Origin of the sequence: Roseivivax lentus (assembly GCF_900156805.1) — a bacterium.
GTDB classification, from domain to species: domain Bacteria; phylum Pseudomonadota; class Alphaproteobacteria; order Rhodobacterales; family Rhodobacteraceae; genus Roseivivax; species Roseivivax lentus.
On the sequence record NZ_FTOQ01000002.1, the window covers coordinates 504,135 to 559,431 of the forward strand.

The 55,297-nt window shown below is 67.2% G+C and carries 56 protein-coding genes (1 of these 56 running past the window's edge); 30 read left to right on the top strand and 26 right to left on the bottom strand.

Annotated features, from left to right (window positions below; translation table 11 throughout):
• From nuoG to BW990_RS06140, 14 genes are all read left to right on the top strand, one after another.
• Positions 1 to 1,714, top strand: partial view of an NADH-quinone oxidoreductase subunit NuoG gene (gene nuoG / locus BW990_RS06075; RefSeq protein ID WP_076446006.1) — the 3' portion only. Its footprint begins 311 nt before the window's first position; 1,714 of the gene's 2,025 nt are visible here — the last part of the coding sequence; its start codon lies beyond the left edge, outside the window; its stop codon occupies positions 1,712 to 1,714.
• Positions 1,715 to 1,719: 5 nt separating this feature from the next.
• Complete coding sequence (locus BW990_RS06080; protein ID WP_076446382.1) at positions 1,720 to 2,118, top strand: hypothetical protein; 399 nt, start codon at positions 1,720 to 1,722, stop codon at positions 2,116 to 2,118.
• Between the two features lie 7 nt (positions 2,119 to 2,125).
• Positions 2,126 to 3,163 carry an NADH-quinone oxidoreductase subunit NuoH gene (gene nuoH / locus BW990_RS06085; RefSeq protein WP_076446008.1) on the top strand — a complete coding sequence of 346 codons (1,038 nt, stop codon included), beginning with the start codon at positions 2,126 to 2,128 and terminating at the stop codon, positions 3,161 to 3,163.
• Positions 3,164 to 3,202: 39 nt separating this feature from the next.
• Positions 3,203 to 3,697: an NADH-quinone oxidoreductase subunit NuoI gene (gene nuoI / locus BW990_RS06090; protein WP_076446010.1), complete on the top strand. Its 495-nt coding sequence runs from the start codon at positions 3,203 to 3,205 to the stop codon at positions 3,695 to 3,697.
• Complete coding sequence (locus BW990_RS06095; protein WP_076446011.1) at positions 3,694 to 4,101, top strand: carboxymuconolactone decarboxylase family protein; 408 nt, start codon at positions 3,694 to 3,696, stop codon at positions 4,099 to 4,101. Before nuoI ends, BW990_RS06095 begins: the two co-directional genes overlap by 4 nt.
• A complete protein-coding gene (locus BW990_RS06100) occupies positions 4,098 to 4,700 on the top strand; it encodes an NADH-quinone oxidoreductase subunit J (protein WP_076446013.1) in 603 nt (200 codons plus the stop codon). Before BW990_RS06095 ends, BW990_RS06100 begins: the two co-directional genes overlap by 4 nt.
• Positions 4,701 to 4,872: 172 nt before the next feature.
• Complete coding sequence (gene nuoK / locus BW990_RS06105) at positions 4,873 to 5,178, top strand: NADH-quinone oxidoreductase subunit NuoK (RefSeq protein WP_076446015.1); 306 nt, start codon at positions 4,873 to 4,875, stop codon at positions 5,176 to 5,178.
• Positions 5,179 to 5,182: 4 nt separating this feature from the next.
• Positions 5,183 to 7,255, top strand: coding sequence for an NADH-quinone oxidoreductase subunit L (gene nuoL / locus BW990_RS06110; protein WP_076446018.1), 2,073 nt, complete (start codon positions 5,183 to 5,185; stop codon positions 7,253 to 7,255).
• Complete coding sequence (locus BW990_RS06115) at positions 7,255 to 7,488, top strand: hypothetical protein (protein WP_076446020.1); 234 nt, start codon at positions 7,255 to 7,257, stop codon at positions 7,486 to 7,488. Before nuoL ends, BW990_RS06115 begins: the two co-directional genes overlap by 1 nt.
• Positions 7,488 to 9,044: an NADH-quinone oxidoreductase subunit M gene (locus BW990_RS06120; RefSeq protein ID WP_076446022.1), complete on the top strand. Its 1,557-nt coding sequence runs from the start codon at positions 7,488 to 7,490 to the stop codon at positions 9,042 to 9,044. Before BW990_RS06115 ends, BW990_RS06120 begins: the two co-directional genes overlap by 1 nt.
• A gap of 3 nt (positions 9,045 to 9,047) precedes the next feature.
• The gene (gene nuoN / locus BW990_RS06125) at positions 9,048 to 10,490 is read left to right on the top strand and encodes an NADH-quinone oxidoreductase subunit NuoN (protein ID WP_076446024.1); all 1,443 of its coding nucleotides are present in this window, start codon (positions 9,048 to 9,050) and stop codon (positions 10,488 to 10,490) included.
• A 208-nt stretch (positions 10,491 to 10,698) separates the two neighbouring features.
• A complete protein-coding gene (locus tag BW990_RS06130) occupies positions 10,699 to 11,445 on the top strand; it encodes a biotin--[acetyl-CoA-carboxylase] ligase (protein WP_076446026.1) in 747 nt (248 codons plus the stop codon).
• 16 nt (positions 11,446 to 11,461) lie between these two features.
• Entirely contained in the window at positions 11,462 to 12,244 is a 783-nt protein-coding gene (locus BW990_RS06135; protein WP_076446028.1) for a type III pantothenate kinase, read from the top strand.
• Entirely contained in the window at positions 12,241 to 13,902 is a 1,662-nt protein-coding gene (locus tag BW990_RS06140; RefSeq protein WP_076446030.1) for a ribonuclease J, read from the top strand. Before BW990_RS06135 ends, BW990_RS06140 begins: the two co-directional genes overlap by 4 nt.
• A gap of 132 nt (positions 13,903 to 14,034) precedes the next feature.
• Here BW990_RS06140 and BW990_RS06145 read toward each other — a convergent pair whose 3' ends face one another.
• The 4 genes from BW990_RS06145 to BW990_RS06160 all read right to left on the bottom strand — a co-directional run bounded on the left by BW990_RS06145 (position 14,035) and on the right by BW990_RS06160 (position 20,210).
• Positions 14,035 to 15,639 (bottom strand): DEAD/DEAH box helicase, encoded by a 1,605-nt coding sequence (locus BW990_RS06145; RefSeq protein ID WP_076446032.1) that lies wholly within the window; start codon positions 15,637 to 15,639, stop codon positions 14,035 to 14,037.
• Positions 15,640 to 15,782: 143 nt separating this feature from the next.
• Entirely contained in the window at positions 15,783 to 16,748 is a 966-nt protein-coding gene (locus BW990_RS06150; RefSeq protein ID WP_076446034.1) for a glycosyltransferase family 2 protein, read from the bottom strand.
• Complete coding sequence (locus BW990_RS20965) at positions 16,745 to 18,517, bottom strand: glycosyltransferase family 2 protein (RefSeq protein ID WP_083950490.1); 1,773 nt, start codon at positions 18,515 to 18,517, stop codon at positions 16,745 to 16,747. Before BW990_RS20965 ends, BW990_RS06150 begins: the two co-directional genes overlap by 4 nt.
• An 85-nt stretch (positions 18,518 to 18,602) precedes the next feature.
• Entirely contained in the window at positions 18,603 to 20,210 is a 1,608-nt protein-coding gene (locus tag BW990_RS06160; protein WP_076446036.1) for a peptide chain release factor 3, read from the bottom strand.
• Between the two features lie 87 nt (positions 20,211 to 20,297).
• Between BW990_RS06160 and BW990_RS06165 the strand changes: the two genes are divergently transcribed.
• The gene (locus BW990_RS06165; RefSeq protein WP_076446038.1) at positions 20,298 to 20,552 is read left to right on the top strand and encodes a DUF7218 family protein; all 255 of its coding nucleotides are present in this window, start codon (positions 20,298 to 20,300) and stop codon (positions 20,550 to 20,552) included.
• Positions 20,553 to 20,628: 76 nt separating this feature from the next.
• Complete coding sequence (locus BW990_RS06170; protein WP_076446040.1) at positions 20,629 to 21,003, top strand: nuclear transport factor 2 family protein; 375 nt, start codon at positions 20,629 to 20,631, stop codon at positions 21,001 to 21,003.
• 100 nt (positions 21,004 to 21,103) lie between these two features.
• On the opposite strand, the gene BW990_RS06175 is transcribed toward BW990_RS06170, so the two are convergent.
• Complete coding sequence (locus BW990_RS06175; protein ID WP_076446042.1) at positions 21,104 to 22,120, bottom strand: Hint domain-containing protein; 1,017 nt, start codon at positions 22,118 to 22,120, stop codon at positions 21,104 to 21,106.
• A 125-nt stretch (positions 22,121 to 22,245) separates the two neighbouring features.
• Between BW990_RS06175 and BW990_RS06180 the strand changes: the two genes are divergently transcribed.
• Positions 22,246 to 23,025, top strand: coding sequence for an SDR family oxidoreductase (locus tag BW990_RS06180; protein WP_076446044.1), 780 nt, complete (start codon positions 22,246 to 22,248; stop codon positions 23,023 to 23,025).
• The gene (locus tag BW990_RS06185) at positions 23,025 to 24,173 is read left to right on the top strand and encodes a hypothetical protein (protein ID WP_076446046.1); all 1,149 of its coding nucleotides are present in this window, start codon (positions 23,025 to 23,027) and stop codon (positions 24,171 to 24,173) included. The genes BW990_RS06180 and BW990_RS06185 overlap by 1 nt, the downstream gene beginning before the upstream one ends.
• A gap of 145 nt (positions 24,174 to 24,318) precedes the next feature.
• Here the strand turns inward: BW990_RS06185 and BW990_RS06190 are convergent, their stop codons facing one another.
• From BW990_RS06190 to BW990_RS06215, 7 genes are all read right to left on the bottom strand, one after another.
• Entirely contained in the window at positions 24,319 to 25,014 is a 696-nt protein-coding gene (locus tag BW990_RS06190) for a M48 family metalloprotease (protein WP_076446048.1), read from the bottom strand.
• Positions 25,015 to 25,114: 100 nt separating this feature from the next.
• Entirely contained in the window at positions 25,115 to 25,546 is a 432-nt protein-coding gene (locus BW990_RS06195; protein ID WP_327213922.1) for an OsmC family protein, read from the bottom strand.
• A 375-nt stretch (positions 25,547 to 25,921) separates the two neighbouring features.
• Complete coding sequence (locus tag BW990_RS06200) at positions 25,922 to 27,106, bottom strand: vWA domain-containing protein (RefSeq protein WP_076446052.1); 1,185 nt, start codon at positions 27,104 to 27,106, stop codon at positions 25,922 to 25,924.
• An 8-nt stretch (positions 27,107 to 27,114) separates the two neighbouring features.
• Positions 27,115 to 27,282, bottom strand: coding sequence for a hypothetical protein (locus BW990_RS22055; protein ID WP_200798021.1), 168 nt, complete (start codon positions 27,280 to 27,282; stop codon positions 27,115 to 27,117).
• Positions 27,279 to 28,646 (bottom strand): DUF2927 domain-containing protein, encoded by a 1,368-nt coding sequence (locus BW990_RS06205; protein ID WP_076446054.1) that lies wholly within the window; start codon positions 28,644 to 28,646, stop codon positions 27,279 to 27,281. The genes BW990_RS22055 and BW990_RS06205 overlap by 4 nt, the downstream gene beginning before the upstream one ends.
• On the bottom strand, positions 28,646 to 29,101 hold the full coding sequence (locus tag BW990_RS06210; RefSeq protein WP_076446056.1) for a GNAT family N-acetyltransferase: 456 nt from the start codon (positions 29,099 to 29,101) through the stop codon (positions 28,646 to 28,648). The genes BW990_RS06205 and BW990_RS06210 overlap by 1 nt, the downstream gene beginning before the upstream one ends.
• Positions 29,102 to 29,455: 354 nt before the next feature.
• Positions 29,456 to 30,301 (bottom strand): AAA family ATPase, encoded by an 846-nt coding sequence (locus BW990_RS06215; RefSeq protein ID WP_076446058.1) that lies wholly within the window; start codon positions 30,299 to 30,301, stop codon positions 29,456 to 29,458.
• A gap of 174 nt (positions 30,302 to 30,475) precedes the next feature.
• On the opposite strand from BW990_RS06215, the gene dksA reads away from it, so the two are divergent.
• From dksA to BW990_RS06235, 4 genes are all read left to right on the top strand, one after another.
• The gene (dksA, locus tag BW990_RS06220; RefSeq protein WP_076446060.1) at positions 30,476 to 30,898 is read left to right on the top strand and encodes an RNA polymerase-binding protein DksA; all 423 of its coding nucleotides are present in this window, start codon (positions 30,476 to 30,478) and stop codon (positions 30,896 to 30,898) included.
• Between the two features lie 87 nt (positions 30,899 to 30,985).
• Positions 30,986 to 32,179, top strand: coding sequence for an FAD-dependent monooxygenase (locus tag BW990_RS06225; protein ID WP_076446062.1), 1,194 nt, complete (start codon positions 30,986 to 30,988; stop codon positions 32,177 to 32,179).
• 69 nt (positions 32,180 to 32,248) lie between these two features.
• Positions 32,249 to 33,217, top strand: a complete 969-nt coding sequence (locus BW990_RS06230) for an XdhC family protein (protein WP_076446064.1) — start codon at positions 32,249 to 32,251, stop codon at positions 33,215 to 33,217.
• Complete coding sequence (locus BW990_RS06235) at positions 33,214 to 34,203, top strand: molybdopterin-binding protein (protein ID WP_076446066.1); 990 nt, start codon at positions 33,214 to 33,216, stop codon at positions 34,201 to 34,203. Before BW990_RS06230 ends, BW990_RS06235 begins: the two co-directional genes overlap by 4 nt.
• Positions 34,204 to 34,254: 51 nt before the next feature.
• Here the strand turns inward: BW990_RS06235 and BW990_RS06240 are convergent, their stop codons facing one another.
• Both BW990_RS06240 and infC read right to left on the bottom strand, forming a co-directional pair.
• Positions 34,255 to 34,677 carry a hypothetical protein gene (locus BW990_RS06240; protein ID WP_076446068.1) on the bottom strand — a complete coding sequence of 141 codons (423 nt, stop codon included), beginning with the start codon at positions 34,675 to 34,677 and terminating at the stop codon, positions 34,255 to 34,257.
• A 168-nt stretch (positions 34,678 to 34,845) separates the two neighbouring features.
• A complete protein-coding gene (infC, locus tag BW990_RS06245; protein WP_076446385.1) occupies positions 34,846 to 35,430 on the bottom strand; it encodes a translation initiation factor IF-3 in 585 nt (194 codons plus the stop codon).
• 292 nt (positions 35,431 to 35,722) lie between these two features.
• On the opposite strand from infC, the gene BW990_RS06250 reads away from it, so the two are divergent.
• Positions 35,723 to 36,334 carry a hypothetical protein gene (locus tag BW990_RS06250; protein WP_076446070.1) on the top strand — a complete coding sequence of 204 codons (612 nt, stop codon included), beginning with the start codon at positions 35,723 to 35,725 and terminating at the stop codon, positions 36,332 to 36,334.
• Between the two features lie 60 nt (positions 36,335 to 36,394).
• On the opposite strand, the gene BW990_RS06255 is transcribed toward BW990_RS06250, so the two are convergent.
• The 6 genes from BW990_RS06255 to cysG all read right to left on the bottom strand — a co-directional run bounded on the left by BW990_RS06255 (position 36,395) and on the right by cysG (position 41,971).
• Positions 36,395 to 37,249, bottom strand: a complete 855-nt coding sequence (locus tag BW990_RS06255; protein ID WP_076446072.1) for a ferredoxin--NADP reductase — start codon at positions 37,247 to 37,249, stop codon at positions 36,395 to 36,397.
• A gap of 99 nt (positions 37,250 to 37,348) precedes the next feature.
• Complete coding sequence (locus BW990_RS06260) at positions 37,349 to 37,732, bottom strand: DUF934 domain-containing protein (RefSeq protein ID WP_076446074.1); 384 nt, start codon at positions 37,730 to 37,732, stop codon at positions 37,349 to 37,351.
• A complete protein-coding gene (locus BW990_RS06265) occupies positions 37,729 to 38,529 on the bottom strand; it encodes a phosphoadenylyl-sulfate reductase (RefSeq protein ID WP_083950491.1) in 801 nt (266 codons plus the stop codon). Before BW990_RS06265 ends, BW990_RS06260 begins: the two co-directional genes overlap by 4 nt.
• Positions 38,519 to 40,198, bottom strand: coding sequence for a nitrite/sulfite reductase (locus tag BW990_RS06270; protein WP_076446076.1), 1,680 nt, complete (start codon positions 40,196 to 40,198; stop codon positions 38,519 to 38,521). The genes BW990_RS06265 and BW990_RS06270 overlap by 11 nt, the downstream gene beginning before the upstream one ends.
• 64 nt (positions 40,199 to 40,262) lie before the next feature.
• On the bottom strand, positions 40,263 to 40,577 hold the full coding sequence (locus BW990_RS06275) for a DUF2849 domain-containing protein (RefSeq protein ID WP_076446078.1): 315 nt from the start codon (positions 40,575 to 40,577) through the stop codon (positions 40,263 to 40,265).
• On the bottom strand, positions 40,577 to 41,971 hold the full coding sequence (cysG, locus tag BW990_RS06280) for a siroheme synthase CysG (RefSeq protein ID WP_076446080.1): 1,395 nt from the start codon (positions 41,969 to 41,971) through the stop codon (positions 40,577 to 40,579). Before cysG ends, BW990_RS06275 begins: the two co-directional genes overlap by 1 nt.
• A gap of 129 nt (positions 41,972 to 42,100) precedes the next feature.
• Between cysG and BW990_RS06285 the strand changes: the two genes are divergently transcribed.
• Positions 42,101 to 42,580 carry an Lrp/AsnC family transcriptional regulator gene (locus BW990_RS06285; RefSeq protein WP_076446082.1) on the top strand — a complete coding sequence of 160 codons (480 nt, stop codon included), beginning with the start codon at positions 42,101 to 42,103 and terminating at the stop codon, positions 42,578 to 42,580.
• A 227-nt stretch (positions 42,581 to 42,807) separates the two neighbouring features.
• On the opposite strand, the gene BW990_RS06290 is transcribed toward BW990_RS06285, so the two are convergent.
• Positions 42,808 to 43,983 carry a cytochrome P450 gene (locus tag BW990_RS06290; RefSeq protein ID WP_076446084.1) on the bottom strand — a complete coding sequence of 392 codons (1,176 nt, stop codon included), beginning with the start codon at positions 43,981 to 43,983 and terminating at the stop codon, positions 42,808 to 42,810.
• Positions 43,984 to 44,045: 62 nt separating this feature from the next.
• On the opposite strand from BW990_RS06290, the gene BW990_RS06295 reads away from it, so the two are divergent.
• From BW990_RS06295 to BW990_RS06320, 6 genes are all read left to right on the top strand, one after another.
• Positions 44,046 to 45,788 (top strand): sensor histidine kinase, encoded by a 1,743-nt coding sequence (locus BW990_RS06295; protein WP_076446086.1) that lies wholly within the window; start codon positions 44,046 to 44,048, stop codon positions 45,786 to 45,788.
• Positions 45,789 to 45,948: 160 nt separating this feature from the next.
• The gene (locus BW990_RS06300) at positions 45,949 to 47,175 is read left to right on the top strand and encodes a sigma-54-dependent transcriptional regulator (protein WP_076446088.1); all 1,227 of its coding nucleotides are present in this window, start codon (positions 45,949 to 45,951) and stop codon (positions 47,173 to 47,175) included.
• A gap of 110 nt (positions 47,176 to 47,285) precedes the next feature.
• Positions 47,286 to 47,957 (top strand): hypothetical protein, encoded by a 672-nt coding sequence (locus BW990_RS06305; protein ID WP_076446090.1) that lies wholly within the window; start codon positions 47,286 to 47,288, stop codon positions 47,955 to 47,957.
• A 300-nt stretch (positions 47,958 to 48,257) separates the two neighbouring features.
• Complete coding sequence (locus BW990_RS06310; protein ID WP_076446092.1) at positions 48,258 to 49,277, top strand: TRAP transporter substrate-binding protein; 1,020 nt, start codon at positions 48,258 to 48,260, stop codon at positions 49,275 to 49,277.
• A gap of 99 nt (positions 49,278 to 49,376) precedes the next feature.
• A complete protein-coding gene (locus tag BW990_RS06315) occupies positions 49,377 to 50,066 on the top strand; it encodes a TRAP transporter small permease (protein WP_076446094.1) in 690 nt (229 codons plus the stop codon).
• A 4-nt stretch (positions 50,067 to 50,070) separates the two neighbouring features.
• Entirely contained in the window at positions 50,071 to 51,447 is a 1,377-nt protein-coding gene (locus tag BW990_RS06320) for a TRAP transporter large permease (protein WP_076446096.1), read from the top strand.
• Positions 51,448 to 51,684: 237 nt separating this feature from the next.
• Here BW990_RS06320 and tpiA read toward each other — a convergent pair whose 3' ends face one another.
• The 5 genes from tpiA to BW990_RS06345 form a co-directional block, all read right to left on the bottom strand.
• Entirely contained in the window at positions 51,685 to 52,422 is a 738-nt protein-coding gene (gene tpiA / locus BW990_RS06325; RefSeq protein ID WP_076446389.1) for a triose-phosphate isomerase, read from the bottom strand.
• A gap of 81 nt (positions 52,423 to 52,503) precedes the next feature.
• Positions 52,504 to 52,887: a HesB/IscA family protein gene (locus BW990_RS06330; RefSeq protein ID WP_076446098.1), complete on the bottom strand. Its 384-nt coding sequence runs from the start codon at positions 52,885 to 52,887 to the stop codon at positions 52,504 to 52,506.
• 66 nt (positions 52,888 to 52,953) lie between these two features.
• Positions 52,954 to 53,502: a sugar O-acetyltransferase gene (locus BW990_RS06335; RefSeq protein WP_076446100.1), complete on the bottom strand. Its 549-nt coding sequence runs from the start codon at positions 53,500 to 53,502 to the stop codon at positions 52,954 to 52,956.
• Between the two features lie 44 nt (positions 53,503 to 53,546).
• Complete coding sequence (locus BW990_RS06340; RefSeq protein ID WP_076446102.1) at positions 53,547 to 54,791, bottom strand: glycerophosphodiester phosphodiesterase family protein; 1,245 nt, start codon at positions 54,789 to 54,791, stop codon at positions 53,547 to 53,549.
• 136 nt (positions 54,792 to 54,927) lie between these two features.
• Positions 54,928 to 55,290, bottom strand: a complete 363-nt coding sequence (locus BW990_RS06345) for an SUF system Fe-S cluster assembly protein (protein ID WP_076446104.1) — start codon at positions 55,288 to 55,290, stop codon at positions 54,928 to 54,930.
• Positions 55,291 to 55,297 lie beyond the last annotated feature (7 nt).

Genomic DNA, 55,297 nt, shown 5'->3' on the forward strand with positions numbered 1-55,297 from the left:
CAACCACCCGCTCGACTGCCCGATCTGCGACCAGGGCGGCGAATGCGACCTGCAGGACCAGGCGATGGCCTACGGCGTCGATTTCTCGCGCTACCGCGAACCCAAGCGCGCCGTGGAAGACCTCGATCTCGGCCCGCTCGTTGAGACGCACATGACGCGCTGCATCTCCTGCACCCGCTGCGTGCGCTTCACCACCGAGGTCGCGGGCATTTCGCAGATGGGTCAGACCGGCCGCGGCGAGGATGCGGAGATCACCTCCTATCTGGGCGAGACGCTCGATTCGAACCTGCAGGGCAACATCATCGACCTGTGCCCCGTCGGCGCGCTCGTCTCCAAGCCCTACGCCTTCACCGCGCGCCCCTGGGAGCTGACCAAGACCGAATCGATCGACGTGATGGACGCGCTCGGCTCCTCCATCCGGGTGGATACCAAGGGCCGCGAAGTCATGCGCTTCCTGCCGCGCAACCATGACGGCACGAACGAGGAATGGATTTCCGACAAGACCCGCTTCGTCTGGGACGGCCTGCGCCGCCAGCGGCTCGACAAGCCCTATGTGCGCGAAAACGGCAAACTGCGCCCGGCCTCCTGGCCCGAAGCGCTCGAAAAGGCGGCAGAGGCGCTGAAGGCGGCGAAGAAGCCCGTGGGTCTCGTGGGCGATCTGGCCTCGACCGAGGCCGCCTATGCGCTGAAGCAGCTCATGGACCGCCTGGGCGGGACCACCGAATGCCGCACCGACGGCGCCGCACTGCCCGCGGGCAACCGCGCGGGCTATGTGGGCACGGCGACGGTCGAGGAACTCGACACCGCCGAGGCGATCATGCTCATCGGCACCAACCCGGCCATCGAGATGCCCGTCCTGAACGCGCGCATCCGCAAGGCCTGGGCCGCGGGCGCGTCGGTCGGCCTGATCGGCGAAGCCGTTGATCTGACGTATGATTACGATCATCTGGGCACCGACCCGGCGACCATCACCGATCTTCTGGACCGTGATCATTCGGACGTGGCCGAGAAGCCGTCGGTCGTGATCGTGGGCCAGGCGGCGCTGACCCGCGAAGACGGCGCGGCGGTCCTCGCCAATGCGATGGCGCTGGCCGAGGCGACCGGATCGACCTTCATGGTCCTGCACAGCGCGGCGGGCCGTGTGGGCGCGATGGATGTGGGCGCTGTCACCGAAGGCGGGATCGCCGCCGCGCTCGACGGCGCGGACGTGATCTTCAACCTCGGCTCCGACGAGATCGAGATCGCCAAGGGCGCGACGGTCATCTACCAGGGCAGCCACGGCGACCGCGGCGCGCATCGCGCCGACGTGATCCTGCCCGCCGCCGCCTATACCGAGGAGCAGGGCCTCTTCGTGAACACCGAAGGCCGCCCGCAGCTGGCGCTTCGCGCAAGCTTCGCGCCGGGCGAGGCCAAGGAGAACTGGGCGATCCTGCGGGCGCTCTCTGCCGAGGCGGGCCAGCAGCTGCCCTACGACAGCCTCGCGGAGCTGCGCGCGGAGATGGTGAAGACCGCACCGCATCTCGCGGAGCTCGACATGGTGCCGGAAAACGACTGGCAACCGGTCGAGGCCTCGGGCGGGATGTCGGACGCGCCCTTCGGGCAGGCGATCGCGGATTTCTACCTGACCAATCCCATCGCCCGCGCAAGCCAGCTCATGGCCGAGCTCAGCGCCAATGCCAAGGCGCGCAGAGAGACCAAGATCGCGGCGGAGTGACCGCGATGCGCGGCGCGCGGCTCTGGTCCCTGGCGCTGGCCGCTGGCCTTGTCTCGGCCTGCGGCCCGGCCGGGCAGGGGCCCGACGCGCCGTTCCAGCCGCGCTACGCGGGAATCGAGACGCGGCTCCTCGATGGCGACCTCGTGCAGTTCCTCGTCGAGATGCGCGGCGCCCGCGATGCAATCGACGTCGAAAACTATGCGGAATGCGCCGCAGCGCAGTATGCTCTGATCCGCGGCTACGGATTCGCGCGGCATTTGCGCACAAATGTCGACGAAGAGGGTGGTCTCTGGCGCGCAGATGCGATTTACACCATCTCGCCAGCGCTGCCCCGCGGGCTAAAGACGATCGACGCCGAAGTCATCGCTCAGGCCTGCGCGGAAAACGGAATACCGATGGTGTGAGGACCCGATGTCTGACTTCCTGATGTCCCCCGGCGGTACCGCCCTGATCATCGTGGCCCAGTGCCTCGCGGTTCTGGGCTTCGTCATGGTGAGCCTGCTGTTCCTGGTCTACGGAGACCGGAAAATCTGGGCCGCCGTACAGATGCGGCGCGGCCCCAACGTGGTCGGCGTCTTCGGCCTCTTGCAGACCGTGGCCGACGCGCTGAAATACGTGGTCAAGGAGGTGGTGATCCCTGCGGGCTCGGACCGCGCTGTCTTCATCCTCGCGCCGCTCACCTCCTTCGTGCTCGCCATGGTGGCTTGGGCGGTTATCCCGTTCAACGACACCTGGGTACTCTCGGACATCAACGTCGCGATCCTTTACGTCTTCGCGATCTCGTCGCTCGAGGTCTATGGCGTGATCATGGGCGGCTGGGCGTCGAACTCGAAATATCCCTTCCTCGGATCGCTCCGCTCCGCCGCGCAGATGATCTCCTACGAGGTCTCCATCGGTCTCATCATCATCGGCGTGATCCTCTCCACCGGGTCGATGAATTTCGGCGACATCGTGCGCGCGCAGGATACCGGCTACGGCTTCTTCGGCTGGTACTGGCTGCCGCATTTCCCGATGGTCTTCCTGTTCTTCATCTCGGCGCTGGCCGAGACCAACCGCCCGCCCTTCGACCTGCCCGAGGCCGAATCCGAACTCGTCGCGGGCTACCAGGTGGAATATTCCTCGACGCCGTTCCTGCTGTTCATGGCCGGCGAATACATCGCCATCTTCCTGATGTGCGCGCTGACCACGCTCTTGTTCTTCGGCGGCTGGCTGTCGCCCATCCCGTTCCTGCCCGATGGGCCGATCTGGATGGTCGCCAAGATGGCGTTCTTCTTCTTCCTCTTCGCGATGGTGAAGGCGATCACCCCGCGCTACCGCTACGACCAGCTGATGCGGCTGGGCTGGAAGGTTTTCCTGCCCTTCAGCCTCGTCTGGGTGGTCTTCGTGGCCTTCGCCGCCAAGTTCGACTGGTTCTGGGGTATCTTCGCACGCTGGAGCACCGGGGCCTGAGCCTTTGAAACCGCGATCCAAACAGTCTAGGGACGTAACATGACCCAAACAGACTTCTCCCGCCGCGCCGGCTACTTCCTGCTCGCCGATTTCTGGGTCGGCATGAAGCTCGGGCTGAAATACTTCTTCGGTCCCAAGGCCACGGTGAATTACCCGCACGAGAAGGGCCCGCTTTCGCCGCGCTTTCGCGGCGAGCATGCGCTGCGCCGCTATCCCAACGGCGAGGAACGCTGCATCGCCTGCAAATTGTGCGAGGCGATCTGCCCCGCCCAGGCCATCACCATCGATGCCGAACCCCGCGAGGACGGCTCGCGCCGCACCACGCGCTACGACATCGACATGACGAAATGCATCTATTGCGGCTTCTGCCAGGAGGCCTGCCCGGTCGATGCCATCGTCGAGGGCCCGAATTTCGAGTTCACCACCGAGACCCGCGAGGAGCTGTACTACGACAAGCAGAAGCTTCTCGAGAACGGCGACCGCTGGGAAGCCGAGATCGCCCGCAACCTCGAGCTGGACGCGCCCTACCGATGACCGACAGTCAGAACCCGTTCGAGTTTTTCATGCGGCAGGCGCAGGAGATGGCCAAGGCCTGGAACCCCGCGCTCGAGACCCTGAACACCCGCGAGATCGAGAAGTTCTGGCCGACCATGCCCAAGGACTTCATGGAGATGTCCTTCGGCAAGGGCCTCTCCAAGGACGGGCTCGATGCGAAGACGCGGCTGCTGTTGACACTGGCCGGGCTGACGATGCAAGGCGCGCAGGCGGAGACGCCGTTCCGCATGAACGTGCGCCACGCCATGGAGGCGGGCGCCACCAAGGACGAGATCGCCGAGACCATCGCGCAGATGTCGATGTTCGCCGGCATTCCCGCCATGACCCGCGCGATGGAGCTGGCGCGGTCGGTCATGGAAGACACGGAGGACGATGCGACATGAGCGTCTTTGCCTTTTACCTCTTTGCCATTTCGACCCTCGCGGGCGGGCTCTTCACCGTGGTCAGTCGCAACCCGGTGCATTCGGTGCTGTGGCTGATCCTGGCCTTCCTGTCCTCGGCGGGCCTCTTCGTGCTGCTGGGCGCGGAATTCGTCGCGATGCTCTTGATCATCGTCTATGTGGGCGCGGTCGCGGTGCTCTTCCTCTTCGTGGTGATGATGCTCGATATCGACTTCTCGGCGCTCAAGGCGGAGATGGCGCGTTACATGCCGCTCGCGCTCCTGATCGGGATCGTGATCCTGATGCAGTTCGTGCTGGCCTTCGGCGCGTGGGAGACGGCCCCCGGCGCGGCCGAGAACCTCGCCCAGGCGATCCCCGTCGACCGGCACAATACCGAAGCGCTGGGGATGATCCTCTATGACCAGTATTTCCTGCTGTTCCAGCTCGCGGGCTTGATCCTGCTGGTGGCGATGATCGGCGCGATCGTGCTGACGCTGCGGCACCGGTCGGACATCAAACGGCAGGACGTTCTGGCCCAGATCTACCGCGATCCGAAAACCGCGATGGAGCTTCGGGACGTGAAGCCGGGCCAGGGCCTCTGAGAGCGATATCCGGCGCGGATATCGCTCCGGAAAATTGACGAATTTTCCGGTCCCGGGCGGGAAGGCCCGGATCGGAACACGACGCGGAGGACGGCGCGGCCGTTTTCTTCGCCAAGAAAACGGGGCGGAAAATCCGTGATTTTCCGCGCCCAAGACGGACGAGGGACCGAGAATGATCGGACTGGAACATTACCTGACGGTGGCGGCGGCGTTGTTCGTCATCGGCATCTTCGGGCTCTTTCTCAACCGCAAGAACGTCATCATCTTGCTGATGTCGATCGAGCTCATGCTGCTCGCGGTCAACATCAACCTCGTGGCCTTCTCGTCGTTTCTCGGCGATTTGGTGGGGCAGGTCTTCACCCTCTTCGTGCTGACCGTCGCCGCCGCGGAGGCCGCCATCGGCCTCGCCATCCTCGTCTGCTTCTTCCGCAACCGCGGCACCATCGCGGTCGAAGACGTCAATGTGATGAAAGGCTGAGGGCATGGAAACGATCATCCTCTTCGCCCCGCTCGTGGGCGCGCTGATCGCGGGATTCGGCTGGCGGATCACCGGCGAACGGGCCGCCATGTGGATCACCACCGGCCTGCTGTTCCTGGCCTGCGCCTTTTCCTGGATCGTCTTCCTCACCCATGACGGCGTGACCGAGCAGATCCAGATCATGCGCTGGATCGAAAGCGGCACGCTCTCGACCGACTGGTCGATCCGCCTCGACCGGCTGACCGCGATCATGCTGATCGTGGTGACCACGGTTTCGGCGCTCGTGCACCTCTATTCCATGGGCTACATGGACCACGACGCGAACTTCAAGGAAGGCGAGGTCTACAAGCCCCGCTTCTTCGCGTACCTGTCGTTCTTCACCTTCGCGATGCTGATGCTGGTGACTTCGGACAACCTCGTCCAGATGTTCTTCGGCTGGGAGGGCGTGGGCGTCGCCTCGTATCTCTTGATCGGCTTCTACTACAAGAAACCCTCGGCCAATGCCGCCGCGATGAAGGCCTTCATCGTCAACCGCGTGGGCGATTTCGGCTTCGCGCTCGGCATCTTCGGGCTCTTTTTCCTCGTGGATTCGGTGCGCCTCGACGACATCTTCGCCGCCGCCCCCGAGATCGCCGAGACCCAGCTCACCTTCCTCTGGACGGAATGGAACGCCGCGAACCTGATCGCCTTCCTGCTCTTCGTCGGTGCGATGGGCAAATCCGCCCAGCTCATCCTGCACACCTGGCTGCCCGACGCGATGGAAGGCCCGACGCCCGTCTCGGCGCTCATTCACGCCGCCACCATGGTCACCGCGGGCGTCTTCCTCGTCTGCCGCATGTCGCCCTTGATGGAATTCGCGCCCGAGGCGATGGCCTTCGTCACCTTCCTCGGCGCCACTACCGCCTTCTTCGCGGCCACGGTCGGCCTGGTGCAGAACGACATCAAGCGCGTCATCGCCTATTCGACCTGTTCGCAACTCGGCTACATGTTCGTGGCCGCGGGCGTCGGCGTCTATTCGGTGGCGATGTTCCACCTCTTCACCCACGCCTTCTTCAAGGCGATGCTGTTCCTCGGTGCGGGCTCCGTCATCCACGGCATGCATCACGAGCAGGACATGCGGAACTACGGCGGGTTGCGCAAGAAGCTGCCCTATACCTTCTGGGCGATGATGATCGGCACGCTCGCCATCACCGGCGTCGGCATTCCGCTCACGGGCTGGATCGGCTTTGCGGGCTTCGCGTCGAAGGATGCGGTGATCGAGTCGGCCTATGTCGGCAGCCAGGGCGGCTATGCCTTCTGGATGCTGGTGATCGCGGCGCTCTTCACGAGCTTCTATTCCTGGCGGCTCATCTTCCTCACCTTCTTCGGCGAGGCGCGCGGCGACAAACACACCCACGAGCACGCCCATGAAAGCCCGACGGTCATGCTGGTCCCCCTGGGGGTCCTGGCCGTGGGGTCGGTCCTGGCCGGTGCGATCTGGTATTCGAGCTTCTTCGGCAAGACCAACGAGGTGGTGAAGTTCTTCGGCGGCGAATACACCGAACCCGCGCCGGAACTGGTCGAGGCCGTGGCCGAACGCAGCCCCAAGGCTTCCGAGCTGCACTACGTCATGGCCAGCGCGCCGGGCGAGGCCGCGATCTACATCGCACCCGAGAACACCGTCCTGCACGAGGCGCATTACGTGCCCACATGGGTAAAGCTGTCGCCCTTCGTGGCGATGCTGATCGGCCTCGGGGTGGCGTATCTCTTCTACATCGTGAACCCGGCCCTGCCGCGCCAGCTCGCGGAAAGCCAGCGCCCGCTCTACCTGTTCCTGCTGAACAAGTGGTATTTCGACGAGATCTACGACTTCCTCTTCGTCCGGTCCGCCAAGGCCCTCGGCCGCTTCCTGTGGAAGCGCGGTGACGGCGCGACCATCGACGGGGCGATCGACGGGCTGTCGATGGGCGTGGTGCCCTTCTTCACCCGCCTCGCGGGGCGCGCGCAGTCCGGCTACATCTTCACCTATGCCTTCGCCATGGTGGTGGGCATCGCGGTCCTCATCACCTGGATGACCCTGTTCGGGGGGGCGCGCTGATGCCGCCGGAATTCTACGTCATCGCCTTTGTCCTCGTCGTCGTGATGGGTCTGTCGGCGTTCTATCTCGGCGACGACCGGCGCAATGTGCGGGATCTGTCCCGCGTCGACCTCGTGGTCGGTGGTGCCGGCCTGTTCGTGGCGACCATGTATTACGTGTCGATCCTGATTGCGGTCCTGATCGTGTGTCTTCCAATCGCTCTGTTCCTGGCCTGGTGGGGAGAACTTTTCTAATGGATAACCTTCTGTCCATCGTCACCTTCCTGCCCGCGCTCGCCGCGGCGATCCTCGGCATCTTCCTGCGGGGCGACAGCGCGGCGGCGGCCCTCAATGCCAAGCGCGTGGCGCTTTACGCGACCGTTGCGACCTTCCTCATCTCGCTGGTGATCCTCGCGCAGTTCGATCCGAACGATACCGGCTTCCAGATGGTGGAAGAGGGCGCGTGGCTTCTCGGGCTCAACTACAAGATGGGGGTCGACGGCATCTCGGTGCTGTTCGTGCTGCTGACCACGTTCATGATGCCGCTCGTCATCGCGGCAAGCTGGGACGTGACGCACCGCGTCAAGGAATACATGATCGCCTTCCTCGTCCTCGAGACGCTGATGCTCGGCGTGTTCATGGCGCTCGACCTGGTGCTCTTCTACCTGTTCTTCGAAGGCGGGCTGATCCCGATGTTCCTCATTATCGGCATCTGGGGCGGCAAGAACCGCATCTATGCGAGCTTCAAGTTCTTCCTCTACACCTTCCTCGGCTCGGTGCTGATGCTGGTGGCGATGGTGGCGATGTTCGCCGATGCGGGCACCACCGACATCCCGACGCTGCTCAACCACCAGTTCTCGGCGGCGGGCATGAGCGTGCTCGGCATCCACATCGTGGGCGGCATGCAGACGCTGCTGTTCCTCGCCTTCTTCGCCTCCTTCGCGGTGAAGATGCCGATGTGGCCCGTGCATACCTGGCTTCCGGACGCGCATGTGCAGGCCCCGACCGCGGGCTCCGTGGTGCTGGCGGCGATCCTTCTGAAGCTCGGCGGATACGGCTTCCTGCGCTTCAACCTGCCGATGTTCCCCATCGGCTCCGAGGTGATCGGCCCCTTCATCCTGTGGCTCTCGGTCATTGCCATCATCTACACCTCGCTCGTCGCGATGGTGCAGGAGGACATGAAGAAGCTCATCGCCTATTCGTCCGTTGCCCATATGGGCTATGTGACCATGGGCATCTTCGCGGCGAACCAGCAGGGCATCGACGGGGCGATCTTCCAGATGATCAGCCACGGCTTCATCTCGGGCGCGCTCTTTCTCTGCGTGGGCGTGATCTACGACCGGATGCACACCCGCGAGATCGACGCCTATGGCGGGCTCGTGAACCGGATGCCGGCCTATGCGCTGATCTTCATGCTGTTCACCATGGCCAATGTCGGCCTGCCCGGCACGTCGGGCTTCATCGGGGAATTCCTGACCCTGATGGGCGTCTTCCAGGTCAATACCTGGGTCGCGATGTTCGCCACCACCGGGGTGATCCTGTCGGCGGCCTATGCGCTCTGGCTCTATCGCCGGGTGGTGATGGGCGACCTCATCAAGGAGAGCCTGAAGACCATCAAGGACATGACCCGCCGCGAGAAGGCGATCTTCGCCCCGCTCGTGGTCATGACCATCTGGATGGGCGTCTACCCCGCGCCGATCCTCGACCGCATCGGCCCCTCGGTCGAGGCGCTCGTCTCCGATTACGACACTGCCGTGGCCGAGATGCGCGCCACGTCGCAGGTCGCAGAAACAACACTCGAGGATAACTGAGCCATGATCCAGTCAGACCTCGCCGTCATCCTGCCCGAGATCGTCATCGCGGTTTACGCGATGCTCGCCCTGATCGGGGCGGTCTATACCGCGAAGGACGGCCTTGCCTCGCTCCTCGTCTGGACCACGGCCGGCCTCTTCACGCTGGTCGCCCTGTGGATCGCCACGTCGGGCAGCACCACGACCGAGGCCTTCGGCGGCATGTTCATCAATGACGGCTTCGCGCGCTTCTCCAAGGTGATGATCCTGATCTCCGCCGCCGCCGTGCTGGTGATGAGCCAGGAATACATGGCGCGCCGCGGCATCCTGCGCTTCGAATACCCGATCCTGATCGCGCTCTCGGCCGTGGGCATGATGATGATGGTCTCCGCGGGCGACCTCATGTCGCTCTATATGGGCCTCGAGCTGCAATCCCTGGCGCTTTACGTCGTGGCCTCGCTGCGCCGCGACAGCGCCATCTCGACCGAGGCCGGGCTCAAGTATTTCGTCCTCGGCGCGCTGTCCTCGGGCCTGCTGCTCTATGGCGCGTCGCTGACCTACGGCTTTGCGGGCACGACGCTCTTCTCGGGCATCATCGAGGCCGCGGGCGAGGGGCAGGCGTCGCTCGGGCTTCTCTTCGGCCTCGTGTTCATGGCCGCGGGCCTCGCCTTCAAGGTCTCCGCCGTGCCGTTCCATATGTGGACGCCCGATGTCTACGAAGGCTCGCCCACGCCGGTCACTGCCTTCTTCGCCACGGCCCCCAAGGTCGCGGCCATGGCGATGTTCGCGCGGCTGATGTTCGAGGCCTTCGGCGGCGTTGTCGGCGACTGGCAGCAGGTCGTCGCCATGCTCTCGGTGCTGTCGATGTTCCTCGGGGCCGTCGCCGCGATCGGCCAGACCAACATCAAGCGGCTGATGGCCTATTCGTCCATTGCCCATATGGGCTACGCGCTGATGGGCCTTGCCGCGGGCACGCAGTTCGGCGTGCAGGCGCTGCTCATCTACATGGCGATCTACGTCACCATGAATGTCGGCACCTTCGCCTTCATCCTGTCGATGGAGCGGGACGGCCAGCCGGTGACCGATATCGCGTCGCTCAACATGTTCTCCAAGGTCGAGCCGGGCCGGGCGCTGGCGATGCTGGTGCTCTTGTTCTCGCTGGCGGGCGTGCCGCCGCTGGTGGGCTTCTTCGGCAAGCTCTACGTGCTGCGCGCGGCCTATGAGGGCGGGCTCGCCTGGCTCGCCATCGCGGGTGTGATCGCCTCGGTGATCGGTGCGTTCTACTACCTGCGCATCGTCTTCTTCATGTATTTCGGCGAGGAGCGCGACGACACGCTCGATGCCGGGACCTCGCCGGTGCTCTACGGTTTTCTGTCGCTCTCGGCCATCGCGATGGTGGTCGGTGTCATCAACCTCTTCGGGATCGAAGGGGCAGCGGCGGCGGCGGCGGCGACGCTGGTGCCGTGATCCCGGCTTTTCCGCTTGATCCAATTGTGACGCGGCCCCCTGGGCCGCGTCGCTGGTTTGGTGGGGTCGCATCGGCCAAGGCCGCCGCGACCAGCGCCAGCCCGGCGCGCCAAAGGCGCGCCGATGGGGTTTGGCGCAGCATCGGTGCGACGGGGCCGGCTGGCGGCGGCTGCCAGGTCGCCCTGGGTCCGCGGTTTGGGGTCGCCCTATGACCTTCCCTGCGGGCTACGACCGCGTCATCCTGCCCGAGACCGACAGCACCAATGCCGAAGCGCTGCGCCGGGCGGGCACGCTGGCGGGTCCGGCCTGGATCATGGCCCACCGCCAGACCGCCGCGCGGGGCCGACGGGGCCGTGCCTGGGCAGGCCCGGACGGGAATTTCGCGGCCACGCTCCTTCTTCACCCGTCCGAGCCCGCAGACATCGTCGCCCTGCGCTCCTTCGTCGCCGCCCTCGCGCTGCACGATACCTGCGTGACGCTGACCGGACGGACCGAGGCCTTCGCGCTGAAATGGCCCAATGACGTGCTGCTGAACGGTGGCAAGCTCGCGGGGATCCTGCTGGAAAGCACCGGATCCGGGGGCAGGGTCGCCGCCCTCGCCATCGGGATCGGGGTCAACCTGCGCGCCGCCCCCGATCCGGCCGCGCTCGAGGAGGGCGCGCTGGCCCCCGTGGCGCTCCTGCCCGAGACCGGCGCGGATATCCCGCCGGAGGAGTTCCTCGACCATCTCGCCGCCGCCTATGCCGCCCGCGAAGCCGATTTCACCACCCATGGATTCGGCCCCATCCGGCAGGCCTGGCTCGCCCGCGCGGCCCGGATCGGCCAGCCCATCACCGCCCGCACGCCCCGGGCCGAGACGCGCGGGATCTTCGAGACGGTGGACGCCACCGGCAATCTTGTCCTAAAGACGCCCGAAGGGCGCGTGTCCATCGCCGCCGCCGATGTGTTTTTCTGAAAGGGGGGGACGCGCCATGCTGCTCGCCGTGGATTGCGGGAATACCAATACCGTTTTCTCGATCTGGAACGGGACGGAGTTCATCGCCACCTGGCGCACCTCGACCGAGACGCAACGCACGGCGGACCAGTATTACGTCTGGCTGTCCACGCTGATGTCGCTGCAGAAGGTCGATGCGCAGATCACCGACATGATCATTTCGTCGACCGTGCCGCGCGTCGTGTTCAACCTGCGGGTCCTGGCGGATCGCTATTTCAACACCCGGCCCCTGGTCGTGGGCAGGCCTGATTGCGCGCTGCCCATCGACGTGCGCGTCGATGCGGGCACCGCTGTCGGCCCCGACCGCCTTGTAAATTCGGTCGCGGGCTACGATCTCTATGGGGGTGACCTGATCGTCGTGGATTTCGGCACCGCCACCACCTTCGACGTGGTGGACACCGACGGGGCTTATGTGGGGGGCGTGATCGCCCCCGGTGTGAACCTGTCGCTGCAGGCCTTGCACGAAGCCGCCGCCGCCCTTCCGCACGTGGATATCTCGCGCCCGCAGACGGTTGTCGGCACCAATACCGTCGCATGCATGCAATCGGGCATCTTCTACGGCTATGTCGGGGTCATCCGCGAGGTCTGCGCGCGCATCAAGGCCGAACGCGCGCGGCCCATGAAGATCATCGCCACCGGCGGGCTCGCGCCGTTGTTCCAACAGGCCGAAGAGCTATTTGACGACTGGAAAGACGAACTCACGATGCACGGACTGACCGTGATCCATCTGTACAACAAAACCGAAAGACACCCTGAATGAGTGGTAAACGATTGATCTACCTCGCGCTGGGAGGCGCGGGTGAAATTGGCATGAATTGCTATGTCTACGGCTACGGGGAGCCCGACAAGGAGCGCCTCATCGTCGTCGATCTGGGCGTGACCTTCCCCGATATGGACGGCTCGCCGGGGGTCGATCTGATCTTCCCCGACATCACCTGGCTGAAGGAGCGCCGCGACCGGATCGAGGCGATCTTCATCACCCATGCCCACGAGGACCATGTGGGCGCGCTGGCGCATTTCTGGGAAGATCTCGGCGCGCCGGTCTATGCGCGCGCCTTCACCGCAAATATAGCGCGGCGCAAGATGGACGAGAAGGGCTTCAGCGCCGATACCGTGAAGGTCCGCGAACCCTGGCCCGAAACCCAGAAGGCCGGGCCTTTCGACGTGGGCTTCGCGCCCATTTCGCACTCGATCCCGGAAAGCTCCGGCCTCGTGATCGACACGCCCCTGGGCCGCGTCGTGCATACCGGCGACTTCAAGATCGACGCGACGCCCGTGGTGGGCGAGGCCTTCGACCGCGCGATGTGGGACGAGATCGCCGAGGGCGGCGTGAAGGCACTGATCTGCGATTCGACCAATGTCTTCTCCGAGCATGAAGGCCGCTCCGAAGCGACGGTGGGCCCCGAGATCGAGAAACTCCTGCTCGATGCCAAGGGTATGGTCGTCGCGACCACCTTCGCCTCCAACGTCGCGCGTCTGAAGACGCTGGCCGAGGCGGGCGAACGCGCGGGCCGCTCCATCGTGCTGATGGGCCGGGCGATGCAGCGCATGGTCGAGGCCGCGGTCGAAACCGGCGTGCTGACCGGCTTCCCCTCGGTCGTGCCGATCGAGAACGCCGCGGATGTGCCGCGCGAGAACCTGATGCTGATCGTCACCGGCAGCCAGGGCGAACGCCGCGCGGCCTCCGCGCAGCTCGCCCGCGGCAAGCATTTCGGGATCGAGGTGAAGGACGGCGATCTGTTCCTGTTCTCCTCCAAGACCATCCCCGGCAACGAACGCGGCGTGATCCGCATCATGAACCAGTTCTCCGAGAAGGGCGTCGACGTGATCGACGACAGCTCGGGCCGCTACCACGTCTCGGGCCACGCCAACCGTCCCGACCTTCTCGCGATGCACGACATCATCAAGCCGAACGTCGTCGTGCCGATGCATGGCGAACACCGCCACCTGCGCACCCATGCCGCGCTGGCCTCCTCGAAGGGCCGCAAGGGCGTGCTGTCGCCGAACGGCACGATGGTGGACCTGATCGAGGGCAAGCCCTGCGACTTCGTCGAAACCGGCCGCACCTATCTCGACGGCTCGGTGCAGATCGGTGCGCTGGACGGGGTGGTGCGCGACCGCATCCGCATGGCGCTCAACGGGCATGTCACCGTGACGCTGGTGATCGACGAGGACGACACGCCCCTGGGCGAGCCCTGGTGCGACACGATGGGCCTGCCCGAGACGGGCCGCAGCCGTCAGCCGCTGGCTGCAACGCTGGAAGAGGAGCTTGGCCAGTTCGTCGAACGCGCCAAGGCCAAGGTCCTGGCCGATGACGACGCCCTCGAAGAGGGTCTGCGCCGCGCGGTCCGCAACGCGGCACAGAACGAGATCGGCAAGAAGCCCGAGGTCACGGTGGTCATCAGCCGCCTGAGCTGAGCGACCGCTGCCCGGCCCCGGGGCGAAGCCGGGGTCCGGGGCGGGGCCTTTCCGCCCCAGCACAGCAAAAAGGCCGCCCGAGGGCGGCCTTTCGCATGTCCGGTATCCGGGTCGGCCCGGGCGCGGCGGGGATCAGCCCGCCTTGCGCTCCTCGAAGCTCATCGCGATGAAGGTGGGCATGTGGTCGCCCATGCCGACGACCTTGTTGTCGTCGCGCCCGCCGCGTCCGCCACCGCCGCGCTTGCCGCGATTGTCGTCACCGCCGCGATTGCCGCGGCTGCTGTCGGCGTCGCGATTGCCGCGATTGTCGTCACCACCCCGGTTGCCACGATTGCTGTCCGCATCGCGCTTGCCGCGGTTGCTGTCGGCATCGCGGCGCGTCCGCGCGGGCTGCTCGTCCTGCGGTGCGGCCGCGTCCTTCTGGGGGGCGGGCTCCGCCGCGGCCTCGGGGGCGGGCGCCGTCTCGGGCGCGGCCTGCGACGGCGCGTCGTCGTCCTTCTTCCGGCGCGACCGCGAACGGCTGCGCTTGGGCTTCGCCTCGGTCTCGGGCGCCGCGTCGGGCGCGGACTCCTCGTCCGGGGTCGTGTCGCCCAGCGGGTTGACGAGTTTCGGGATCGGCTTGTCGATCAGCCGCTCCACATCCTCGAGGTTCTTTTCGTCCCGCGGGATGCACAGGGTGATCGCCTTGCCGTCACGCCCCGCGCGGCCCGTGCGTCCAATGCGGTGCACGTAATCCTCCGCATGGCTCGGCACGTCGTAGTTGAAGACATGGCTCACCGAAGGCACGTCGAGGCCGCGCGCGGCCACGTCCGAGGCCACGAGGATCTTCAACTCGCCGTTGCGGAACCCATCGAGCGTCCGCGTGCGCACCGACTGCTCCAGATCGCCATGGATCGGAGCCGCGTCGTAGCCGTATTTCTTGAGCGATTTCGCGACGATATCCACGTCCACCTTGCGGTTGCAGAAGATGATCGCATTGGTCAGCGACTCGCCCTCGGCATCCACCAGCGCGCGCAGCGCCTTGCGCTTTTCGCTGTCGGTGCGGTCGCGGCGCGTGGGTTTCAGCATCAGCACGCCCTGCGCGATCGTCTCCGACGCGGTGGCCTGGCGCGCCACCTCGATCCGGGCCGGGTTCGACAGGAAGGTGTTGGTGATCCGCTCGATCTCGGCGGCCATGGTGGCCGAGAAGAACAGCGTCTGGCGCGTGAACGGCGTGAGCGAGAAGATCCGCTCGATATCCGGGATGAAACCCATGTCGAGCATGCGGTCGGCTTCGTCCACCACCATGATCTCGATGCCGGTCAGCAAAAGCTTGCCGCGCTCGAAATGGTCCAGAAGCCGGCCCGGCGTGGCGATCAGCACGTCGACGCCCTTGTCGATGAGCTGGTCCTGCTCCTTGAAGGACACGCCGCCGATCAGCAGCGCCTTCGTGAGCTTCACATGCTTGGAATAGGTCTCGAAGTTCTCCGCCACCTGCGCGGCCAGTTCGCGCGTGGGGCAAAGCACGAGGCTGCGCGGCATGCGCGCCCGGGCACGGCCGCGGGCGAGCTTGGTGATCATCGGCAGCGTGAAGGACGCGGTTTTGCCGGTGCCCGTCTGGGCGATGCCGAGGACGTCGCGGCCCTCGAGCGCGGGCGGAATGGCGCCCGCCTGGATCGGCGTCGGGGTTTCGTACCCGGCTTCGATAACGGCTTTCAGCACCTTGGGGCCGAGATTCAGGTCGGTAAATTTGGTCATGTGTATCCGATGTTCACGGACACGTTCCGGCCCGTGCGTCTGCATCTGTCCGGCCGAACGCTGGGCCGGGGCGCGAAGACCTCTCCGCGCGGCGTGAGGCCTCATAGCCGAAAGGGGGTCAGCCGTCAATCTAACCCTTGTCTTCAAAGGATTTGTCGCGCCATTTGGCCGACGCAGTGAGGAAAGTGGCGCGCCACGCGGGAGGGCAGGTCCATATCGCGGCGATAAAGCAGCCCCTCCCGCTCGAGAGCCCCGAGAAGCGCGGGCGTGCCGGTCGCGACGTCCTCGTAGAATTGCCGGAGCGCCGCCCGGCCACCCTCCGCCTCGATCTGCCGGAAGAGGTCGTGCAGCTTCAGCGCCCCGGGCGCGCGGCCCTGCGGATTGAGCCCGTCGCGATACGACCCGTGGGCCAGCCGGAACCGGTAGGCGGCCTCGAACGCCTCCCACGAGGCGGCGTGGAAATGCCCCAGGCGCACCGTGTCGAGCGTGGCCTGACCCGGGTTCTGTTCACCGTCGAGGATCACGTTATGGATGCGAATCTGCAAACCCTTGGTCCCTGCGCGAAAAAAGAGCTTGCCCGCGACATGGCTGAGAAATCCACCCGACAGATGCTGCGCCCAGGCCCCGAAGATACGCGATGCGGCTGCCTGCCGGGTGGGCTGATCAAGATGAAACGCCTTGAAATACGTGATTTTATCCGAGCCCTCCGGGGTGGCCAGCGCCTCCACCGGCCGCATCCGCGCGCAAAGCGCCGCATCGGGCAAAGCGGCGAGGGCGGCCCCGATATCGCCCTCGGGCAGTAGGAATTCGTCGACGTCGATGTGGGCCAGCCAATCGAGGTCCGTCTTGCGATTATTGGCGTGCCGGGCATTGCGGCACTGGCGGTTCTGATGCGCGTCGGGGCGCCCGCCCTTCTTCGCCCAATAGGCGGCGTCGGTTTCGGTGACGGTGATCCGGGGATGCCCGGACAGCGCCTCGCGCGCGGCGGGATCGCCGTCATCGAGATAGAGAAAAAGTTGCGACGCGCCGAGGTCGAGATGCCAGGCCGCGAAGTCCAGCAGGCGCGGCAGCGGCGCCTTGACCGTCGCCACGATGCCCCATCGCGTCACGCCGCGCGCCCCCGGAAGACCCGCGCCACTGCCCCGTCGAGGTCGAGCGGCCACTCCACCAGCATCCCGTGGGCTGCGAGCTTCTGCCGCAGTTCGGGCGTGTCGCGACAGACCTCGTCGAAGAAGGTCCGCAGGCCGGCCTCGCCCTCCTCGGCCTCGAGATAGGTCAGGATGTCGGCCACGCCGAGCTTGCCGGGCCGCTCGCTCTGCTTGGCGTAGGAGCCGACGCTGCGGCGGAACGGCAGGTGATGCAGGAACGCCTCCCAGCTCGGCGCGTGCAGATGCGCCAGAAGGCAGCCAGCGAGCGGCGCCCGGTTCGAGACATCCGCGCCGCGATATTTCAGCGTGTGTATGCCGAGCCGCGCATCGGGAATGCCGGTACGGGCGAAGACCTTGCCGGTCGCGTGGCTCAGGAACCCGCCGGTCAGGTGCATGCCGAAGGTCGGATAGACGTCCTGGATGCTCGCCTTGCGGATCCCTGCCGCGGTGTGGGTCATCTTGAAGGCCGCGGGCGTCGTGCCCGGTTCGGTCGCCAGCGCCTCGACCGGCGTGAGATGCGCCAGCGCCTTGTCCGGGGGCACCTCCGCAAGGAGCGCGGCCAAGGGTCTGTCGGGCAACAGGAATTCGTCCACATCGATATGCGCGATCCAGTCGAGACTCTCGGCCTGCCGGCGCATCGTCCGGGTCGCGTTGAACACCTGGCGCAACTGGTGCGCGCTCATCCGCTCCTTGCCCGCGGCGCGCCAATAGCTGTCGTCGCAGGTGGTGATCCGCAGGCGCGGATCGTCGCCGAGCGCGCGGATCGCCTCGGGATTGGGCGCGTCGAGATAGAGATGCAGCTCATGCGCGCCGAGCTCGAGATGATGCGCGGCAAAGCGCAGGATATCGGCGCTGTCGGCCCGGACGGTCGCGACGATGCCCCAGCGCGGCGCCGTGGCGGAAGGCCGCGCGGCGCGGGCCGGGACGGGGGCGACATTCTTCTTGCGGCTCTTCTTGGGCGCGTCCGCATCCTTGCGCCGGGCTTTGCGGGCCTTCATCACCTGCAACCGCCGGAAGATCGTCGCCGGGTCCTCGATCAGTGCCTCGATGAGGTTCCGGGCAAGGGGGCGGATCACCGGGGCGGCGTCGGCTTCCTGCCAGAGCCGGCCCAGCATGTTGACGTCGAGCCCGCCGGAGCCCAGCGCATAGGCGTCCATCTGCATCGGCAGCGGGGCCTTGACCTTGTCGTCGAGGGCGAAAGCCGCCTCGGGCGGACGGCCGGAAAAGAGCCGCTCGGTTTCGTAGAGTTTCATCGCGCCGAAAAGGGTCGACAAGGCAAGCCCGACCGCGCGTTCCTCGGCCCCCGCGCCGTGATCGCCGAAGGTCGTCACCGCCGAGACCTGCCAGCGCGCATCGAGTGCCGCGAGCAGGAAGTCGGCCTCCTCGGCCCAGAGCCTGCGGAACAGCGCCGGCGCGTGATCCGGCCAGGCGCGCTTGCGCAGATGCGCGACCAGAAGCCCGTGCAGGCAGGCCAGTTCGCTCTTGCCGGTGAATTCCTGCCGCAGCGCAAAGCGCTTGCGATGATAGGAGGAGCGGAAGGGCGGTTGCTCGGCGGGATCGTCCGCGGGGTTCGGAACAATGGCTTTCTTCAGGGCCTTCAGGTCGATGTCGAGCGGCGGCAGACCCTCGCCCTCGGCATGGGACAACGGCTCGCGCCGACCCTCCATCTGGGTCAGGACGGCGTCGATCCCGCCGGGGTAACTGGGCGATTTGGAAGTGCGCGCGGCCATGGCCGAAGCGTGGCGCAGCTTCGCGGCCAGAACAAGGCTGCAACGGGCAAATCCGGCGGCGATTGCCGCGATTTCGAGCGAAGGCTCAGACCATCATTTCCTTGGTCGCCGACAGGGTGATGTCGGGATAGTCGCGCACCACGCGATCGATGTCCCATTGCAGCCGCGTGAGGTAGACGATGTCGCCGTCATTGTCCTCCGCGATGTGCTGCTTGTTGGCGTTCACGAAGGCCTCGACCGCCTTCTGCGACCCGTGCACCCAGCGCGCGGAGGTGAATTGCGACGCCTCGAAGCGCACCGGCAGGCCGTATTCCATCTCGATCCGGCTGCCCAGAACCTCGAATTGCAGCTGGCCGACCACGCCCACGATGAAGCCCGAGCCGTAAGTCGGCTTGAACACCTTCGCCGCGCCTTCCTCGGCGAATTGCATCAGCGCCTTTTCGAGGTGCTTGGCCTTCATCGGATCGCCGGCCCGGGCCGATTGCAGCAATTCGGGTGCAAAGGACGGGATGCCGGTGACCTTCAGGATCTCGCCCTCGGTCAGGGTGTCGCCGATCCGCAGCTGGCCGTGATTGGGAATGCCGATGATGTCGCCCGCCCAGGCTTCCTCCGCCAGTTCGCGGTCCGAGGCCAGGAACAGCACCGGGTTCGAAATCGCCATCGGTTTTTTGGAGCGCACATGGGTCAGCTTCATTCCGCGTTCGAAATGGCCCGAGGACAGGCGCAGGAAGGCCACGCGGTCGCGATGCTTGGGGTCCATGTTGGCCTGCACCTTGAAGACGAAGCCCGCGACCTTTTCCTCCTCGGGCGCGATCTGGCGCGGCTCGGCGGAGGTGGGCTGCGGTTCGGGAGCGAGGCGGCCGATGCCATCCATCAACTCCTTCACGCCGAAGGAATTGATCGCGGATCCGAACCAGATCGGCGTCATGTGCCCCTCGAGCACCGCCCGCGGGTCGAGCGTGGGCAGCAATTCGCGGGCCATCTCGATCTCTTCGCGCAGCTGGCCCAGCAGGTTCTCGGGCACGTGCTTGGCAAGCTCAGGATCGTCGAGCCCCGAGATCTGCACGCTTTCGGCGACCTTGTTGCGGTCGGCGCGGTCCATGATCTCCAGCCGGTCGTTCAGCATATCATAGGCGCCGATGAAATCGCGCCCCATCCCGATCGGCCAGGAAGCGGGCGTCACGTCGATCGCGAGGTTTTCCTGGATTTCGTCGATGATCTCGAAGACATCCCGGCTTTCGCGGTCCATCTTGTTGCAGAAGGTCAGGATCGGCAGGTCGCGCAGGCGACAGACCTCGAAGAGCTTCCGGGTCTGCGATTCCACGCCCTTGGCGCCGTCGATGACCATGATCGCGGCATCGACCGCGGTCAGTGTGCGGTACGTGTCCTCGGAGAAATCCGAGTGGCCGGGGGTGTCCACGAGGTTGAAGCGGAAATTGCCGTAATCGAAGGACATCGCCGAGGCCGAGACGGAAATGCCCCGATCCTTTTCCATCTGCATGAAATCCGACCGCGTGCGCCGCGCCTCGCCCTTGGCGCGCACCTGTCCCGCCATCTGGATCGCCCCGCCGAAGAGCAGGAATTTCTCCGTCAGCGTGGTCTTGCCCGCATCGGGATGCGAGATGATGGCAAAGGTCCGCCGCCGCGCGATTTCGGCGGGCAGGGCGGGGCGGTTCTGAGGGATGTCCAACATGGATCGCGTCATAGAAGCGGGGGGCGGTCTTGGCAAGGAACCGAAGCCCGCGACCTGCCGTTGAGCTTCTTTGAGAGAAAACGCGCCATGGCCCGCCCAAGCATCAAGAACGAAAAGCTGTACGACGATCTGCGCGATGACGGCATGTCGAAGGAAAAGGCGGCCCGGATCGCCAATGCCAATGCCAACGACGCGATGAATCCGTCCGAAAAAGGGGGCAAGCAGCCGCCATATGAGGACTGGACCAAGGATGAGCTGTACTCCCGTGCGCAGGAGATCGGCATCGACGGCCGATCGGACATGACCAAGGATGAGCTGATCGCCGCCCTGCGCGACCACTGATTCCGATTTTCGTTCCCGAATCCTCCTACTTGGGGTAGTGTGAACATTACGTGAACATTGAACCCGAGGATTTGTCATGACCCTGATTGAAGTTGCCAATGCGCTTGTCGCCGGCTGCCGGGAAGGCCGCGAGCGCGAAAACCTCGAAACGCTCTATGCCGAGGACGCGGTCTCCGTGGAAGCGATGGCCATGCCCGGACAGGACAGCGCCGAAATTCATGGCCGCGACGGCATTCGCGGCAAGCACGATTGGTGGGACAGCGCCATGGAGATGCATTCCGCCGAGATCGAAGGCCCGTACCTGCACGGCGACGACCGGTTTGCGGTCTGTTTCAAGGTGGATGCAACCGACAAGGCCAGCGGCGAGCGCAGCCTGATGGAGGAGGTGGCGATCTACCACGTGAAGGACGGCCGCATCGTGCGCGAGGAATTCTTCTATAACATGCCGTGATGCGCCGTGGTCTTGCGTGAATGGACGCACGCATGGACTTCAAAACGAAAAGCTTTGCGGCTACGCCATGCAATTGCCGCAAAGCTTGCGCGATTTTGCCTTATCCGCCCGACGATTTCCGCAGGACCGAGGCCGCGTCGAGATGCGCGAGGATCTCCTCGCCGACCTCCAGTTCGCTATGTCCGCTGCGGCGGTGATCGCGTTGCAACTGGCCCAGAACGGTCGCCATCTCCGACGGCAATATGGCCCGCGTCCGCGAATCCACGAGCATCGATTCCGCTGCGATTCCCTCGGCATAGATGATTTCGTGCTGATCGAAGAGCATCTGGTAATAATCGACGAAGCCGCCCGACAAGCGCCGGATCGTATCGCCGTTCACGAGGTGCCGCGCGCGCACCAGCACCTCCGCCCGACCGGTCCCGAGCGCATCTTCGCGCTGGTAGATGAACAGCCGGTGATCGGGGCTGACCACCAGATCGTTCGTGTTGTTGAGCGCGCCGGCGCGGATCTGCACCGGTGCAAAGCCGCCCGTGGCGCGGGTGGTGCGCTGCCCGATCCAGCGCACGGCCTGCGGCCCGTCGTCCCGGGTCAGCACCCGGTCGCCGACCTGCAGCTCTTCCACCGGGCATTGCGCGCCGGAAGCCAGGGTGATGAGCGTGCCGCGGGTGAACGAGACGCAGGCCAGCTGCGCGAATCGCGCCAGCACGCCCTCGGTGTCGATGCCCACGAGCGCGTAATCGAGCCGCGGTGTCAGCGGCGCGAGCGGCAGCAGGTAAAGCTCCTGCGCCAGCCCCTCCGCGTCGGTCTCCACAAGGATGATCGCCTCATGGGTCTGCCCGTCGCCCGACATCAGCGTGATCGCGCAATCGAGATGCAGATCCGCCCCGGCCCGGCCCAGCTCGGACCCGGCGACGATGGAGAACGGCGCATCGGCGCGCGCCAGCACGCGCAGCTGCACCTCCGCCGCGACCGGCGACAGACGGTAGAGGTCGTCCAGCATCAACTCGTCCGCGAAACTGACCGGATCGCCGAGATTGGCCCCGTTCACCACGCGGAAATGCTCGGCGCGGTAAACGCCGAGGGTCTGGGTCGAACGAGGGGGCACGCTGGTATTCATCGCTTCGGTCTCGTATCGAAGTCGGGAACGGATGGCATCATTTTTCGCAGAATGTCGCGCGAATATGGCATGACAAGGCCGCAGGACAGGTCTTTTGTCGACCGGCGCGACGGGGGAGACGCAGGATGGATTTGGGAATTCGCGGCAAACGGGCGCTGGTGACGGCGGCCTCGAAAGGGCTCGGACGCGGCTGTGCCGAGGCGCTGGCCGAGGCCGGGGTGGACCTCGTGATCAATGCCCGCGGCGCGGAAGCGCTGGAGCAGACCGCGGCCGAGATCCGCGCCGCGCACGGCGTCGAGGTGACCGCGATCGCCGCCGACATCGTAAGCGATGCGGGCCGCGCCGCGGTGCTGGAAGCGGCGGGCGCAGTCGATATCCTCGTGACCAATGCCGGCGGGCCGCCGCCGGGGATCTGGTCTGACTGGGACCGCGCGGATTTCATTGCGGCGCTCGATGCCAACATGCTCACCCCCATCGCGCTGATGCAGGCCTGCCTGCCGGGCATGATGGAGCGGGGCTGGGGCCGGGTGGTCAACATCACCTCGCAATCGGTCAAGGCGCCCATCGCCGTGCTCGGCCTGTCCAACGCGGCGCGCACCGGGCTCACGGGCTTCGTGGCGGGCACCGCCCGGCAGGTCGCGCCGCAGGGCGTCACGATCAACAACCTGCTGCCCGGCGCCCATGACACCGACCGGATCGACGCGATGGACCGCGCCGCCTCCGAAAGCCAGGGCAAGAGCATCGCGGAGGTCCGCGCGGCCAAGTTCCAGACCATTCCCGCGCGCCGCTACGGCACCGCGGCGGAGTTCGGCGCGGCCTGCGCGTTCCTCTGCTCGCAGCATGCAGGCTATATCGTCGGGCAGAACATCCTGCTCGATGGCGGCGGCATCAACGCCACGCTCTGATGGCGCGGGGGCCGGACGGCAAGGGCGGCGGGGCGGGGTTCTCGCTGTCCGACCAACTCTTCAACGCGCGCACGATCGGGCAGCTGGCGCGCGAATATGCCGCGCTGCCGGGTTTCGACGCCCCCCGATTTGAGGCCGAGGCCTTGGGCGGCCTGCCCGGGCGCGGCCTTCTGGAGCGGCTCGACTGGATTGCGACCTGCATCGAGGCGCAGCTGCCGCGCGACTTTCCCACCATGGCCGCGGCGCTGGAGGCGGCGATGCCGCCGCCGCTCGATCCCGCCCGAACCGACAACGATTTCGGCCAGTTCATCCACGCGGTGCCCGGCATTCTCGCGGTGCGCCACGGGCTCGAGACGCATCGCGACCGCGCGCTCGACCTCATCCACGCCGCAACCCGGCGCTTCTCCATGGAATTCTACATCCGGCCCTTCCTGAACCGCTGGCCGGAGGAGACGCTGGCCCGCCTCGCGCTCTGGGCCGAGGACGAGAATTACCATGTCCGCCGCCTCGTCTCCGAAGGCACCCGCCCGCGGCTGCCCTGGGCCGCGAACGTGACCCTGCCGCCGGGGCGCGCGCTGCCGCTGCTCGACAAGCTGCACGCCGATCCGACGCGCTACGTGACGCGCTCGGTGGCCAATCACCTCAACGATCTGACCCGCCACGACCTGGAGGCGGTCCTGCGCCACCTCTCGGCCTGGCGCGCATTGGGGCAGCAATCCCCGCGCGAGCTCGACTGGATGACCCGCCACGCGCTGCGCACGGCGCTCAAGACGGGCGCGCCTGGTGCGCTGCGCCACTTGGGCTTCGATCCCGACCTGCCGCTGTCGGCAAGGCTCGACCTCGCGCCCTGTCCGGTGGCGATCGGCACGGCCCTGCAGATCACGGCCGAGATCGCGCCCGCGGAGGACGGCAAGCTCCTGGTCGATTACCGCATCCTCTTCCACCGTCCGGGCGGACGACGCGGCGAGAAGGTGTTCAAGCTTGGCCAAGCGCAGGCCCAGGCCGGGACCGAGCTGCGCTTTCAGCGCAACCACAACCTGAAGCGGGCGGCGACCACCTTTACCTGGCATCCCAGTCCGCACCGGCTGATCCTGCAGGTCAATGGCCGCGACGTGGCCGAACAGCGCTTCGAGGTGGTGGCGCCCTGACCCGCCACCGGCGACAGCCGCCCCGAACGGGCCTGGGGCCCGGCGCGCCGCCCCCCTGCGCTTGCCTCTTTCCAAATACCGCCGGGGGTGAATGCGCGCCCCGGCGCGCAGAGGGGGCTGGCCCCCTTGGGCTCCGCCGCCCCCCTCACTCCGCCGGGGCGGTGCCCCAGCGCGTCTCCAGCGCCTCGAGCGCGGCGATGCGTTCCTCGGTCTTCGGGTGGCTCATGAGCCAGGCCGGCACTGCGCCCGCGCGCGCGCCGGTCAGCTCCTCAAGCTTGCGGAACAGCGATTTCTGCGGCCCGATCCCGATTCCGGCCTTGGCCAGAAGTGCCGCCGCATAGGCATCCGCCTCGAACTCGTCCGAACGCGAAAGCCGCGCGGCCAGGAGCGAGGCCAGGAGGTTTGCGATCCAGACGCCGACACCCGGAATGATCCGCCCGAGGATCAGCGCCAGCGCCGTGCGCAGCGCGTTCTGCCCGGAGAAATCGATCATCCGGCGCCGGGAATGACCCAGCGCCACGTGGCCCAGCTCATGGGCGATGACCGAGGCCATTTCCTCGCCCGACACCTCGCCCTGCTGGTATTTCCGATAGAAACCGCGGGTGATGAAGATGCGCCCGTCCGGCGCGGCAAGGCCGTTCACCGGGTCTATCTCGTAGATATGCACCTTGATCCGCGGCACGTCGAGCGCCTTGGCGAGCCGCGCAAGGATGTCGCGCAGCCTCGGATCGGCAAGCTCGGTGGAGCGCTGGTCGAGCTCCTTCGCCGTCCGCCACGCCGAGAAGCGGTACATGACGAGGCCGTAGAGCAGGGCGAGCAGGATCGGTGTGAATTTCAGCATGGGTCTAATATGGGGCCACGGGGCGCAAAGAAAAAGCGCCCGGGGACCATGCCCCGGGCGCCCATGATGTCGCAGCCCGGAAAGGACCTGCGCGTGGGCGTCAGACCAGTGCTGCGTCCATCGTGATCTCGGCGGTGCCGCCCTTGTAGAGCTTGGAGATCGGGCAGCCTTCCTTGGCGGCGTTGGCGGCCTCCATGAACTTGGCCTCGTCGAGGCCCGGCACGCTCGCCTTCACCTCGAGATGGACCTTGGTGACGGAAAAGCCGTCGCCGTCCTTTTCGAGGCTGACCGTCGCCTTGGTGTCGATCGCGTCGGCGGTGGCGTCGTGCTGGCCGAGGATCATCGACAGTGCCATCGAGTAGCAGGCCGCGTGGGCCGCGCCGACGAGCTCTTCGGGGTTCGAGCCGGGCTCGTCCTCGAAGCGGGTGTTGAAGCCGTAGGGCGTGTTGTCGAGCACGGTCGATTCGGTCGAGACCTGACCTTTGCCGGTCTGCAGATCGCCTGCCCAATGCGCGGTTCCGAATTTCTTGATCGCCATGATGTCCTCCGTTCGTTTCTTGGTCGGGTGCAGGATCAACGCGGCAGGCCGAGGGGCGGTTCCGTGGTCCGGCGAAGATCGGATCGACGGCCTTCGGCCGCCGATCCGCTGGGGGCGCTGCCCCCAGACCCCCGGAGGTATTTCCGGTCCGATCGTGAGGGGGCGTCCGGGCTGGCGGGACATGGGGTTCGCGGACCCTTGGGGATCTTCTTGCGGCGATCTGCGGCGGCACCGTCATCCGGAGCCAAGGCGCGTTCGGCGCGCTTTCCGGATGAATCCCGGCTGCGATGCCGGGCGTCTCGCGAAGCGCCCCCGGGGCCGGTCGGGCCATCCCCGGAGCGGCGCTTCGCGTGGCGGGCTCTGGCCCGGTCAGCGCGCCAGCGCGCGCATGCCGCGGTCGATTCCGTCGAGCGTCATCGGCACCATGCGGTCCTCGAAGATCTCGCGGATCATCCCGATCGACTGGGTATAGGCCCAGTATTTCTCGGGCACCGGGTTGATCCAGAGGTGATCGGGCCATTGATCCCGCGCCCGCTGCAGCCAGGTCTGGCCAGCTTCGGCGTTCCAGTGCTCGTTGGCCCCGCCCGGGATCGCCACCTCGTAGGGGCTCATCGAGGCATCGCCCACGAAGATGCACTTGTAGTCCGAGCCGTAGGTGCGCAGCACCTCGTGGGTCGGCGTCTGCTGGTCCCAGCGCCTGCGATTGTCGCGCCAGACGCCTTCGTAGAGGCAGTTGTGGAAATAGTAATGTTCGAGATGCTTGAACTCCGCGCGGGCCGCCGAGAAGAGCTCCTCGACGACCTTGACGTGATCGTCCATCGACCCGCCCACGTCGAGAAACAGCAGCACCTTCACCGCGTTGCGCCGCTCGGGCCGGGTCTTGACGTCGAGCCAGCCATGCTCGGCGGTGGCGCGGATCGTGCCGGGCAGGTCCAGCTCCTCGGCCGCGCCGTCGCGCGCCCATTTCCGGAGCCGCTTCAGCGCCACCTTGATGTTGCGGGTGCCGATCTCGATGCTGTCGTCGTATTCGCGGAACTCGCGTTTGTCCCAGACCTTCACCGCGCGGCGATGGCGGCTTTCGTTCTGGCCGATGCGCACGCCTTCGGGGTTGTAGCCATAGGCGCCGAAGGGCGAGGTGCCGCCTGTGCCGATCCACTTGCTGCCGCCCTCGTGCCGGCCCTGCTGATCCTTCAGTCGCTCGCGCAGCGTCTCCATCAGCTTGCCGAAGCCACCCAGCGCCTCGATCTCGGCCATTTCCTCGGGCGAGAGATGCTTTTCGGACATCTTCCTGAGCCAGTCTTCGGGCAGGTCCACCGCTTCCAGCATCTCCTCGAAGGAGATCGCCTCGAGCCCCGAGAAGGCCGCCGCGAAGGCGCGGTCGAAGCGGTCGATATGCCGCTCGTCCTTCACCATGGCGCTGCGGGCGAGGTAGTAGAAGCCCTCCGGATCATAGGTGGCAAGGCCCGCGCGCATGGCCTCGAGGAAGGTCAGGTATTCCCGGAGCGAGACCGGCACGCCTGCATCGCGGAGCTTTTCGAAGAACGGGACGAACATGCCCCCTCTTACACCAAGGCCTTCTCGAGGACGATGGTCGCGATCAGGCCCAGAAGCGCGCCGATGATGGCGAAGATCGTGGCATATTGCGCGATGTCGAGCCGGTTGCCCTTTCTGCGCCGGGCCGAGAGGCCGCCCCAGAGTGCCCCGATTAACGCGCTGGCCAATACGATCATAAACGCCCGATCCTTCCCTTCAGCGGGTTCAACGCTTCGATCTCGCGCAGCTTGGCGCGGACCGCGTAATCCGAGCCGAAGCCGTATCGCGCCCAACCGAGGCTGTCCAGACGCACCTCGCGGGCTTCCGCGGCGCGGCCGGACAGGTCCAGCGCCTCGGCGCGCAGCATGAGAAGCGTGGCGAGCAGGGCCGCGTTCTCATGCCGCGCGGCCACGTCGATCTGCGGTGCCAGCACGGCGAGCGCCTGCTCGGGCCGGTTGCGCGCGATCGCGTGGGCGGCCAGCTGCGAGGCGACATAGGCGCGGTGCAGGCTGGTGCGGGGGGAGGCGGCGAAATAGCGGTCCGCCGCCTGGAAGTGTTGCAGGGCCGCGTCGATATCCTCGGACTGGGTGATGCGGCCCATGGCGTAATGCGCAAAGCCGCGCCGGTGATCCTGCCAGCCCATCGCGGTGGCGATCTGCAGCGCCTGCCGGGCCGCGGATTTGCGGTCCTTGGTGCCCGGCCCGAGGGCCGCCTGCACCGATTGCACGAAGGCGCGCGGGGTGGCGGCGAGCTGCGCTGTGGGCCGCGACGCGCCCGCCGGGTTGAGCCGGGCGAGGATCGCGGGCAGGCGGCTCGCCACCGCGCCCTGGGTCATGCCCGAGCGCAGTTCGGGGTCGTAATAGGCCCGCAGGATCAGCATGTCGAAGCCGGTCAGCACGGTGTGCACGTTGTCGTCGTTGAAGACCGAATCGGGCAGCCGGTAAAGATCGTTGAGCGGCCCCAGCGCCTGCGCCAGTTCCTCGTGCAGGCAATCGCGCACTTCCTGCGGGCTGGCATCGCCGGGCAGGAAGACCGCGACGCGGTCGCGCCGTGTCATGTTGGACCAGTTGATCTGCGCGGTGCGCCGCACCCGGCCGTATTCGGCCAGCGACGACACGTTCGGAACCACGAAACAGGCCGCCTGCGGCAGGTAGCGGCGGATCTCGGCGCGCGGCACCGCCTCGATCGTCACATGGGCCGGGCCCGACTGGTCGCGCGCCACGTCGATCCGCGCCTCGCTGCGCAGCCGGTAGAGCACCTGGTCGAGATCGGAATAGAGCGAGGCGGGCGGCTGCCCGGTGACCCGCACGTTGATCGGCCCCTCGAAACGGGTGAAGCGTTCAAGCTCGCGGCCCGATTCGAGGCTGAACGAGAGCGCCAGGAAATCCCGCGCGATCTCGCGGTTGGAGGCCTGCGCGGGCAGCGGGCGCGGCACCTGGAAACGTTTCATCGGCGGCAGGCTGCTTTCGCTGATGATCGCGGCCCGGGTCGTGGTATCGGGCTCCGCAGCCGGCACGCAGGCGCTCAGGAGAAGACAGAACGGTACGATGAAACGGTGCATCAGGCCCTCTGGTATTTGATGAATGGGGTCTGGATGCCGATCCGGTCGTAGAGCGTTCGGGCGGTCGTGTTGAAATCCTGCGTCAACCAATAGACCGATCCCGCGCCATGCGCGTCGGCGGCGGCATAGACCGCCTCGATCAGCGCCCGTCCGACGCCCTGTCCCCGGATCTCCGGCGCGGCATAGAGGTCCTGCAGGTAGCAGACCTCCTCGATGCGCCAGGCATGGCGGTGAAACAGGTAATGCGTCAGCCCGACGGGCCGCCCGTCCGCGCAGGCCAGGAGCGCGTTGAAATCGCGCGGGTCGTCGCCCAACAGGCGCGCGAAGGTCGTGTCGTAGACCGGCGCGGGCACCGCGGTCTCGTAAAATCCGAGATATGCGGTCCAGAGCGCCTGCCAGGCGTCACGGTCTTCAGGCGCCAGCGGACGCACGGAGATGGCCTTGCGGGAAAGCATCGGTCGAGGTCTGCCTGATCGTTCCAGATGCGGTCAACATCCGGGGTGTTTTTGTCCGTAGTTGGAACACTATAGGGCGAAACCGCGATTTCTGGAGACGATATGGCAACAACCCTGCAGATTGCGCGGAAATGCTGCGTGTGCCTGTCGAAATTCAATAATATCAATGTCCTGCGAGGTGCAGTTCAGCAACAGCATTAACTTCGGGGCGGGTGGTTTGCCCGCGCTTTCGCGCCGCGCGGCGGCCTTCCCCGGACGAGCCGCGCCCGGGGGAGCGGAAAAGCGCCTCAGATTCGTCTCAAAGTTTAGGTGATTCTGCGCAGCGCCTTTACCGGGCCCCGGTCGGCGCGAACGTCACCGCCCCTGCTGCCGCCGCGCCATGAAGGCCAGCCGCTCGAAGAGGTGCACGTCCTGTTCGTTCTTCAGAAGCGCCCCGTGCAGCTTCGGCAGCGCATCGGCCCCGTCGCGCTTGAGGTCCGCCGGGTCCAGATCCTCGGCCAGCAGCAGCTTCAGCCAATCCAGCACCTCCGAGGTCGAGGGCTTCTTCTTCAGCCCCGGCTGTTCGCGGATCTCGTAGAACTGCGTCAGCGCCTCGGTCAGAAGCTGCGGCTTGATGCCCGGGTGATGCACCTCGACGATGCGGCGCAGCACCTCGGGTTCGGGGAACCGGATGTAATGAAAAAAGCAGCGGCGCAGGAAGGCGTCGGGCAGCTCTTTCTCGTTGTTCGAGGTGATGATGACGATGGGCCGGTGCGTGGCACGGATGGTCTCGCCGGTCTCGTAGACGTAGAATTCCATCCGGTCGAGTTCCTGCAGAAGATCGTTCGGAAACTCGATATCGGCCTTGTCCACCTCGTCGATCAACAGCACCACGCGGCGGTCGGCGGTGAAGGCCTCCCAGAGCTTGCCGCGGCGGATGTAGTTGCGCACGTCGTTGACCCGCTCGTCGCCGAGCTGGCTGTCGCGCAGGCGGCTGACCGCGTCGTATTCGTAAAGACCCTGCTGCGCCTTGGTGGTGGACTTGATCGACCATTCGATCATGTCGGTGCCCAAGGCCTGCGCCACCTGGCGCGCCAGCTCGGTCTTGCCGGTGCCGGGCTCGCCCTTGACCAGAAGCGGGCGCTCCAGCGTCACGGCGGCGTTCACCGCCATGGTCAGATCGTCGGTGGCGACGTAGGCTTCGGTTCCTTCGAACTTCATCGGACGCTCTTCTCCCCTTGGCCCGTGCGACGCTCCGACAGCGGAATTTTCCGTTCCGCCGGGCCACTTGTGTAGTGACACCGCGTCAGCCTTGGGCTATTCGGCTCCGCGCAGGGGTGCCAGATTATCAGGGGAATTGCCATGGCTGATGTCGGTACGATTGAGGGAGCGACCATGAAACCAGAATCCTTTCTTCCAGACGATTACCGTCCGTCCGACGACGAAGAATTCATGTCCGAGCGACAGCTCGAATATTTCCGCCGCAAGCTGATCACCTGGAAGCAGGACCTGCTGGCCGATACGCGCGACACGCTCGAGGGGCTGCAGGACGGCACCCGCAACATCCCCGACGTGACCGACCGCGCCAGCGAAGAGACCGATCGCGCGATCGAGCTGCGCACCCGCGACCGCCAGCGCAAGCTCGTCGCCAAGATCGAGGCCGCGCTGCGCCGGATCGAGGATGGCGAATACGGCTATTGCGAAAAGACCGGCGAGCCGATCTCGCTCAAGCGGCTCGACGCGCGCCCCATCGCCACCATGACGCTCGAGGCGCAGGAGCGGCACGAGCGGCGCGAGAAGGTGCATCGCGACGACTGAGCGCGGCATCTCGCGACATCGAGGGGCGCCGGACCGCGAGGTCGGGCGCCTTTTTCATGCCCGAACCGACCTGCGATTGAGAGGACCATGGCGCTTCACGACCTGAGCATAGCGGTGATCGGCGGCGGCATCGGCGGGCTCGCGGCGGCCACGGCGCTGGCCCGGCACGGCGCGCGGGTCACGCTTTTCGAACAGGCCGACGCCATCCGCGAGGTGGGCGCGGGCCTGCAGCTCTCGCCCAACGGGCTGAAGGTGATGGCGGCACTCGGCCTCGAGGCGGGGCTCGGCTCCGCGCCGCGCGCCTCGGCGGTCTCCTTGCGGGATTACCGCGCGGGCCGCGAGGTGCTGCGCCTCGATCTCGCCCGGCTCGGGCCGGGGATGAATTACCGCTTCGTGCACCGCGCCGATCTCATCGACCTGCTGGCCGGTGCCGCGCGCGCGGCGGGCGTCACGCTGCGGCTGTCGCACAAGGTGCGCCGCGTCACGCCCGGCGCGCCCGCGCGCATCGAGATGGCGAATGAGACCGGGGATCAGACCGGGGATGAGACGGTCTCGGCCAATCTCGTGATCGGCGCTGACGGCCTGCACTCGGTTGTGCGCACGGTGCTCAACGGCGATGTGCCCGCGCGCTTCACCGGCCAGGTCGCGTGGCGCGCCGTGGTGCCCAATGTCGTGGATCATCCGCCCGAGGCGCGGGTGCATATGGGCCCGCACCGCCACGTCGTCAGCTACCCCCTGCGCGACAGCGCCTTCGTCAACCTCGTCGCCGTGCAGGAGCGCGCCGACTGGGCCGAAGAGGGCTGGTCACAGACCGATGAGGGGGACAACCTCCGCGCCGCCTTGGCCGATTTCGGCGGCGACACCGCCCGGCTTCTGGCCGCCGCCGAGCGTCCGGGCCTCTGGGGCCTCTTCCGCCATCCGGTGGCGGCGCGCTGGTGGGGCGAGGGGCTGGCGCTCTTGGGGGATGCCGCCCATCCGACCCTGCCGTTCCTCGCGCAGGGCGCCAACCTCGCGCTCGAGGATGCCTGGGAGCTCGCCGATGCGCTGGCCCGGGCGGATCGCCTCGAGGCAGGGCTCGCGGCCTACCAGGCGCGCCGCGCCGACCGCGCCGCGAAGGTCATCGCGGCGGCCAACGGCAATGCGTGGAAATACCACCTCGCGCGTCCGGGTCTGCGCGATGCGGCGCATTTCGCGCTGGCGCTCGGCGGACGGGTCGCGCCGGGGCTGATGCTGCGCCAATTCGACTGGCTCTACCGCTACGATCCGACCTTGCCGCGCTAGCCCCCACCTTTTGCGCAGGCGACAGCGCGCATATCTCGGGATAGACAGGCCGCAAGGAGGAGACCCGCCATGGACCGTTTCGACCCGATCCCCGAAACCGCGCTCGACTGGCACCGCGCGGGCGAGGGCGCCTGCCTCGCCACCGTGATCGAGACCTGGGGCTCGGCGCCCCGCCGCACCGGATCGCAGCTGGCGATTTCGGGGCAGGGCCGCATCGAGGGCTCGGTCTCGGGCGGCTGCGTCGAGGGCGCGGTCATCGTCGAGGCCATCGAGGCGCTCGAGGCCGGCGAGGCGCGGGAGCTCGAATTCGGCGTCTCGGACCAGGACGCCTTTGCCGTGGGGCTCGCTTGCGGCGGCACCATCCGCGTGCTGATCGAGCCCGTGGGCACGGTCCTGCCCGAGGCGCTGCTGGCCGATCTGGTCGCGGCCCGCGCCGCGCGGCGGCCCGCGGCCTACGTGGTCGACCTCGAGACCGGGACGCGCAGGCTCGACACCGATGGCCATGCGGAGCGCTTCCGCATGGACCGCTCGGGCTTCGAGGAGGGCACGCGCACCTTCGTCACCATCCACAACCCGCCCCTGCGCCTTGTCGTCGTGGGCGCGGTGCATATCGCCCAGGCGCTCCTGCCCATGGCGCGGATCGCGGGCTACGACCCGGTGCTGATCGACCCGCGCGAGACCTTCGGCTCCGAAACGCGCTTTCCCGGCGAGACGATCCTGCACGACTGGCCCGACGAGGCGGTGGAGAAGGCCGGGCTCGACAGCCGCACGGCGCTGGTGCTGCTGACCCACGATCCCAAGCTCGACGATCCGGCGCTGCTGCGCGCGCTCCGCTCCGATTGCTTCTATATCGGCGCGCTGGGCTCCTCGCGGACGCACGCCAAGCGCGTGGACCGGCTGCAGGAGGCGGGCTTTTCCGAGGCCGAGATCGCCCGGATACACGGCCCCATCGGCCTCGATATCGGCGCCGCCGGTCCCGCCGAGATCGCCGTGTCGGTCATCGCCGAGATGACGCAGGTGCTGAGACAGCGGTCGTGAAATTCGGACCTCTCCCCCTGTCCGAGGCCCGGGGCGCGATCCTCGCGCATTCGGTGGCCCTGCCCGAGGGGCGGCTTCGCAAGGGCTCGGTGATCGGGACGGCGGAGCTCGCCGCGCTCGAGGCCGCTGGCATCCCCGAAGTGGTCGCGGCCCGGCTCGAGCCCGGCGATCTGGGGGAGGACGAGGCCGCCGCGCGTCTCGCGCGCGCCCTGGTGCCCGAGGGCGAGACGGGCCTGCGCATCGGACGCGCCGCGACGGGCCGGGCCAATATCTTCGCCGAAGGGCCGGGACTCGCGCGGATCGACGCGGCCCGCATCGGCGCGCTGAACGCCGTGCATCCGATGATCACCGTCGCCACCGTGCCGCCCTATCAGCGCATGGCCGAAAGGGGCATGGTCGCCACCGTCAAGATCATCGCCTACGGCGTGCCCGAAGAGGCGCTGGCCCGTGCGGCAGCGGCGGGCGCGGGCGCGCTCGGCTTTCACGCCCCGGTTCTGAGCCGCGCGGAGCTGATCCAGACCCGCACCGACATCCCCGTCAACACCGCCAAGGGTCAGGCCGCCATCGCCGAGCGGCTGTCGCGGCTCGGCGTCGATCTGGCCCCCGAACATGTCGTGCCGCACGAGATCGACGCGCTCTCCGCGGCGCTGGCCGCGTCCGAGGCCGAAGCGCTCTTCATCCTGACGGGTTCGGCCACGTCGGACCTGCACGACACCGCGCCCGAGGCCCTGCGCCGCGCGGGCGGGCAGGTGGCGCATTACGGCATGCCGGTCGATCCGGGGAACCTGCTGTTTCTCGGCACGCTCGGCGCGAAACCGGTGGTCGGCCTGCCGGGCTGCGCCCGCTCGCCCGCGCTCAACGGGGCCGATTGGGTGATGGAGCGGCTGTTATGCGGCGTGCCCGTCACCCCCGCCGACATCGCCGGGATGGGCGTCGGGGGCCTCCTGAAGGAGATCCCCCAGCGCGGCCGCCCGCGCGAGGCTTGAGCCCTCGCCGGCCGGTTCGCGCCAATGCGCGCGACCAGCCGCTCGCTCCTACTAACGGGCGGCCTCGGACACGATGGATAGCCAAATGATCAGGACTGCGATCGGAACCGCCAGCGTCAGGACCCGGCCAAGCTGAGCGATGAAGTCGGCCCGCTGGGACACAAGGTCGCGAAGTTCGGCGTTCTTTTCCGTCAAGGTGACGATCTTGTCTCTGAACTCGCCCGCTCTCTCGAAGGATGCAAGGATCATCAGAATGCTGGACAGGCAAATCAGTATGGCAACGATAGGAATTTCAGGAAATAGGAGGCTGCCACGGAAGCTTTCTATCTGGCCGTTCGCACGATTTGCGCTGAGCGCTAAAGCGCCGAACAGAAAGGATTGCGATGTGATGAACCATCCCACCCTTTGCGAAATGAGATTGGCCTCGTAAGTGATCTCGTTTCTGAACTCTTTGAACTTTTCGAAGTCGGTCATCTCGGGCGCTCGAAGCCTTGTGAAATCAATGCAACCGGGTGGTATGATAACTCGGCACGCGCGATTGCGAATAGAATGCCACGCGGCACCCGTCGCAAATGCGATCTATTACAAACGAAAAAGGGCGCCACATGGGGCGCCCATCTCATCTCGTGGATTTGGAAAGCCCTACTTCACCGGGCCGACCATCATGATCATCTGACGGCCTTCCATCTTCGGCATGTTCTCGACCTTGCCGACTTCCTTCACGTCCTCGGCCACCCGTTCGAGCAATTCGCGCCCGAGGTTCTGGTGCGCCATTTCGCGGCCGCGGAAGCGCAGGGTGACCTTCACCTTGTCGCCCTTCTCGAGGAACTTGAAGACATTCTTCATCTTCACGTCGTAGTCGTGCACGTCCGTGTTAGGACGGAACTTCACTTCCTTGACCTCGATGGTCTTCTGCTTCTTGCGGGCCTCGGCTTCGCGCTTCTGCTGTTCGTACTTGAACTTGCCGAAATCCATGATCTTGCACACGGGCGGCGAGGCGTTGGGCGATATCTCCACGAGGTCGAGACCGGCCTGCTCCGCAAGCTCCCGTCCGCGTTCGGGGGTGACGACCCCGATGTTTTCTCCTTCGGCTCCGATCAAACGGATTTCCGCGACGCGGATACGGTCGTTGACGCGGGGGCCGGTGTCGCGGGTGGGCGGCGCGTTGTGAGGTCTGCGGGCTATGGGAACGTTCCTTGAGTGATGAAGATTTCGAGGCCAAAAAATAGGCTTCTCGGGCCGGTGATTCAAGCGCTTAAACGCAAGGCCCGCGGGAAATCACGCGGCGGGCAGGCCGCGCGCGGCCCGGACGTTCCCGCGCGCGCCGCAGGGGCTGTCCGACGGGTCCAGCGGCGGCTCGGGCCGGGCATTTCGGCGGAATTCCGCGCGATCCGCTAAGGTGATCGGGAAAGTCCGATTATTATTCCCGCGGCGCGTGCAAGCATCTATAATTGCGAAAGGGTGCCCTTGCGAAAACGATTCGCCTGACCTGGCATGCCGCACTTCCGGAGGAATTGACGTGAACGAGGCGGGGCAGATCGGATCGTGCTGGCGTCTGCGCATCGCGCAGCTCGGCGTCCTTGTCTCCTGCCTGCCGATTCTGGGCTGGGCGACCGGCACCCCGTGGCTCGTGCGCGCCTCGGCCACGCATGCCGCCATCGTGCCGACGACGGCCTTGGGTTTCTGCCTGCTGTTTCTGAGCGCGGCCCTGATCGAGGCCGGACGCCGCGAGCAGCTTCAGGCCCGCCTGATCCTCGCCGCGGCGGGGCTCGTCATCGCCGACCGGCTCTATCCCGACCTGCAGGCGCTGCCCGCGATGCTGGGGATCGCACGGGACGCGCCCGCGCCCGGCGATGCGATGTCCCTGCCCACGGCGGGTGGTCTTCTGCTCGGTGCGCTGGTGCTGTGGCGGTTGCGGCAGGACCGTGACAGCGTGGGCACACTGGCGCTTACCTTGCTCGGCATGTCCTCGTCCGTGGCGATCCTGCTCGGCCATTCCTTCGAACCGGGGTCGATCTACGCCCTGCCGGTCTTCGCGACGCTGTCGGAATACACGATCGGGCTTTTCGTGCTGTTCTTCACCACGCTGCTGTTGCCGCAACGCGAAAGCGCGCTGTCGCCGCCGGTCTGACGCGCGTCACGACGAACCGCCGCGCGCCGCGGCGGCCCGGCCCGCGCGAGACCGCGCCCCTCAGTCGAGAAACGCCTTTTCCACCACGTATTGCTTCGGGTCCGAATTCGCCCCTTCCTCGAGCCCGTAGCCTTCCAGAAGCTCCTTGATCTCGAGGTTGAAGGCGAGGTTGCCGCAGACCATCGCGCGGTCGGTCTCGGGGTTGATCGGCTCCACCCCCAGATCGGCGAACACCTCGCCCGAGCGCATCAGGTCGGTGATCCGGCCCATCTTCGGGCTCTCCTCGCGGGTGGTGGTCGGATAATAGCGCAGCTTGGCGAGGTTCTCCGCGCCGATCAGCTCGTTCAGCATCTCGTCCGCGCGGATCTCCTCGATCAGCTTGCGGCCGTATTCCAGCTCGCCCACTTCGCGGCAGGTATGGGTGATGATGACCTCGTCGTAATCCTCATAGGTCTGCGGATCGCGCAGCAGCGACGCGAAGGGCGCAAAGCCCGTGCCGGTGGCGAAGAACCAGATGCGCTTGCCGGGCAGCAGCGCGTCATGGACCAGCGTGCCCACGGGCTTGGGGCGCAGGATGATCTCGTCGCCGGGCTGGATGTGCTGCAGCCGCGAGGTGAGCGGGCCGTCCTGCACCTTGATCGAGTAGAATTCCAGCTCCTCGTCCCAGGAGGGCGAGGCGATGGAATAGGCCCTGAGAAGCGGCTTCTGCTTGCCGGTCTTCGGATCCGGTTCGCCCATCAGGCCGATCATCACGAACTCGCCCGACCGGAAGCGCAGGCTCGCGGGCCGCGTCACCCGGAACGAGAAGAGCCGGTCGGTCCAATGGGTGACTTCAGTCACGGTCTGGGCGTCGGGGATGGCCATCTTCCTGACCGGCGTCGCGTCACTGTCTTTCACGGGTCTCTGCTCTGTCATGGCGTCTTCGCGGGGTGGGTGCCCCGCGCCTTCTGCAATAGTCGAATTCGAATGGAGGGGCAAAGGGGGCGTTTGGTCGCCCTCTGCCCCGGCAAAGCCTCAGCCGCGCAGGCGCGCCTGGTAGTCATGCGCCTGCCAATCGGCGCGCAGGCGCCACTGGTCCTCGGGCTGGCGGGCGGCGAGGGCGTCGTCGATCTCGACCTCGTCGAAGCCCGCGCGGCGCGCCATGGCGTATTGATCCGCGATCACGTGACCGCGCGCCCGAAGCCGCCCGCGATAGCCCCGAAGCCGCAGGAGCCGCGCCAGCGTGAAGCCGCGCCCGTCGGCGGAGGAGGGGAAGTCGATCACGACCATCTCCGCACCGAGCGCCGCATCCAGCGCCTCGGGCGCGGTGTCGGATGGCATCGTCACGGCCTCTCCGGATCGGGGGTCGGGGCTGTGGGTGTCGGGGCCGAAGCCCGCATCTGTCACGATCACGCTCATGTCGTCTCTCCCTGCCGCTGCGGTCTGCGGACCGCGCGGCCGTTTTCGAAATGGATGCCGCATTCCTCCTTGGGCTTGTCCCGCCAGCGACCGGCGCGCGGGTCCTCGCCCGGGGCCACCCGGCTGGTGCAGGGCGCGCAGCCGATCGACGGAAAGCCCCGCGCCACCAGCGGATGCCGGGGCAGGCGGTTCTCGTCCATATAGGCGGCGACGTCGCCCGGCGCCCAATGCGCCAGCGGGTTGACCTTGATCCGGCCGGTGGCTGCGTCGAGCTCAAAGAACTCCATCGCCGCGCGGTCGCGGGTCTGGTAGCGCTTGCGCCCGGTGATCCAGCCGTCGAAGCCCCCGAGCGCCGCCTCGAGCGGCTCGACCTTGCGCAGGGCGCAGCAGGCATCGGGGTCGGAATGCCGCAGCGCCCCGTAAGGGTCGCGCGCCTGCAGCGTCTCCGCGTCGGTCTGCACGATGCGCAGATCGCGCAGGCCCAGCCGTTCGGCCACCTCCTGCTGGTAGACCAGCGTCTCGGTGAACAGGAGCCGCGTGTCGATGAAAAGCACCGGCACGTTGCGGTCCACCATCGCCACGAGATGCAGCAGCGCGACCGATTCCGCGCCGAAGCTCGACACCATGGCGATCTGCCCGGCCTCGGGGTCGCGCAGCGCGCCGCGCAGCACGGCCGTCGCGCCGTGATGCCGGTAGCGCGCGTTGAGCGCGGCCACGCGGCCCGCGCGCGCGGCAAGCTCCGCCGCGCTCAGGGCGCCCGTGTGGGCGTCCTCGCGGGGCTTGGGATCAGGCCGCATCGGCGCGCGCCTCCTTGTCCGGCGCGTCGTAGAGCGCGGCCTTGAACGGCGCCATGCCGATCCGCCGGAAAGTCGCGAGGAAATCCTCCTCCGCACCCGCGCGCTCAGCGAGATACGTTTCGACGATGCGCTCCACCGCCGGCACGATCTCGTCCGCCGAAAAGCCCGGTCCGGTCCGCTGACCCAGCGCCGCATCCGGTCCCTGATCGCCGCCAAGCGTGATCTGGTAGTTCTCCACGCCCGCGCGGTCGAGGCCCAGTATGCCGATATGGCCCACATGGTGGTGCCCGCAGGCATTGATGCAGCCCGAGATCTTGATCTTCAGATCGCCCACCTGGTGCTCGATCTTCAGCGCATCGAAGCGCAGCGCGATCTCCTGCGCGACGGGGATGGAGCGCGCCGTGGCCAGCGCGCAGTAATCCATGCCCGGGCAGGCGATGATGTCCGACACCTTGCCGATATTGGCGGTGCCGAGCCCATGGGCGCGCAGGATCGCGTGCAGCGCGGGCAGGTCCGACAGATGCACATGCGGCAGCACGACGTTCTGCTCGTGGCTGATGCGCAATTCGTCATGGCCGTAGCGCTCGGCGACATCGGCCAGAACGCGCATCTGCAGGGCGCTGGCATCGCCGGGCGTCGCGCCATGGGCCTTCAGCGAGACCTGCACGATCGCGTAGCCCTCGGCCCGGTGCGCGGCGAGGTTGCTGTCGGTCCAGGCGCGGAACACGGGATCGGCGTCGCGCGCGGCGTGGTAGGCGTCAACCGGCGCGTCGCGGAAGGCGGGCGGGGCGAAGGCCGCGCGGATCCCGGCCAGCATCACCTGGTCGATGCCCGAAAAGGCCGCGCGGGTCTCGGCGAAGCGCGCCTCCACGAGGCGGCGGATCTCGTCGATGCCATGCTCGTGCACGGTGATCTTGATCCGCGCCTTGTACTTGTTGTCGCGCCGCCCGAGCAGGTTCCAGACCGACACGATCGCCTCGAGATAGGGCAGAAGGTCGGCCTCGGGCAGCGCGTCATGCAGCACCTTGCCGATCATCGGCGTGCGGCCGAGACCGCCGCCCACCAGCACCTGGTAGGCGATGCCGCCATCCGCGGCCCGCACGATCCTGAGCCCGATGTCATGCGCTGCCGTCACGGCGCGGTCGGCGGGGCTGCCGGTCACGGCAATCTTGAACTTGCGCGGCAGGAACTGGAATTCCGGATGATCGGTCGACCATTGCCGGATCAGCTCGGCCACGGGCCGGGGATCGGCGACCTCGTCGGCGGCGGCGCCCGCGAAATGGTCGGCGGTCACGTTGCGGATGGTGTTGCCGGAGGTCTGGATCGCGTGCATCTCCACCTCGGCCAGCGCATCGAGGATGTCCGGCACGTCGCCCAGCACCGGCCAGTTGAACTGGATGTTCTGGCGCGTGGTGAAATGCCCGTAGCCCTTGTCCCAGCGCTCCGCGATCTGGGCGAGCTGGCGCATCTGGCGGCTGTCGAGCGTGCCGTAGGGGATGGCCACGCGCAGCATGTAGGCATGCAGCTGCAGGTAGAGCCCGTTCATCAGCCGCAGGGGCTTGAACTCGTCCTCGGTCAGGCTGCCGTCGATGCGGCGCGCGACCTGGGCGCGAAACTGGCGGTTGCGCTCGGCGACGAAGCCGGCGTCGAAATCGGTGTAGCGGTACATGGGAAGTCTCCTGCCATCGCGGCCGGGGGCCACGTTTCTCGGGGAAAACGCGGGCTGAATTGTCTTACAATTCAGCGCCCGGCCGGTGTTCCTGTTTGCCATGGGCGTAGTTCGAGGGACCCTTGCGGCGGAAGGCCTCGCGGAAATGCGCGGGCTCGGGGCCGCGCGGACCCGGCGTCACGTCGGCGAGATACGCGCCGACGATCTCGCCCGGGCGCGATTGCGCATCGAGCAGGCGCAGCTGCGCATCGGCCTCGTCGCTCAGCACTTCGGCCTCGGCGAGATCGCGGGTCCAGTCGCCGGTCTCGGTAAGGTAGATCACGTCGCCTTCCAGAAGCGCGTTGCCGGTGACGACTTTCGGGGTGAATGCGCGGGGCATCAGAGCGCCTCCTTCATCAATCGCGTGGCGGTGGCTTCGGCGCTGCGCGGGGCAAGGCCGAAGAGCGTCAGGGCCGGGCCCGAGAGCGCCGCCTGCGCCAGATCGGACGCCAGCGCGGCGAGCGTCGTGGCGAGGATGCGCTGATCGGGCCGCGAGGCGTTCTCGATCACCGTGACCGGGGTGTCGGGCCCCGCCCCATGCATCAAGAGGCGCCCCTGGATGAAGCGCGCGGCGCGCTTGCCCATGTAGATCGCCGCGACCTCGCCGGGGCGGGCCAGCGCCTTCCAGTCGTGATCGGCAAAGCCCTTCATGTCGTGGCCGGTCAGAAACCGCACGCTCGCGTTGCGCTCGCGCTTCGTCAGGCTCTGCCCGATGGTGGCGACGGCGGCGGAGGCGGCGGTGATGCCCGGCACGATCTCCCAGGCGATGTCCGCCGCGGTGACCGCGTCGATTTCCTCGTCGAGCCGGCCGAAGACCGTCGGATCGCCGGATTTCAGCCGCACGACCTGCGCGCCCGCGCTTGCATGTTCGACGATCAGCGCGTCGATATCGGCCTGGCTCATGGAGGGGCCGAACCCCTCCTTGCCGGCATCGACGAGGATCGCCTCGCGGCGCGCCAGCTCCAGGATCGCGGGTGAAATCAGCCGGTCATGGATGACCACGTCCGCCTCGTCGAGCGCGCGGCGCGCCTTCAGGGTCAGCAGGTCCGGATCGCCCGGCCCCGCGCCCACGAACAGGACGCGCCCCGGCCGCGGCGCCTCGGACAGATGCGCCTGCAAAAGCGTGTCGAGCGTCGCGCGCACCGCTTCCTCGCCGCCCGCGCGTAGGGCCTCGCTGCCCGCCCCGCCGTAAAAGGCGGCCCAGAAATCCCGGCGCTTGCGGCCCATGGGCAAGGCGTCGGCGACCTTGCGGAAGGCCTTTCCGATCCGCGCCAGCGGGCCCAGATCGGCGGGCAGGCGTTCCTCGAGATCGCGCTTGATCGCGCGGGCCAGCACCGGGGCCGCGCCCTCGGTGCCGATCGCCACGGTCACCGGGTCGCGGTCGACGATGGCCGGGGTGATGAACTGGCTGTCCTGCAGATTGTCGACGATATTGGCGAGCGCGCCGTCGGCGCGGGCCAGCGCCACGTCGCGCGCATCCTGCGCCGCGTCCTCGTTGGCGGCATAGAACAGCACCGCGCAAAGCGCGTCGCCCGGCGCCATGGCGCGCCGCGCGAGCCTGAGCTTCCCGGCCTCGGCCCAGGCCGCGATCTCGGGGGCGGGATCGGGGGCGAAGACGGTCAGGTTGGCCTCGGTCTTCATCAGAAGCCGGAGCTTCGCGAGGGCCGCCTCACCGCCGCCCGAGACGACCACGCGCCGTCCTGCGAGCGCCACGAAGATGGGAAAATGCTGCATGTCGGGCCTTCTGAACTTTCGCCGTTTTCCTGCCTATAAATAGAATATTGTCCGTCAGGATATCTAGATACTTGTGGAAACAAGGACATATGTTCTATCTGTCCGCGACAAGGACAGGGAGTATTCCAAATGGCTGCGAAAGACGGGACAGAGGTCCGGCTCGACGACACGGATCGGAAAATTCTCGGCGAGCTGCAGCGCGATGCGAGCCAGTCCCTCGACGATATCGCCCGGAATGTGGGCTCGTCGAAGACGCCGGTGTGGAATCGCATCCGCAAGATGCGCGACGCGGGCATCATCGGCGCGCAGACCGTGCAGCTCGATGCCGAGGCGCTGGGCTTCGAGGCCTGTTTCTTCGTGCTGATCCGCACTTCCGAGCACGAGGCGGAGTGGCAGCGCCGGTTCCTGCGCGCGCTGCAGGAGCGGCCCGAAGTGCAGGAGGCGCACCGGCTCGCGGGCGATATCGACTATATCCTGAAGGTTCGGGTGAAGAACGCGCGCGCCTACGACGCCTTCTACCAGGCGCTGATCTCGGAGGTGAAGGTGCACAACGTGACGGCCCTGCTGTCGATGGAGGAGATCAAGTCGACCACCGCCTTGCCGCTCTGAGCCGCGCGCCGCTCCTTGGCGCTTGCGCGCCGCCTCGCTTGGGCCTTGGGCTTTGACAAATGGGCGATGCGCGGGCGGGGAAGCTTCGGATCTTCTGCTGAGAGGCGTTTCAGGGGCAGGTCTGCCCTGAAAGCGCCCTTGCGATCCTCGGTGCGAGTCGCGCGCGCCTCAAGGACAAGCCGGGCCGAGGCCCGGTCGCCTGCGGCGATCCTTGACCCGCGCCCGACTCACGAACGGGCGACGATCAGCCTTTCGAGCCCGTGGAAATGGTAGGTATCGCCGTAGCGCGGCGGCGCGGCGAGGGTCAGGCCGGGCATCCGCGCGAAGAGGATGGGCAGGGCGATCTGCATCTCGAGCCGCGCCAGTGGCGCGCCGACGCAGAAATGAAGCCCGCCGCCGAAAGCGAGGTGCCGCGCGGGGGCGCGGCCGGGATCGAAGCGGTCGGGATCGGGTCCCAGCGCCCCGTCGCGCCCCGCCGAGGCCAGCAGCAGCCCCACCTCGTCGCCGCGCCGGAACCGGTGGCCGAACAGCGTGACCTCCTCGTAGGCGATGCGGGTGAAGAGGTGCAACGGCGGGTCGTAGCGCAGGATTTCCTCCGCGGCGGCCTCGGCGCTGTCCGGGGTGACCGTCCGCCCGTGCTCCAGCAGCGCCTTCACCCCGTTGCCGATGCTATGCACCGTCGCCTCGTGCCCGGCATTCAGAAGCAGGATCGCGGTGGCGATCAGCTCGTCGGTCGACAACCGCGCGCCGTCTTCCTCGGCCGCGATCAGGTGCGACAGCAGGTCGTCCGCGGGGCTCTGCCGCCGTGTCGCGATATGGCCCCGCAGGAAGTCCGAAAAGGCCGATGCGGCGCCCGCCGCCGCTTCCTCGTCCGCGCGGCTGCGGCCCGCCTGGTACATGCCGACCATGGCGTGGCTCCAGGCGAGGAGGTCGTCCGCGCGGTCCTCGGGCACGCCCAGAAGCCGGGCGATCACGATCACCGGCAGGCGTTCGGCGAAGACCGGCAGCAGGTCGAACGGTCCCGCGGGCGCGGCATCGAGCAGCGCATGGGCGAGCGCCGCGATCTCGGGCGCGAGCCCCGCGATCCGGCGCGAGGTGAAGGCGCGCAGCACGAGGCCCCGCAGGCGGGTGTGGCGCGGCGGCTCCAGCTCCAGCATGGAATGGTTTTCGACCGCGTAGAACGGCGCCAGATGCGCGGGCCGGGGCGGGGTGAGGTCGGCGGGCCGTTCGCGCCCGAAGCGGCGGTCCTTCAGCAGCGCCGACACCGCCCGGTGCGTGGGCGCGCAGACCATGCCGTATTCGTCCCAGACCACCAGATCGCCCAGCTCCCGGGCCCGGGCATAGAACGGATAGGGATCCTGGACGAAGGCGGGATCGGTGGGAGATTGGCTCAGATGCTGCATCGCCGGCCGAGCTTGGCGCGCCACGCTGGCGCAGGCAAGCCGCCTCGGGCTAGGAAGGGGACATGAGGCGTTCTTTCGATCTTCGAGCGGGGCTCGTCGTCCTGTTTCTGGCCGCGGTGGCGGGCCTTGGCGCCGTGGTCTGGCGCACGGGCTACGTGCAGGCGCTGCAGCCCCTGTCGCAGGCCGGGGCGTCCGACCTGACCGTCGCCGCCGACCGGCTGGTCACGCAATTGTCGCGCTACCGGGAATTCGCCGTGCTGATGTCCGACCACCCGGCGCTCTGGGCGCGCCGCGCGGGCGGATCGCGCGAGGCCGCCGATGCCGCGCTGATCGAGGCCACCGACCGCACCGGCACCGCCGCCGCCTTCTTCCTGTCGCCCGAGGGCCGCGTGCTGGCCGCCTCCCGCCCCGGCGATCCCCGGGCGCTGACCGATCCCGCGGTGATCATGCGGGCGGGGCAGGGGGCGCTCGGCGCCGGGCTCGGCACGCTCGAAGGGGAGCGGGTCTTCGTCTTCGCCGCGCCGCATTTCGGCGCGGCGGGCGCGGTGGCGGGCGCGCTCGTCGTGGCGGTCGATCTGGCCGCGCTGGAACGCGAATGGCGCGGCTCGCTGCCCACGGTCTATTTCACCGATCCCGACGGCCGGGTCTTCGTCACCAACCGCTCCGAGCTGCTCTACTGGCGCCAGGACGGCGCGTCGAGCTTCGTGGCCCCCGACGGGCGCCGCTTCGCGCTGGGCGCGGACGCGGTGGGCGGGCTCACGATCCGGCGGCAGCAGATGTCGCCCTACATCCCCGCCGAGGCGCTTTACCTCACCGATGCGCTGCCGGTGATCGGGCTCACCGGCCACGCGCTGATCGACGTGACCGAGGCCAAGCGGCTGGCCGGGCTGCAGGCGGCGGTCGCGGTCGCGCTCTGCCTCTTCTTCGGCGCGCTGCTGTTTCTCGCCACCGAGCGGCGGCGCACACTGGCGCTGGCCAACCAGCGGCTGGAGGACCGGGTCGCCGAACGCACCCGTGCGCTGTCGGAGACCAATGCCGCGCTGCGCCGCGAGGTCGCCGAACGCGAGGAGGCCGAGCGGCGCCTGACCCGCGCCCAGGCGGAGCTGGTGCAGGCGGGCAAGCTGTCGGCGCTGGGGCAGATGTCGGCGGGGATCAGCCACGAGCTGAACCAGCCCCTGATGGCGATCCGCTCCTACGCCGAGAACGGCGCGGCCTTTCTCGACCGGGGCCGGCCCGAGGCGGCGGCGGAAAATCTCGGCCGCATCAGCCAGATGGCGGGCCGGATGGGGCGCATCATCCAGAACCTGCGCGCCTTCGCCCGGCAGGAGGCCGCGCCCGCGACCGAGGTCGGGCTGGCCGGGATCGTCGATGCCACGCTCGACCTCGTGGAGCCGCGGATCCGCTCCGAAGGCGTCGCGGTCGACTGGGTGCCGCCCAATGCGCCGGTCACGGTGATCGGCGGCGAGGTGCGGCTGGGCCAGGTCGTGCTGAACCTCATCACCAACGCGCTCGACGCGATGGCCGAAAGCCCCGAGCGGCGGCTGCGGATCCGCATCGACGGCGACGATCATGGCCATGCGCTCCTGACGGTGCAGGATACCGGTCCCGGCATCGCCGAGCCTGAACGCATCTTCGATCCGTTCTATTCCACCAAGGCGGTGGGCTCGGGCGAGGGCATGGGCCTCGGCCTGTCGATCAGCTACGGCATGATCCAGAGCTTCGGCGGCAAGCTGCGCGGCGCCAATGCGGCCGGTGGCGGCGCGATCTTCACGGTCGAGCTCGACCGCGCGCGGGAGGCCGCATGAGCGCGCCCTGTGCCATCGCGCGCCGCCCGGGCGGCCCCATGCGTGCCGCTGCGCCCTGCCGAACCGGCCCGGCGCATGGCCCCGCGCGCGCACCGCGCCGTACAGAAAAATCCGCGCGGACCACGCCGCGCCCACCAAAGCATCAATGGGAGCCCCGGCCATGACCCGCGCCGTCCTGCTCGTGGATGACGACGCGGCGGTGCGCGAGGCGCTCGCCCAGACCCTCGATCTGGAAGGGCTCCAGCCCGTGACAGCGGGCTCCTTCGTCGAGGCCAAGGACCGCATCGGCCCGGATTTCGAGGGTGTGATCCTGTCCGATATCCGCATGCCCGGCCGCGACGGCTTCCACCTGCTCGACTATGCCCATCGCGCCGATCCCGAATTGCCGGTGATCCTGCTGACCGGTGAGGGGGACATCCCGATGGCGGTGCGCGCGATGGCCGCGGGCGCCTTCGACTTTCTCGAAAAACCCTGCGCCCCTTCGGATCTCGTCGCGGTGATCGGCCGCGCGCTGAAGACCCGCGCGCTGGTCCTCGAGAACCGCCGCCTGAAGGCCGAACTTGCCGCGGGCGATCCCGCCGCCCGGCTCATCTTCGGGCGCTCCCGGCAATCGGAGGGGCTGCGCGACCAGGTGCGCATCGCTGCGCGCTCGGGCGCGGCCACGCTGGTCAGCGGCGCGCCGGGGACCGGCATTCCGAAGATCGCCGAGGTGCTGCATCTCTGCTCGCCGCGCGCCAAGCAGCCCTTCGAGAAGCGCGCCGCGCGCAGCCTCGACCGCGCCGCCTTCGCCGAGCTGTGGTCGCAGACGGCTCCGGGCACGCTTTTTCTGGACGAGATCGGCCAGCTTGGTCCGGACCTGCAGATGGCGCTCGCCGATGCGCTCGATGCCGGCGGGCCGGTGCTGGTCGCGGGCACGAGCGAGCGGCTGGACGACGCCGTGAGCCGCGGCGCCTTCTCCGCCGATCTCTATTACCGGCTCGCGGTCTGCCGGGTGGAGATCCCCACGCTGGCCGAAAGGCCCGAGGACATTCCGGTGCTCTTTCGCCATTACGTGGCCCAGGCCGCCGAGCAGGCGGGCCTGCAGCCGCCCGAGATTACCGAGGACGTGATCGCCGATCTGATGGCGCGGGACTGGCCCGGCAATGCCCGCGCGCTGATGTCCGAGGCGATGCGCTTTGCGCTGGGGCTGCGCAACGCGACGCAGGTGCCCGATCCGGGTCTCGGTCTTGCCGACCGCATGGCGCAGGTCGAACGCTCGCTTCTCAGCGAGGCGCTGGCGCGGGCGGGCGGGCAGGCCAGCCGCGCGGCGGAGGCGCTGAAACTGCCGCGCAAGACCTTCTACGACAAGCTCGCGAAATACCGCCTGAAGCCCGAGGACTTCCGCTAGGCGCCGCGGGGCTGGCCCGCGCCGGGGCGCCGCCGGCACGCGCCCGGGCCGCGATAGCGCGAAACGGCGCGCCATGCTAAGATCGGGATTTTTACGCAAGGAATTTCCCGATGAAGCATTCGTTTTCCGCCTGGCTCACCTCCACCCGCGATGCGGACCTGACCGAGTTGCGCGCCGTGGTCCAGAACGCGCCCGCCGAATGGGAGGATGTCGAAACCCTGCCGCAGGCGCAGGCCCGGATCGAGGCGCTGGCCGGGGTCGACGACCAGACCCGCCGGGCCCGCCAGATGGACCTCGCCCGCGCCTTCCTGTCCTTCGAGAAGGCGCGTGCCCGGCCCCGGGGCGTCGGGCTCTTGTCCTTCGGACCCAGCGTCTTCGCGCTGATGGCGATCGTGCTTGGCGTGATCTCCTTCGGGATCTTCTCGAAGACCGAACCGACGCTTCTCGACCAGCTCTCCGATACCGAGACCGCGCGCGGGCTCATTACCTTCATCTTCGCGCTGGGGGTCATGTCGCTGGCGCTCATCATCGTGAGCGCGAGCTTCATCTCGGACGGATCGCGCCCGCATGCCTTCGACCGCGCGAAGGAGGTGTTCACCTCGCTCGTGGCGATCCTCGGCACGATCCTGGGCTTCTATTTCGGCGTGGGCGAGGCCGAGCGGCTGGAGGAGGCGCAGGCCAATGCGGCCCAGTCCTCGCTCGTGGCGCCGAACGCGCCCCAGACCGGGATCGTCGCGCCCGATCCGGCGCCCATGCCCGATCCCGCGCCCGGGACCGAGTAGCGCGGCGCGGGGTGGGCGCATCATGCCCCGCTTCAGACGATTCGCAGGCGTGCGCGCCTTGTGCGGCTTTTCGCACTGTGAGCGGCCAAACTTGTGCGGAATTCCGCACAAGGCCCCGGGCGCCCCTCAGGGGGCGCAGGGCAACATCATGAAAATAAATGGAAAACTGCAGCCATAGCGCGGCGAATCAATTATCTTGTCAGGACCCGGCGAACGGCGTTCCCTGCTGCGAGCGCCGGGCGGGATCGCCCCGCGCCCAAGATCGATGCACGACTGCATCCAAACGTCTGGGAGGACCTAATGAAGACATTCCTGAAGACCACCGCCGCCGTTGCGGCCCTCGCGGTCTCCGCCACCACCGCCTTTGCCGCCGAGCATGAGGCCGGGTGCGACGACGGCGAGATGGTCATCAAGTTCAGCCACGTCACCAATTCCGACCGCCACCCCAAGGGCCTCGCCGCGACCCTCCTGCAGGAGCGCGTCAATACCGAGATGAACGGTGTGGCCTGCATGGAGGTCTATCCGAACTCCACGCTTTACAACGACGACCAGGTGCTCGAGGCGATGCTGCAGGGGGACGTGCAGATGGCCGCGCCCTCGCTGTCGAAATTCGAGCAGTTCACCAAGGTGTTTCGCATCTTCGACCTGCCCTTCATGTTCAAGAACATCGAATCCGTGGACGCGTTCCAGAATTCCGAGACCGGCCAGGCGATGAAGGAATCCATGGCCCGCCGCGGTCTGCTGGGCCTCGAATTCTGGCACAATGGCATGAAGCAGATGTCGGCCAACAAGCCGCTCATCCTGCCCACCGATGCCGCGGGCCTCAAGTTCCGCGTCCAGCCCTCCGAGGTGATCAAGGCGCAGATGGAAGCGATCGGCGTCTCGCCGCAGCCCATGGCCTTCTCCGAGGTCTACGGCGCGCTGCAGACGGGCGTCGTCGACGGTCAGGAGAACACCTGGTCCAACATCTACGGCCAGAAGTTCTTCGAGGTGCAGGACGGCATCACCGAGACCAACCACGGCATCATCGACTACATGGTCGTGACCTCCACCGATTGGTGGGATAGCCTCGACCCGGCGGTGCGCGATCAGCTCTCCACCATCCTCAGCGAAGTGACCACCGAGCGGAACGCCGCGGTGGGCCAGGTCGACGCCGATGCCCGCCAGGCGGTGCTCGATGCGGGCTCCACCATCGTCGAGCTGACGCCCGAGCAGCGTCAGGCCTGGGTCGACGCGATGAGCCCGGTCTGGGATCAGTTCCGCGAAGATGTCGGCCAGGAGAACATCGACGCGGCGCAGGCGATCAACGCCAGCATGTAAGCCGGGACAGCCACGGTTTGCGCCCGTCCGCACCGATCTTGCGGACGGGCGCAGGCCCGTGCGGAACCTTCATTCGCAAACCTGGACAGGGAGAGAGCCATGTCCTCTCATTACGAGCCGAAAGGGCCCGTCGGCCGTTTCGTGCATGAGCTCGAGGAAACGGCGATTGCGGTGATCCTCGGTCTGATGACCCTCATCACCTTCGTCAATGTCGTGCTGCGCTATGGTTTCCAGACTGGATTGACCTGGGGGCTCGAGGCGGTGTCTTTCCTCTTTGCCTGGCTGGTCCTGTTCGGGGTGTCCTACGCGGTGAAGGTCACCGCCCATCTGGGCGTCGACGCGGTCACCAACATGTTCGCGCCCAATGTCCGCCGCGTGCTGGCGCTGGTCTCGGCGGCGGTCTGCATCGCCTACGGCTTGCTGCTGATGAAGGGGGCCTGGGATTACTGGGCCAATTTCGCCAACCTGCCGCAGACCACGGGCCGCTGGTTCCCCACCGGCTTCGAGGAGATGACTCGCACCTCCTATCGCAGCTGGTACGAGGTGCTCGAAGTGCCGATGCCCGAATTCCTGCGCTTTCTGGAGCCCTTGATGAACGAAGGCGAGACCTACGAGAAGATGCCGCGCTTCATCCCCTACGCCATCCTGCCCATCGGCATCGCGCTGCTGCTCTTTCGCTTCATCGAGGCCGGATGGCGCATCTGGACCGGCGAAAGCGACAGCCTGATCGTCAGCCACGAAGCCGAGGACGCCGTCGACGACGTCGCCCACATGAACAAGGGGGACTGAGATCATGGAAGTCGCCATTCTCTTTGCCCTCGTCATCGGGCTGATGCTGATCGGCGTGCCGATCGCGGTCAGCCTCGGCATGGCCTCGACCATCTTCCTGCTGGTCCTGTCCGACACCTCGCTCGCCTCCATCGCGCAGAGCTTCTTTCAGGCGATGGCGGGGCATTACACCCTGCTGGCCATTCCGTTCTTCATCCTGGCCTCGAGCTTCATGTCGACGGGCGGCGTGGCGCGGCGGATCATCCGCTTCTCCATCGCCATCGTCGGGCACTTCCCGGGCGGGCTCGCCATTGCGGGCGTCTTCGCCTGCATGCTCTTCGCGGCGCTTTCCGGCTCGTCCCCGGCCACGGTCGTCGCCATCGGCTCCATCGTGATCGCGGGCATGCGGCAGGTAGGCTATTCCAAGGACTTCGCCGCGGGCGTCATCGCCAATGCGGGCACGCTCGGCATCCTCATCCCGCCCTCCATCGTGATGGTGGTCTATGCCTCCGCCACGGACGTGTCGGTGGGCCGGATGTTCCTCGCGGGCGTCATTCCGGGCCTTATGGCCGGCACCATGCTGATGCTGACGATCTACATCATCGCCAAGGTGAAGGATCTGCCCAAGGGCGACTGGCAGGGCTGGACCGAGGTCTTCGCGGCGGGCCGCGACGCTTCCTGGGGTCTCTTTCTCATCGTCATCATCCTGGGCGGCATCTATGGCGGCATCTTCACGCCCACCGAGGCTGCGGCGGTGGCGGCGATCTACGCCTTCCTGATCGCCAATTTCGTCTATGCCGACATGGGCCCGCTCGCCACCGGCGAGGGCCAGCCCAACAAGACGCTGCTGCACAAGCCCATCGCGCTCCTGAGCGTGTTCTTCCACCGCGACACCAAGAACACCCTCTTCGAGGCCGGCAAGCTGACCATCACGCTGATGTTCATCATCGCCAACGCGCTGATCCTGAAGCACGTGCTGACCGACGAGCAGATCCCCCAGCATATCGCCCGGGTGATGCTCGATGCGGGCTTCGGGCCGATCATGTTCCTCGTGATCGTGAACGTGATCCTGCTGATCGGCGGGCAGTTCATGGAGCCCTCGGGCCTTCTGGTGATCGTGGCCCCGCTGGTCTTCCCGATCGCCATCCAGCTCGGCATCGACCCCATTCATCTGGGGATCATCATGGTGGTGAACATGGAGATCGGGATGATCACGCCGCCCGTGGGTCTGAACCTCTTTGTGACCTCGGGCGTCGCGGGCATGTCGATGACGCGGGTCGTGCGCGCGGCGCTGCCCTTCCTCGGGGTGCTCTTCGTGTTCCTGATCATGGTGACCTACATCCCGATCCTGTCGACCTGGCTGCCGACGCTGCTGATGGGACCCGAGATCATCACCTACTGACCGGGCGCACCTCTTTGGCCCTTGCGGGCCGCATCGGGTGAGTACGAGTGACGGGCGGCGCTTCGGATCGGAGCGCCGCCCTTTTACTGTCGGTCGGGGATGTTTGCCGGGAAGGCGCCCGAACGGCAGGTCCGCCTCGCAAGACGCCCGATCGCAGGGGCGGCGCGGTGCCGGGGCCTCGAGGTCAAGCCGCGGGCAGGCCCGCGGGGCCTGCGGCCACCTCGACCCCTCGGCGCCTCACACGGAAGCGTCGAGCGCGTCGATGATCCCGCCGAAATCGCTGGCCTTGAGCGAGGCCCCCCCGACGAGCGCGCCATCCACATCCGCCACGCCGAAGATCTCGGCGGCATTGCCGGGCTTCACGCTGCCGCCGTAGAGAAGCGCCATGTCGCTGCCGGTCGCGAACCGCTCCGACAGGGTCTTGCGCATGAAGGCATGCACCTCGCCGATCTCCTCGAGGCTCGGCACCTTGCCGGTGCCGATCGCCCAGATCGGTTCATAGGCGATGACGAGGGTCTCGGCGGTCGCACCGTCGGGCACCGAGCCCGCAAGCTGCGCGCCCACCACGTCCAGCGTCCGGCCCGCCTCGCGCTCCGCGAGGCTTTCGCCGACACAGAGGATCACGGTGAGCCCCGCCTCCCAGCCCGCTCTGGTCTTGGCCGCCACGTCGGCATCGCTTTCGCCGTGATCGGCGCGGCGTTCGGAATGGCCGGTGATAACATAGGTCGCGCCCGCGTCGCGCAGCATCTCCGCCGACACGTCGCCGGTATGCGCCCCCGAGGCCGCCGCGTGGCAATCCTGCCCGCCGATGGCGACGGGGCCGGCCTTGTCGACGGCCCGGCTGATGAGGGTGGCAGGGGGGCAGATCACCATCTCGGCGGTGCCGGGCGTCCGCGCGGCCAGCGTCTCAAGCTCGGCGAGGCTCGCGCCCGTGCCGTTCATCTTCCAATTGCCTGCGGCGATCTTGCGCGTCATCGGTGCTTCTCCGGATTTGGGGTCGCCCGCATCATCGCGGAGCATGCCCTGAGGTCAAGCACCCGGGGCCGGAGCGATGCGTCAGCCTTGGCTTTCGCGCTCGGCCTGCAGCTCGTCCACATCCTTGAACTTGATCGACTCGCCGCATCCGCAGGCATCGACCACGTTCGGATTGCGGAACTTGAAGCCCGATTCCAGCAGCGAGGTCTCGTAATCGATCTCGGTGCCGAAGAGGAACATCTGAGCCATGGGCGCGATCATCACCCGCGCGCCGTCCTGTTCGACCACCTCGTCATGGGGATCGGCGGCGTCGACGTAATCCATGGTGTATTCCATGCCCGCGCAGCCGCCCTTCTTGACGCCGATCTTCAGGCCGTGACGGCCGTCGCGCGCCATGAGCTTGGTGATCTGCCGGACCGCCGCCGGGGTCATTGTCAGCGGCGCTTGTCCCGGGATGCCGAACATGAGGGTGCCTCCTTGGATGTTGTGGAAACATAAGCGAAGCGCGCAGCAATTCCAATGGGTCGGCCGCTATGCGTCGCGGATCCGTGCGGGATTGCCCATCACCGTGGCACCGGGGGGCACGTCGCGCGTCACCACCGATCCCGCGCCGACGATGGCCGCGTCGCCCACCGTGACGCCGGGCAGGATGATGGCCCCCGCGCCCAGCCAGACATCGCGGCCGATGACGATGGGATAGGCGCTTTCGAGGCCGGCCTTGCGGCTCGCGACATCGCGCGGGTGATCGGCGGTCAGAAGCTGCACGAAGGGGCCGATATCGCAGCCATCGCCGATCACGATCGGGGCGCAATCCAGCAGGTAGCAGGAATAATTCATGAAAATTCCCGACCCCAGCGCGATGTTGTAACCGTAATCGACGTAGAGCGGCGCGCGGATCGCGCATTTCTCGCCGACATGGCCCAAGAGCCCGGCCAGGATCGCGCCGCGCCCCTCATCGCCGTAGACGGTCTGGTTGTAGTCCCGCATCAGGCGCTGCGCGCGCTTTCGGTCCCGGACCAGCTCCGGATCGCTGGGGTCGTAGGGGTCCCCAGCGATCATCTTCTCTTTCTCGCTCGTCATCCCAGGCCTCCGTCACCGCGCACCGGCGGCGACGGTGGACCGGATCAAAGGCCTTTGCAATTGGCGTAATAGGTGACCGTCGCGGGCCAGTCCGAGAAGACGCCGACGACGCCCACATCCTGCGCCAGCACGTCCAGCACCTCGTAGTAATCGCCGTCTCTGTCGATGGCATCGGTCACGGACTGGAAGTACCAGCCGCCGCCGCCGCCGAGCGGGCCGGAGCGTTCCAGCGTCCATGTGATGATCCCGAGCTCTGCCGCCGCTGCCTCCTCGGCATAGACCGAGGGCACGATCTCGCCGCTCTCGTCCAACGTGACAAGCATCCAGAGCGGCGGCGCGATGTAGTTCACACCCATCGCCTTCAACTCGGCCATGGTCGGCTTGAAGGTCGCGGCATCCATCGGGTCGATCAGGCCTTCATCCGCGTCCTCGGCCTCGTAACGGTCATCGAGATAGACCGCCTGCGCGCCGAATTCGGGCTCGTTCTCGATCCAGTAGAGAACGTCGTCGAGGTTGAAGCTCTGCGCCCAGACGCGGCTCGGGTCGATCCCGGCGGCCTTGTATTCGTCGATCAGCTTCTGGGCATAATCCGCCTGGCTGAACCCGTCGAAGGGCATGTCCACCGAGGCGCCTTTCAGCTCCGGGGTGAAGTCGGCCCCGAGGCTGTCGAACAGCGCGATGGACTCCGCATGGGTCATCAGCGTCGCGTCGTCCTCGTAGAGCGTGGTCCGCCACGGGGCGACGCCGCCGATATAATCCTCGGGGGTGGTGGCGGCAGCGTTGGCCGCATCCATGGTCGGCGCGAGCCTGCGGAATTCCGCAAGCGTGAGATCGGAGGTGCGGCATTCCGCCCGGGCGTCGCTATCCCCCTCGGCCGGGCTGAAGGGCTGGGTGCATTTCGCGCCAAGATCGGTCGCGACGATATTCGTCGTCGTGTGCAGGTCGTTCTGCGCGTGGCGGCAGACCAGCTCCTTGTCGGCGGTGAAGGTCACGTCGCATTCGAGGATGCCAGCCCCCTGCAGCGCCGCGGCCCGGTTCGATTCCACCGTGTGTTCGGGATACATCAGCGGCGCACCGCGATGGCCGATGGAAAACGCCGTCCGCGCGGGCGTCTGGCCCATGCAGGCCGCCAGCTCGTCCTTGAGCGGGCCGTCGGCCATCTTCGAGATCAGGAAGGCCGGACGCTGACCGTAGCTGAGCCCGGTATCGGCGGCGTTTTCATGCCCGGCGGAAAAGGCCGGAGCGGCAAGCGCGGTCAGCGCGCCGCCGAGAAGAAAAGATCGTGTCATGGAAGACCCTCAATAGCGTGACAGATGTCTTCCGCTTGAACCGCTTCCGTAACGGGCAGGTGATGGTCTTGTGACGGTTCCGTAACCGCCTTTGCGGCCCGCAGGAAGCCGTCCTGCGGGCCCGGTGCCGCCGCGCTTACATGAACCCCAGTTCGAGCCGCGCCTCGTCCGACATCATGTCCATGCCCCAGGGCGGATCCCAGGTGATTTCCACGTCGACCTGCTTCACGCCCTCCACCGGCTCGACCGCATCGGCCAGCCAGCCCGGCATCTCGCCGGCCACCGGGCAGCCCGGCGCGGTCAGCGTCATGATGATCCTGACTTCGTTCTCGGGCGAGATGTCGATCGTGTAGACAAGGCCCAGATCGTAGATATTCACAGGGATTTCCGGGTCGTAGACACCGCGACAGGCCTCGACGATCCGGTCGTAGAGCGGGTGGTCCGTGCTCGACGGCTGGATCAGCGGTGCGCCTTCGAGTTGCGGGCTCTGATCGTTCATGGAGCGT

Bases quoted from the DNA above. Each gene is read 5' to 3' on its own strand.
- BW990_RS06080 (WP_076446382.1), top strand. From the start codon at position 1,720: ATGCGCGGCGCGCGGCTCTGGTCCCTGGCGCTGGCCGCTGGCCTTGTC.
- nuoH (WP_076446008.1), top strand. From the start codon at position 2,126: ATGTCTGACTTCCTGATGTCCCCCGGCGGTACCGCCCTGATCATCGTG.
- nuoI (WP_076446010.1), top strand. From the start codon at position 3,203: ATGACCCAAACAGACTTCTCCCGCCGCGCCGGCTACTTCCTGCTCGCC.
- BW990_RS06095 (WP_076446011.1), top strand. From the start codon at position 3,694: ATGACCGACAGTCAGAACCCGTTCGAGTTTTTCATGCGGCAGGCGCAG.
- BW990_RS06100 (WP_076446013.1), top strand. From the start codon at position 4,098: ATGAGCGTCTTTGCCTTTTACCTCTTTGCCATTTCGACCCTCGCGGGC.
- nuoK (WP_076446015.1), top strand. From the start codon at position 4,873: ATGATCGGACTGGAACATTACCTGACGGTGGCGGCGGCGTTGTTCGTC.
- nuoL (WP_076446018.1), top strand. From the start codon at position 5,183: ATGGAAACGATCATCCTCTTCGCCCCGCTCGTGGGCGCGCTGATCGCG.
- BW990_RS06115 (WP_076446020.1), top strand. From the start codon at position 7,255: ATGCCGCCGGAATTCTACGTCATCGCCTTTGTCCTCGTCGTCGTGATG.
- BW990_RS06120 (WP_076446022.1), top strand. From the start codon at position 7,488: ATGGATAACCTTCTGTCCATCGTCACCTTCCTGCCCGCGCTCGCCGCG.
- nuoN (WP_076446024.1), top strand. From the start codon at position 9,048: ATGATCCAGTCAGACCTCGCCGTCATCCTGCCCGAGATCGTCATCGCG.
- BW990_RS06130 (WP_076446026.1), top strand. From the start codon at position 10,699: ATGACCTTCCCTGCGGGCTACGACCGCGTCATCCTGCCCGAGACCGAC.
- BW990_RS06135 (WP_076446028.1), top strand. From the start codon at position 11,462: ATGCTGCTCGCCGTGGATTGCGGGAATACCAATACCGTTTTCTCGATC.
- BW990_RS06140 (WP_076446030.1), top strand. From the start codon at position 12,241: ATGAGTGGTAAACGATTGATCTACCTCGCGCTGGGAGGCGCGGGTGAA.
- BW990_RS06145 (WP_076446032.1), bottom strand. From the start codon at position 15,639: ATGACCAAATTTACCGACCTGAATCTCGGCCCCAAGGTGCTGAAAGCC.
- BW990_RS20965 (WP_083950490.1), bottom strand. From the start codon at position 18,517: ATGGCCGCGCGCACTTCCAAATCGCCCAGTTACCCCGGCGGGATCGAC.
- BW990_RS06160 (WP_076446036.1), bottom strand. From the start codon at position 20,210: ATGTTGGACATCCCTCAGAACCGCCCCGCCCTGCCCGCCGAAATCGCG.
- BW990_RS06165 (WP_076446038.1), top strand. From the start codon at position 20,298: ATGGCCCGCCCAAGCATCAAGAACGAAAAGCTGTACGACGATCTGCGC.
- BW990_RS06170 (WP_076446040.1), top strand. From the start codon at position 20,629: ATGACCCTGATTGAAGTTGCCAATGCGCTTGTCGCCGGCTGCCGGGAA.
- BW990_RS06175 (WP_076446042.1), bottom strand. From the start codon at position 22,120: ATGAATACCAGCGTGCCCCCTCGTTCGACCCAGACCCTCGGCGTTTAC.
- BW990_RS06180 (WP_076446044.1), top strand. From the start codon at position 22,246: ATGGATTTGGGAATTCGCGGCAAACGGGCGCTGGTGACGGCGGCCTCG.
- BW990_RS06185 (WP_076446046.1), top strand. From the start codon at position 23,025: ATGGCGCGGGGGCCGGACGGCAAGGGCGGCGGGGCGGGGTTCTCGCTG.
- BW990_RS06190 (WP_076446048.1), bottom strand. From the start codon at position 25,014: ATGCTGAAATTCACACCGATCCTGCTCGCCCTGCTCTACGGCCTCGTC.
- BW990_RS06200 (WP_076446052.1), bottom strand. From the start codon at position 27,106: ATGTTCGTCCCGTTCTTCGAAAAGCTCCGCGATGCAGGCGTGCCGGTC.
- BW990_RS22055 (WP_200798021.1), bottom strand. From the start codon at position 27,282: ATGATCGTATTGGCCAGCGCGTTAATCGGGGCACTCTGGGGCGGCCTC.
- BW990_RS06205 (WP_076446054.1), bottom strand. From the start codon at position 28,646: ATGCACCGTTTCATCGTACCGTTCTGTCTTCTCCTGAGCGCCTGCGTG.
- BW990_RS06210 (WP_076446056.1), bottom strand. From the start codon at position 29,101: ATGCTTTCCCGCAAGGCCATCTCCGTGCGTCCGCTGGCGCCTGAAGAC.
- BW990_RS06215 (WP_076446058.1), bottom strand. From the start codon at position 30,301: ATGAAGTTCGAAGGAACCGAAGCCTACGTCGCCACCGACGATCTGACC.
- dksA (WP_076446060.1), top strand. From the start codon at position 30,476: ATGAAACCAGAATCCTTTCTTCCAGACGATTACCGTCCGTCCGACGAC.
- BW990_RS06225 (WP_076446062.1), top strand. From the start codon at position 30,986: ATGGCGCTTCACGACCTGAGCATAGCGGTGATCGGCGGCGGCATCGGC.
- BW990_RS06230 (WP_076446064.1), top strand. From the start codon at position 32,249: ATGGACCGTTTCGACCCGATCCCCGAAACCGCGCTCGACTGGCACCGC.
- BW990_RS06240 (WP_076446068.1), bottom strand. From the start codon at position 34,677: ATGACCGACTTCGAAAAGTTCAAAGAGTTCAGAAACGAGATCACTTAC.
- BW990_RS06255 (WP_076446072.1), bottom strand. From the start codon at position 37,249: ATGACAGAGCAGAGACCCGTGAAAGACAGTGACGCGACGCCGGTCAGG.
- BW990_RS06260 (WP_076446074.1), bottom strand. From the start codon at position 37,732: ATGAGCGTGATCGTGACAGATGCGGGCTTCGGCCCCGACACCCACAGC.
- BW990_RS06265 (WP_083950491.1), bottom strand. From the start codon at position 38,529: ATGCGGCCTGATCCCAAGCCCCGCGAGGACGCCCACACGGGCGCCCTG.
- BW990_RS06270 (WP_076446076.1), bottom strand. From the start codon at position 40,198: ATGTACCGCTACACCGATTTCGACGCCGGCTTCGTCGCCGAGCGCAAC.
- BW990_RS06275 (WP_076446078.1), bottom strand. From the start codon at position 40,577: ATGCCCCGCGCATTCACCCCGAAAGTCGTCACCGGCAACGCGCTTCTG.
- cysG (WP_076446080.1), bottom strand. From the start codon at position 41,971: ATGCAGCATTTTCCCATCTTCGTGGCGCTCGCAGGACGGCGCGTGGTC.
- BW990_RS06285 (WP_076446082.1), top strand. From the start codon at position 42,101: ATGGCTGCGAAAGACGGGACAGAGGTCCGGCTCGACGACACGGATCGG.
- BW990_RS06290 (WP_076446084.1), bottom strand. From the start codon at position 43,983: ATGCAGCATCTGAGCCAATCTCCCACCGATCCCGCCTTCGTCCAGGAT.
- BW990_RS06295 (WP_076446086.1), top strand. From the start codon at position 44,046: ATGAGGCGTTCTTTCGATCTTCGAGCGGGGCTCGTCGTCCTGTTTCTG.
- BW990_RS06300 (WP_076446088.1), top strand. From the start codon at position 45,949: ATGACCCGCGCCGTCCTGCTCGTGGATGACGACGCGGCGGTGCGCGAG.
- BW990_RS06305 (WP_076446090.1), top strand. From the start codon at position 47,286: ATGAAGCATTCGTTTTCCGCCTGGCTCACCTCCACCCGCGATGCGGAC.
- BW990_RS06310 (WP_076446092.1), top strand. From the start codon at position 48,258: ATGAAGACATTCCTGAAGACCACCGCCGCCGTTGCGGCCCTCGCGGTC.
- BW990_RS06315 (WP_076446094.1), top strand. From the start codon at position 49,377: ATGTCCTCTCATTACGAGCCGAAAGGGCCCGTCGGCCGTTTCGTGCAT.
- BW990_RS06320 (WP_076446096.1), top strand. From the start codon at position 50,071: ATGGAAGTCGCCATTCTCTTTGCCCTCGTCATCGGGCTGATGCTGATC.
- tpiA (WP_076446389.1), bottom strand. From the start codon at position 52,422: ATGACGCGCAAGATCGCCGCAGGCAATTGGAAGATGAACGGCACGGGC.
- BW990_RS06330 (WP_076446098.1), bottom strand. From the start codon at position 52,887: ATGTTCGGCATCCCGGGACAAGCGCCGCTGACAATGACCCCGGCGGCG.
- BW990_RS06335 (WP_076446100.1), bottom strand. From the start codon at position 53,502: ATGACGAGCGAGAAAGAGAAGATGATCGCTGGGGACCCCTACGACCCC.
- BW990_RS06340 (WP_076446102.1), bottom strand. From the start codon at position 54,791: ATGACACGATCTTTTCTTCTCGGCGGCGCGCTGACCGCGCTTGCCGCT.
- BW990_RS06345 (WP_076446104.1), bottom strand. From the start codon at position 55,290: ATGAACGATCAGAGCCCGCAACTCGAAGGCGCACCGCTGATCCAGCCG.